This window comes from Kitasatospora sp. NPDC087314, from assembly GCF_044744365.1.
Classification (GTDB): Bacteria; Actinomycetota; Actinomycetes; order Streptomycetales; family Streptomycetaceae; genus Kitasatospora.
Genome location: NZ_JBIUYE010000010.1, coordinates 228709 through 284311, shown reverse-complemented (window position 1 = coordinate 284311; position 55603 = coordinate 228709). Strand labels below are relative to the sequence as shown.

Genomic DNA, 55603 nt, shown 5'->3' with positions numbered 1-55603 from the left:
AGCAGCCAGCTGCCGAACACCAGCAGCAGGAGCAGGATCGGGATGTTCAGCAGGAACACCGAGCCCCACCAGAAGTGCTCCAGCAGCACCCCGCCGACCACCGGCCCGAGCGCGGCGCCGGCGGTGGCGGCCGCGCCCCAGATGCCGATCGCGGTGGCCCGCTCCCGGTCGTCCGGGAAGAGGCCGCGGATCAGCGACAGGGTCGAGGGCATGATCGTCGCCCCGGCGACGCCGAGCAGCGCACGGGCCACGATCAGCCAGCCCGCGCTGGGGGCGTAGGCGGCCAGCAGCGAGGCGGCGCCGAACGCGGTGGCGCCGATCAGCAGCAGCTTCTTGCGCCCGATCCGGTCGCTGAGCGCGCCCATGCTGACCAGCAGGCCGGCCAGGACGAAGGAGTAGGAGTCGCCGATCCAGAGCAGCTGGGTGCCGCTGGGGCGCAGCGTCTCGCTGATGGAGGGGATGGCGAGGGAGAGGACGGTCGCGTCGAGGGCGACCACGGTGACGGCCAGGACGAGGACGGCCAGGCCGGTCCAGCGCTGGCGGGGGGTGCCGTGGGGGGCGGCGTGGACGGTACTGCTCATGGGATATCGGTTTCCGGTGTGCGGGCCGAAGGTGCTGTGGGCGGGGGAGTGGCGGCGTCCGCTCGGCGCAGTGCGCCGCCGAGGAACAACTCGGCGAGCGAGAAGGCGGCGTCGCGCGGGGCGAGGCGGCCGTCCTGGATGGCCCACCCGACGCCGGCGACCAGGTCGAAGAAGGCCTCGCTCAGCCAGGCGGCGCTCAGCTCGATGCGGATCACGCCCTGTTGCTGGCCGCGCAGGAAGAGCGCGTGCAGCCGGGCGATCTGGACCTCCCAGAGGTCGTTGATGCTGTCGTCGTCGTAGAGCTGGTTCTCGCCGGCCAGGAAGGCGCAGAGCGCGGCGTCCGGGACGGAGGCGTCGACGAGTCGGCGCAGCGCGGCCTCGGCGTCGCCGTCCTCGACGGCGGCGGTGTCCAGGGCGGCGGCGAAGCGGTGCAGGCCGAGCAGGCCGACCTCGCGGATCAGGGCCTCGCGGCCGGGGAAGAGCCGGTGCAGGGTCGCGCGGCTGATCCCGGCGGCACGCGCGATCTCGTCCAGGTGGGCGGTCGGGCGGCGCGAGAGCACGCCGACGGCGGCTTCCAGGACGGTGTCGCGATCGGTGGCCATGATGCGAGTGTAGGTCACATGAGACATGGATGTCTCAAAATTACGATATGAGTCTCGGATGAGGCGTTGATCGCCAGAGTCGGGGCGGCAAAAACCGGGGACGGCGGGTGCCGTCCCCGGTCGGGGGTGCCGCGGGTCGCGCGGCCGGTTCAGCTCTGTCGGGATCGGCTCGGCCGGTCCCGGCTCTGCTGGTCTCAGCTCTGGTTGTAGAACCCGGTCTCGTCGAGCGGGCGGTCGATCACCATGACCTCGACGTCGGCCGGGGTGAGCAGGAACACCCGGCGGGCGATCCGCTCGATGCCGCCCTGGGTGCCGAAGATCAGCCCGGAGGCGAAGTCCACCATCCGCTTGGCCTCGGCCTCCTCCATCTCGGTGAGGTCCATGACCACCGGGATGCTCGCCCGGATGTGCTCGCCGACCGTGCGTGCCGCCTCGAAACCGGTCGGCCGCAAAGAGACGATCTTCGCGGGCGCGGGAGCGGACGACACCGTCTCCTGCTCGACCCACTCGTCGTCGTACACCGCGGCCGGGTAGTTCCCCGAGGGCATCAGCCACCCGTTGTGGTGCTCGTCGCGAAGTGCTCCCATGCCGCGCCTCCCTGCCTCGTCCCGTCCTGGTCCCCCGGGGGTGCGTGTCCTTTTTGACACGTCATCCACTCGTCGGAACTGTCCGAGTATCGCACTGTTCACCGGTCCCGTGCCCGCTCGCGGCCCCCGTACGAGTCGCGCCGTGCCGGTTGCCCGGGCGAACCCGGGCAACATCAGCGACGCGGCGGTGCGCCGTACGGTTGCGCGCGTAGACCATATCGGTCGCGGTCACTGCGTAATTGACCTTTTGTCAACAATGCGGAAACGATTTCACTCGCCGGTCTCGCCGTCCACCAGTTCGCGCAGGAGATCGGCGTGGCCGTTGTGCCGCGCGTACTCCTCGATCATGTGGACGAGGATCCAGCGCAGCGTCACTTCCTGGCCGCGGCGCAGCCGCTTGCCGACGGTGTCCAGCGACAGGCCGGCGCTCGCGCGGCGGGCTGCCTCTACCTCGGCGCGCCAGACGGCGAAGTCGGCCGCGACGTCGGCGGTGTCCACCCCGTTGAAGTCGCCGTCCTCGTCGGCCTCCGTCCAGAAGTGGCCGCCGGTCAGCTCCTCGCCGCACAGGATGACCTGGAACCAGTGCTGTTCCACCTCGGCCATGTGCCGGACGAGGCCGAGCAGCGAGAGGCCGGACGGCGGGACGGAGCGCAGTCGCAGCTGGTCGTCGGTCAGACCCTCGCACTTGAGTGCGAGGGTGCTGCGGTGGTAGTCGAGCCAGGCGGTGAGCATGGCGGTCTCGTCGGCGGCCATCGGCGGGTCGATCCGCGGGGAGAGTTCGGTCATGCGGGCCATCCTGGCGTCCGACGACCGGTGGGCGCGAACAATTTGTCGAGCGCCCCTCAGGCGGCCTGTGCGCGGCGACGGGCCGCCGCGGCCCGCCACAGCCCGACCACGCTGCCCAGCACGAGCAGCGCGATCACCCCGGCCGACACCAGGAAGGCCGCCGAGCCCGGCTCGCCCGCGCTGGCCGCCGCCGTCACGTACACGGCGGTGGTCGGCACCACGCCGATCGCGGTGGCGAACAGGAAGGGCGGGAAGCGGACCCCGGAGAAGGCCGCGCCGTAGTTGGCCGCCTGGAACGGCATGCCCGGCAGCAGCCGCAGCACCAGCACGCTGCGGAAACCCTGCTCGGTGAACCGCCGGTCGAGCGTGCCGAGCACCCGCCCGCGCAGGTACGGGCGCAGCGCCTCGCGTCCGAGTCCCCGGCCGAGCCCGAACGCCATGGCCGCGCCGAGCGTGGTGCCGAGCACCGCCAGCAGGACGCCCTGCTGGATGCCGAGCAGCAGCCCGGCGGCGGCGTTCAGCGCGGGCCGGGGGACGAAGGCGAGGGTGCCGAGCGCGTACACGGCGGCGAACAACGGGGCGAACCAGTACCCGGGCATCCGGTGGGCGAGCCCGCCGTCCAGCAGCGCCGTCGGGCTCCACAGCAGCAGCGAACCGGCCGCGGCGCCGAGCAGCACCACCAGCAGCGCGAACCGCCACCACGGCGAACGCGGCGCGGGGCCGGACGGCGGTGGCTCGGCGGCGACGGGCGGGGGCGTTGCGGGTGCGGGCACCGGCCGAGCCTAACCGGTTCCCCGGAGGGGCCGGTGACCGCGTCCCGCCGCCGGGATCAGCTGTACGGCGGCTTCTCCGGGTTGTAGTGCCAGAACTGGTTGGCGCCGCTCTGGTACTCCCACTGGATCACCGGGGTGCCGTTGGTCAGGGCGCCGCCCGAGACGTCCAGGACGAGGCCGCTGTAGCCGTTCACGATCCGGCGGGGCGTTCCGGGGTGGCTGGCCGGAGGGTCGCTCCAGCTCTGGTTGGCGCCGCCGTCGCAGGTCCACTGGTCGGCCTGGGTGCCCCAGGTGGTGCTGAAGGCCGGCATGTCCAGGCACTTGCCGCTGTTCAGGTTCACCCAGCCGCGGGCGGTCTGCGTCCACTGCTGGTTGGCGCCGCCGGTGCACGTCCAGATCCGGACCGGGGCGCCGTCGTCGGTGCGCCAGTCGGCGACCTCCAGGCAGAGGTCGTTCGGGCCCGGGTACATGCCGGTGCGGATCTCGGCGGGCCCGAAGTCGGTGGTGGCCGCCGGGGCGGGTGGGGCGGTGAGCGCCACCGTGGCGGTGGCGAGGACGGCGGTGGCGGCGAGGAGCCGGGTACGAGGGAACATCAGATCGTCCTCCGGGGGGTCGCGGATGCGGTGCGGTCGGCGAGGAATCCCAGCAGGCGTCGCCAGGAGTCCCGGGCCGCCTCGGAGTATTCGACAGCGGAGAGCTCGAAGAAGTTGTGCGGCGCGCCCGGATAGGTGACGAACTCGTGCGGCCGCCCGGCCGCGGTGAGCGCCGCGTCGAAGGCGTCGACGCTCGCGCGCGGGATGTGCTCGTCGGCGCCGCCCCAGAAGGCCAGGATAGGCGCGGTGAGGCCGGCGGCAAGCTGGGTGGGGCCCGGGGCGCCGTTGATCGCGTCGGGGTAGCCGTAGAAGCCGACCGCGCCGGCCAGGCCGAAGCGGGGTGCGGCGGTGCGGAAGGCCTGGCGGCCGCCGAAGCAGAAGCCGAGCGCGACCACCTCGGCCGGCCCGGCGGCGCGCAGCCGGTCGAGGCCGGCGGCGATGTCGGCGTCCAGGCCCTCGGGGGTGAGCGCGAGCAGGTGGGGGAGCAGTCCGGGCAGTTCGCCGAATTCCGCCGGGCGGTTTTCCGGATCGGCTCCGGCGGTGCGGCCGTAATAGTCGAGGACGAGCACGGGGTGGCCCTGTTCGGCGAGCCGGGCGGCGGTCTGCCGGTAGAAGCCGGAAATCCCCCTGTTGTCCGGCAGAACCAGGACTCCGGCCCCGGTGGTCATCTCCGGGCGGGCCAGGAAGGCGGCGAACTCGGTGCCGTCCGCCGAGGTCAGAGTGAGTGCCGCCGCCTCGGCCAGAGGCCAGAGCGCGGGGGTGAAGGCGGGCGGGGCGGCGTCGGGGTCGTAGCACACGGGCATTCCTCCGCGGATCGCGAAAACTGCCGGACGCGGATGCGCCCGGCAGTCGTCGATATTAGCGAGGAATTGCCCGGAATTCTCTGATCATATCGCGGAGAGATCTTTATTGGAAGTGCTTTCCGGTGACGTTGCGGTCACATTCCCGGCGGTGTCGGTGGAATTCGGTTCGGCCCGGCGCAGGGCTCCGGCGCTCAGCAGCAGGGCGAAGGCGAGTGCGGTGACCAGGCCGAAGGAGACGGTCAGCGAGGTCGCCTGGGCGAGGGCGCCGATGATCGCCGGGGCGACCAGACCGGAGGTGTAGGTGACGGTCGCGACGCCCGCGATGGACTGGCTGGGATTGCTGCCGATCCGTCCGGCCGCCGCGAAGGCCAGCGGGACGGTGACCGCGATGCCGACACCGATCAGGGCGAAGCCGGGGATGGCGAGCGCCGGGCTGTCGGCGGCCACCACCAGCAGGCCGCCGGCGGTGGCGACGGCGCCGCCGAGGCGGGTGGTGCGGACGGCGCCGAGCCGGCGGATCACCGCGTCCCCGGCGAGGCGGCTGACGGCCATGGTGAGCGCGAAGGCGGTGTAGGAGGCGGCCGCGACGGTGGCCGAGGCGCCGGTGACGTCCCGCAGGTAGACGCCGCTCCAGTCCATCGAGGCTCCCTCGGCGAAGACGGCGCAGAAGCCGACCAGGCCGATCACCAGCGAACTGCGCGGCGGCAGTGCGAACCGTGGCGGCGCCGCCTCCTCCTCCGGCGCCCGCAGGTCGGGCAGGCCCCGGCAGATCGGCTGCGCCAGGGCGAGCAGCACCAGCGCGGTGACGGCGAGCTGGAGCCGGGCGTCGAGGTCGAGGTGGGCGGCGAGGATGCCGAAGCCGGAGGCCAGCAGTCCGCCCGCGCTCCACATCCCGTGCAGCCCGGACATGATCGAGCGGCCGAGCCGCTGCTCGATCTCCACGCCCTGCGCGTTCATCGCGACGTCCGCCATCCCGGCCGTGGCGCCGTAGGCGAGCAGCGCCGCGCACAGCACCGGCAGCGAGGGGGCGAGCGCGGGCAGGGCGAGGGCCAGGCACCAGAGCGAGATCAGTCCGCGGACCGCCGCCCGGCCGCCGTAGCGGTGGACGAACCGGCCGGCCAGCGGCATCGCGAGGGAGGAGCCGATGGCGGGCATCACCAGGGCCAGGCCGAGCTGGCCGGGGGAGAGGTCGAGGCGGTCCTGGATCCACGGGATGCGGGTGACGAAGCTGCCGCTGACGGCGCCGTGCACACCGAAGACCAGGGCGATGCTCGCCCTGGCCCGGCGTGGGGCGGTCAGTGGCTCCAGTGGCTGTGCGGTCGTGCTCATCCGGCGGTCCCTCCCGGGTCGCGCGTGGTGGGGCGCGACGGTGCCCTGTGGGTGGTGTACGTGTACCCCGTGCGGTCCGCGCGGCGGAGTCAGCCGTCCGGCGGATGGTTCGATAAAATTATCAGGAAGGGACCCTGATAGAAACACTCTGGAAGGATGAGCTGCCATGACCACCGCGCGTTCGGCCACACCGAGCACAGCCCGGGCGATCAACGACCGGCTGGCGCTCAACCTGCTCCTCGAACAGGGCCCCCTGACCGCGACCGAGTTGCGCGACCTCACCGGCCTCTCCCGGCCGACCGTCGCCGACCTGCTCGACCGCCTCCAGCGCACCGGCCTGGTCGCCCTCGTCGGCGAACGGGGCGAGCAGCGCCGCGGCCCCAACGCCAGGCTCTACGCGCTGGTCGCCTCCCACGCTCACATCGCCGCCTTCGACGTGCGCTCCGGCGGCGTCAGCCTGGTCGTCGCCGACCTCGCCGGGCGCACCCTCGCCGGCGCCGAGGTCCCGGTCGAGGAGGGTGGGGCGCCCGACCTCGCCGGGCGCCTCGTGCACACCCTGCTGGACACCGCGCGCGGCGTCGGGGTCGAGCGGCTGCACACCGTCGCGGTCGGCGCCCCCGGGCTGGTCGACCCCGCCACCGGGCGCCTCAACAGCACCGGGAAGCTCCCCGCCTGGCACGCCGACCTGCTCGCCGAACTGCGGCGGCTGCCCGGTACCGAGGTGATCCTGGAGAACGAGGTCAACCTGGCCGGCCGGGCCGAGTACCGGATCGGCGCCGCCCGCGACCGCGACACCTTCGTGCTGCTCTGGCTCGGCCACGGCGTCGGCGCCGGCGTCGTCCTGGACGGGCGGCTGCGCCGCGGCTTCTCCGGCGGCACCGGCGAGATCGGCTTCCTGCCCGTCCCCGGCACCGGCGGCCTGCCCAGCGCCACCGGCTGCGACGGCGGCTTCCACAGCCTGGCCGGCAGCGCCGCGGTCTGTGACCTCGCCCGCGCCCATGCGCTGCCCCTCCCCGGCGGGGACGTCCTCGCGGCCGGGGACGCCCCCGCCGCCGAGGCGGCCGTCCGCGCGGCGCTGACCGCACTCGGTCCGGGCGAGCCCGGCGGGCCGTTCCTGGACGCGCTGGCCGAGCGGATCGCCATCGGCGCGGCCGGCATCTGCGTCGTCCTCGACCCGGGCTGCGTGGTGCTCGGCGGCGAGATCGGCCGGGCGGGCGGCGCCGAGCTGGCCGGCCGGGTCGAACGGCGGCTGGCCGAGCTCTCCCCGCTGCGCACCGAGGTCCGGGCCGGTACGGCGGGCGGCGGCGCGGTGCTGGCCGGGGCCGTCCTCACCGCCGGGGACGCGGTGCGGCGGGACCTCTTCGGCGAGCCCTGACCCGGCTCGCTTGGCGGCCCCGGCCGCCGGTACGGCAGGATGACGGCGACGGCCCGCCCCGGGTGCGCCGTCCCCGTGCCGCACGGCCGGTGTCGTCCGCAGAGCCAGAGTCAGTGTCAGGAGTCGCACATGGGCCAGCCCGAGGCGCCGGTCAACCCGTACCGCATCGGCGAGGCCGCGGCGCTGCTCGGCGTCAGCGCCGACACGCTGCGGCGCTGGGTGGACGCCGGGCGGGTCGCGGCCGAGCGGGACGAGCACGGCCACCGGATCATCCCCGGCGCCGACCTCGCCGCCTTCGCCCGTGAGCTGGCCCGGCCGGAGAACGCCGAGGCCGAGGGCCGCCCGTCCTCGGCCCGCAACCGCTTTCCCGGGATCGTCACCAACGTGGTGCTCGGCGACGTGGCCGCCCAGGTGGAGATCCAGGCGGGGCCGTTCCGGGTGGTGTCGCTGATCAGCCGGGAGTCGGCGGAGGAGCTGCACCTCGTCCCCGGTGCACCCGCTACGGCGGTCATCAAGTCCACCAATGTGATGATCGAACGGCGCTAGTCCGTCGTCCCCGGTCCCGTACCGAGTCCCGCCCGTACCGGGTCCCCCCGATCCGGTTCCGAACGAGAGGCCCCGCCAGGGATGTCCCACCCGCACCTGCCGACCACCCAGAGCGCCGTCCGCGCGGTCGAGGAGCTGGCCGCCCGGCACGGCCGGGAGGTCCGCGCCCAGCACGACATCGGCCGCGACCGGACCTTCGCCGGCCTGGCCGGCAACTACGGCGGGGACGGCGAACCCGCCCCGATCCCGCACGAGGCGCTGCTGGAGTTCGGCGGCCGCCCCGAGATCGCCGTCCGCCTGTTCACCCACGACGAGGCCGTGGTGACGCTCGACGGCATCGCCTTCGACGTCCAGCGTGACAGCGTGCCCGCCTTCCTCGACTCGGTCTGGAGCGGCCTGGTGCACGTCAAGGCGCGGACCTTCCCGCCGTCCACCACCATGATCGTCACCGTTCCCGGTGAGCCCGGCTACCGCGAGAGCGTCAGCATGCGCGACCTCACCCCGTGGATCGCGGGGCTGATCCGATGACCGCCGCCGACCGTACCGCCCCCGCCGACCGCCGCCCGGTGCTCGCCGTCGCCCACCGCGGCGACCCGTACCGCCACCGCGAGAACACCCTGCCCTCGGTCGAGTCCGCGCTCGCCGCCGGCGCCGACGCCGTCGAGGTGGACGTCCAGCTCACCCGCGACCGGGTGCCCGTCCTCCTGCACGACCGCACCCTGGAACGCCTCTGGGGAGACCCGCGGTCGATCGGCCGGGTCACCGCCGAGCAGCTCGACGGGCTGCGCCAGGGGCCGCTCGTGGTCCCGACCCTCGCCGAGGCGATCAAGGTCGTGGCGGCCGCCGACGGCCCCCGGCTGCTCATCGACCTCGACGACCCCGGCCCCGCCGCCGCCACCTGGTCCGTCGTCACCGACCTGGGCGCCGAACGGCTGGTCGCCTTCTGCGGCCCCGCCGCCGCCATGCTCGCCGTCCGCGCGCTGACCCCGGACACCGAGATCGCCCTCACCTGGACGCAGCCCCGGCTGCCCGTCCGCGCCCTGCTCGACGACCTGCGCCCGCGCTACCTCAATCCGCCGTTCGGCCTCGTCACCCCCGAGTTCACCGCAGCCGCCGCGGACGCCGGGCTCGCGGTCTCCACCTGGACCGCCGACCTGCGCCGCACCATGCGCCGGCTGCGCGACACCGGGGTCGCCTCCATCACCAGCAACCGGATCGACGTGCTGCGCGCCGTCCTGGACGGCCGCCGGGGAGCGTGCTGACCCCTCGGGAACCGGGCCGCGCCCTGCCGGCCCGTCAGCACCTGCCCGCCCGCAGCACTCTGGAGCTCCTCGCAGTGGTCCGCCACCTCGGCGGCTCCTTCGGGGAGAACTGACGTCCGGCGCTCGAAGGCCGGTGGCAGGGCGGCTCGCTCGATGAGGTGAGGCGCGCCGATTGCTCTGTACGCGACGTACGGGGGCGGATTGAATCGGCTGCACCGTTGACCGGCGGCGCCCCTCCCGGCGGTGGGCCGGGCATCGTGCCGGCCCGGGCCCGCCAGGGGTGCCGGCGAAAAGGGGCGCGATGTCGGGTGGTCTGTTGAGATGGGGCAATTCGGACTCGTCGACGAGCCAGGCGGAGGTGGCCGTGCCGGAGCAGCGTGCGGATGAGGAACGTGCGCGAGCGGAGCAGCCGGTGGACTACGCGCCGGACCACCGCAGGCCGTACCTGATGCTGCCGCCGGTGGTCCGGCAGGCGGCCGCCTGGTCGGCGGCGGTGATCCTGCTGCTCGCCGTCGCCTCGCTGCTGGTCTTCGCGCTGGTCGAGCTGCGGGCCGCCACCGTGCCGGTGGTGCTGGCGCTGCTCGGGACCTCGCTGCTCTACCCGGCGGTGCCGTGGATGGTCCGGCGGGGCGTCAGCCGGGGGCTGGCCGCCGGGCTCACCTGCGTGCTGCTGGTCGCGGCCGTCTGCGGGGTGATCGCGCTGCTGGTCAACGCGCTGGTGCACAGCGCCCCGCAGATCGCCGCGTCCCTCCAGCAGGCCGGCGGCCGGCTCGCCGAGTGGCTCGGCCCGACCGGGGAGAAGATCCGGCACGCGCTGGACAACGCCAAGGGGGAGACCAACTCGCTGGTCTCGACCGTCACCAACGGCGTGCTGTCCGGCCTGGGTCTGGCCACCCAGCTGATCGCCGGCGGGGTGCTGGCGCTGGCCCTGGTGTTCTTCTTCCTCCGCGACGGCCACCGCACCGGCGACGCGATCCGCTCCTACCTGCCCGAGCGCAGCGCCGACACCGTCATCGCCTGCGCGGAGCGGGCCTTCGAGGCGATGGCCGGCTTCATGCGCGGCACCTCGCTGATCGCGCTGATCGACGCCACCTTCATCACCACCGGCCTGGTGGTGCTCGGGGTGCCCGGCGCGCCGGGGTTGGGCGCGCTGGTCTTCATGGGCGCCTACATCCCCTTCGTGGGGGCCTTCCTGTCCGGGGCGGCGGCCGTGCTGGTCGCGCTCGCCGACGGTGGGCTCGGGACGGCGCTGTGGGCGCTGGGCGTGGTGCTGGCGGTCCAGCTACTGGAGGGCAACGTCCTCCAACCCCTCATCCAGAGCCGGACGGTGGAGTTGCACCCGGCCACCATCATGGTCGCCGTGGTGGCGGGGTCCGGCATCGCGGGCATCCTCGGTGCGCTGCTCGCCGTCCCGGTCTGCGCCGCCGGCGTGGGCATCGTCTCGGTGCTGCGCGGCGTCCCCGCCCCGCGGGCCGCCCGCCGTGCGGGCAACGGCGGGTAGGGCCTGTCCGGGGTCGGTTGCGACGGCCGGGGCGGGCGTGCGAGGATCCTATTGCGACTAGAGTCGCAATAGTGGTGGAGGGGTTCCGATGGCACGACGGGGTGTGGAGCGGTTCGCGGTCGCCGAGGCGGGCGCCGGGCCGTACGGGGTCGCGGTGGGGCCGGACGGGGGCGTGTGGTTCACGCTGGTGCACGCCGGGGAGATCGGACGGCTGGCGGCGGACGGCACGGTCGCGCGGTACGGGCTCGGGGCGCCGCAGTGCGGGCCCTCGGTGATCACGGCCGGCCCGGACGGGGCGCTCTGGTTCACCCGGATGCGGGACCACCGGATCGGCCGGATCGACGTCGACGGCACGGCGAGCTCCTTCGCCGTGCCCACCGGGGACGCCGGGCCGTACGGCATCACCGCCGGGCCCGACGGCGCGCTGTGGTTCACCGAGCTGAACGCCGACCGGATCGGCCGGATCACCGTGGACGGCGAGGTGACGGAGTACCCGCTGCCGCAGACCGGCGCCTTCCCGTCGCTGATCACGGCGGGCCCGGACGGCGCGCTCTGGTGCACGCTCAACCAGGCGAACGCCGTCGCCCGGATCACCGTGGACGGCGAGGTGGCCGTCCACCCGCTGCCCACCGAGGGCACCGCCCCGGTCGGGATCACCGCCGGGGCGGACGGTGCGCTCTGGTTCGTCGGCATCGGCGGTGGCCTGGTCGGCCGGATCACGGTGGACGGTGAGGTCGCCGAGTACCCGCTGGCCGACCGGGCGGCCCGGCCGCACGCGATCGCGGCCGCCCCGGACGGCCGGCTCTGGTTCACCGAGTGGGGCGCGGGCCGGATCGGCGTGCTCGCACCGGACGGCCGGACCGGCGGGCCGCTCGACGCGTCGTTCGACGTGCCGTTCGACGGCTACGAGCTGCCCGGCCCGGGCGCCGAGCCGCACGGCATCGCCCTCGGCCCGGACGGCGCGGTGTACGCGGCGCTGGAGCGCGGCGAGCTGGTACGGCTGGCACCTGGCGGGACCTACGGCTGACGGCGCAGCAGCTCCTCCAGATCGGCCAGCAGGTCGAGCGCGGCGGCGCGGTCGGGCACCGCCGCCGGGGCGGGCGCGCGCTCGGCGATCACCCGCAGGGCGGCGGCGGCCTGGCGGGCGAACAGGGCGAGCAGGTCCAGCTCGGGCAGGCTGGACCGGGCCTGCGGGGCCGGGTCCAGCACCTCCAGGACGCCCAGCACCTTGCTGCCGTGCGTCAGCGGCGCCGCCATCAGTGCGTTCGGCACGTACGCGGTGGACTCGGCGAACGCCCGGTCGAAGGTGCGGTCGGCGCCCAGGTCGTCGACCACCATCGGCTCGCCCGAGGCGGCGACCCAGCCCGCGATGCCGCTGCCCGCCGGGAATCGGCGGCCCACCAGGGACTCCTCGCCGCGCCCCGAGACGGCCTGGAACACCAGCTCGCCGGCCGCCTCGTCGAGCAGGCAGACCGAACCGGCCTCGGCGCCGAAGATCGCGCGGGCCACGTCCACCACGGACTGCAGCAGCTCGCGGGCCAGCGGGTCGACGGCGGGATCAGTGCTGAGGGTCATCGGGCGCCTCCGTGGTGGGGGTGGACGGGCGGGTGCCGCCGCCGACCTGGACGTTGGCCGCGGTGAGGTAGAGCGCGCTCTTCAGCTGGAACGTCGTCAGCCTCGGGCGGCCGGACAGGATGCGGGCGCACAGCCCGGCGACGTACGGGGTGGCGAAGCTGTTGCCGGTGGTGCGGATGGTGGCGCCGCCGAGCCAGGGCACCCGGACGTTCTGGCCGGGAGCGAAGAACTCGACCGGCGGCGCCGGATTGTACAGGTGCAGGGCCGGGTCGTCCTCCTGGTGGCTGCCGACCGAGATGACCGAGGAGAACCGCCAGGGGTAGCTCTCCACCGGGGTGTTGTGGGCGGAGGCGACGATCGCGGTGCGGGCGAAGAACGCGTCGTCGGCGATCGCGTGCAGCTCCTCCAGGAAGCGGGTCCGGGTGGTGGAGAGGCTGAGGTTGACGACGTCGAAGCCCTGCTGGACGGCCCAGCGCAGCCCGGCGATCAGCATGTCGCCGGTGCCGGTGAAGCGCTCGCCCAGCACCCGGACGCTGTACAGCTCGCAGTCCGGGGCGGTGCGGCGGATGATGCCCGCGCAGGCGGTGCCGTGGCCGCAGGTGTCGCCGGTGTGGTCGGGGCGGATCACCAGCTCTCGGGTGGTCGGGTCCTTGACCACCGCCCAGGAGCCGTCCAGCGGGCCGACCAGCGGGTGGTCCGACTCGATGCCGGAGTCCACGACGCAGACCCGCACCCCCTTGCCGGTGCCCCCGCCGTCCGGGGCGGCGGTGTCGGCGAGCACCGGGAGGTCCGCGGCGGCCCGGCCGCGCAGGCTCCAGGTGAGGCCGGCCGGGCCGCTCACCGGGTGCCCCCGAGGCGCTCGGCCCGGCGCACACCCGGCAGGTGGCCCTTGGCGGCGAACCGGTCCCGGGCGGTGGCGGCCGCCACGGCGGCCTCCGCGGGCCGGTCGAGCAGCAGCAGCGCGTGGGCGCGGTCCAGCGCGGTGAGCGCCTGCAGCAGCAGCGACTCGGTGGCCTCGGCGGCCCGGACGGCGGACCCGGTCAGCTCCAGTGCCGGCTCGGTCTCGCCCCCGGCGGCGGCGAGCCGGCCGCGCAGCGCGTCCAGCTCGATCGCCAGCACCGGCGGCAGCGCCGCCGAGGCGTCGACACCGTCCAGGTGGCGGGCGGCCGGGCCCGGGCGGTCGGTGTCCAGCAGGACGCGGGCGGTGGTGAGGGCGAGCCGGGGCAGTGGGGCGGCGGCGCCCAGCCGGCGGGCGACCTCGGCGGCGTCGGCGAGCAGGTCCAGGGCCTGCCCGCTCTGGCCGGTGGCCGCCGCGGCCTGGGCGGTCAGGGCCGGCAGCGAGATCATCGCGTCGGCCAGCGACAGCTCGCCCGCCAGGCCGTTGGCCTCGGCCAGCAGCAGTTCGGCCTCGCCGGGCCGGTCGCGCAGGGCGAGCAGGACGGCCAGCGGGCCGTTCAGCGCGACCCGGACGGTCCGGTGGCCGGCGCCGTGCCCGGCGAGCAGGGCCCGCAGCCGGAAGACGGCGTTCGGCACGGGCTCGGGGCCCGCCAGCAGCGAGGCGGCCAGGGCGGCCAGCACGGCGGCCCGGTCCAACTCGGCGTCGGTGCGGGCGGCGTGGCCGAGGGCGTCGTCCAGCAGCCGCTCCGCCTCGGTGTGCCGCCCCGCCAGCAGGTGCTCCTCGGCCAGCCGCAGCCGGGCGCGGGCCTGGCCGAGGTCGTCCCCGAGGTCGGTGAACAGCGGCAGGACGGCGCGGGCGGTGGCGGCGGGCTGCTCCGGGCCGGGCGGCAGGCCGCGGGCGGCCAGGGCGAGCCGGGCGTGCGCGGCGTCCAGCGGGTCGGCGGCCGAGTCGCGGACCTGCGCCAGGACGGGCAGGGCCTCCTCGGCGCGGCCGAGCGCCAGCCGGGCCTCGCCGAGGCGGCGCAGGGTGGGGCCGGCGGTGCGCTCGTTCGGGTAGTGCAGCCGGACGGCGCGCTCCAGCAGGTCGGCGGCGGCGGGCAGGTCGGCGTGGCCGAGGGCCTGCGCGCCGGCCAGGCCGAGCGCGGCCGCCGCGCGGGTGCGCAGCGAGTCCGTCCGGGCGTCCAGCAGGCCGAGTTCGAGCCGGTAGCGGTGGGCGCGCTCCAGGTGGCCGCCGATGGCGGCGTCCCCGGCGGCGCGGACGGCCGGCAGGTCGGCGGCGCGCTCGTGGCGCTCGGCGCGGGCGCGCTTGGACATCGACTGGTAGACCGACTCCTGGACCAGGCCGCTGCTGAACCGGAAGCTGGTGCCGGCCGGTTCGACCAGGCGGCGCTCGGCCAGCCGGGCGAGCGCGGCGTGCAACCGCGGCGGGGTGGCGTCGCCGGTCTCGGGCAGGCCGGGGAGGCCGTCGATCGGGCCGGTGAAGACGTCGTCCTCGGGGTCGGCGAAGACGTCCTGGTCGGCGCCGCCGTGGGCGAGTTCGGCGAGTTCGGCGGCGGTGAAGGCGCGGCCGAGGACGGCGGCGAGGTCCAGTGTGGTGCGCTCGTCCCGCTCCAGGTCGTCGATCCGGGCGCTGAGCAGCGCCCGGCCGGTGGGCGGGAGTTCGTCGGCGAGGGTGGGGCCGTCCGCCTCGGTGAGGGCGGCCAGCAGTTCCTCCAGGTGCAGCGGGTTGCCCTCGGCGCGCTCCAGGAGGCGGGTCGGCACCGCGTCCTGGTGGGCGCTCAGCTCGGTCAACTGGGCGGCCAGCAGGGCCGACTCGTCCCAGGACAGGCCGCCGACCGGCAGCGCCGGCAGCTCCGGGCGGGAGGCCGGGAGCTCGGGGCGGGTCAGGCAGAGCAGCAGCACCGGGGCCGGGCCGAGCGCGGCGACCAGCCGCTCGGCGGCGTCCAGCAGCACCGGGCCGGCCCACTGGCAGTCGTCCAGGACGAGCACGGCCGGGCGCTCGACGGTGCGCCCGCGCAGGATCGCGGCCAGCCGGTCCAGGGACTCCTCGGCGCCCACCCCCGGGGCGGTGGCCGCGTCCAGCCGGGCCAGTGCCTCGGCGGGCGCGGTCGCCCCCGGGGCGCCCAGCAGGGCCCGGACGGCGTCCGCCAGCGGGGCCAGGACGCCCTGCTCGCCGTAGCTGCGGCAGCGGCCGGTGCCGCAGCGCGCGGTGTGCCGCCCCACCCGCTCCTGCCACTCGCGCACCAGCCGGGTCTTGCCGATCCCGGCCTCGCCGACGACGAGCAGCAGCTCGGCGCCCTGGCCGCCGGACGTCCGGACCAACGCAGCGTCCAGTCGGGCGAGTTCGCGCTCGCGGCCGACCAGCGGGACGTCGAAGCGGCGCAGCAGCTCGGGGTCGTCCTCGTCCAGCCCGACCAGGCGGTAGGCGGTGACCGGCTCGGTCTTGCCCTTGAGCCGCAGCGGGCCGACCTCGTGCACCTGGGCGGCCGGCCCGGCCGCGCGCAGGGTCTGCGGGCCGATCAGCACCTGGCCCGGCGCGGCCCGGGTCTGCAGCCGGGCGGCGATGTTCACCGTCTCGCCGGAGATCAGGGCCTGGCGCGCCGAGGCGTCCGAACCCGCCACCACCTGGCCGGTGTTGACGCCGATCCGGACGTCCAGGCGGACCCCGAGGGTGGCGTCCAGTTCGGTGTCGAGGTCCTCCAGGTCCTCCAGCATGGCGAGCGCGGCGGCCAGCGCCCGGTGGGCGTCGTCCTCGCGGATCACCGGGACGCCGAACACCGCCATCACCGCGTCCCCGATGAACTTCTCCAAGGTGCCGCCGTGCGCCTCGATCTGACGGTGCATCCGCTCGAAGTAGCGCAGGATCACCTCGCGCAGGGTCTCCGGGTCGAGCGCGCCGGACAGGGCGGTGGAGTCGACCAGGTCGCAGAAGACCACCGTGACCAGCTTGCGCTCCTCGGCGGCCAGGTCGAGGGCGGCGGCCCGGGAGGTGCCGCAGGAGGGGCAGAACTGGTCGTTCGTGCTCGCGAGTTGGGCGCAGAGTGGGCAGGGCATGGCGGCAGTCCTTCGCTAGTCCTTCGCGGTGCGGGGAGCGCGGGGCGGGTCCGGGCGTGCGGGCGTGCCGGGCCAGGCTCCCCGGGCCGGCTTCGGGCCCGGTTCGCAGCCGGCTTGCGGGCGGTATGGTCGCAGCTCGGAGCGGGTGCGGGGGCCCGCCGGGCGGGCCCGCGGGGCCGGCGGGGGCCGTCGACGGCGCCGTGACCTGCGGCCATACCGCCGCCGTACCGGTTCCCAGGCCGTGCGCAGCCCCGCCTCCCTACGGTCGTCACCACGGCGGACCCCCCTCCGTCGAACCCCTACCGATCAACCCAGCGAAGGGAGTTCAGCCATGGCCGAGAACATCGACCAGACCGTCGGCGAGGACGGCGAGGAGACCCCCGAGGTCGAGGCGCACGCCGCCAACGTCCTGGACCTGCAGGCGATGAAGGTCCTTCAGGACGCCTCCGACGGCAACTGCTTCAGCCTGATCAGCTACGTCAACTCCGCCGAGACCTCCGCCTTCTGACCGGCGGCAGGTCAGCGGTGTCCGGCCCGGGGGCGGTCGCACCACCGTCCCCGACCGCCGGGCGGCGCAAGGCGTTCCGGGGTGGTCCTGCCGACGCGGGACCGCCCCGGCCCGATTCCACCACCCCCCCCACGCCGGAGGACGGCCATGGCGCCCACCCCGCTCTCCCGTAACCGGGACTTCCGACTGCTCTGGGTCGGCGGCCTGCTGGCCTCGCTCGGCTCCCAACTCGCCTCGATCGCCCTGCCCCTGCTGGTCCTGCGGGAGACCGGATCGGCCGCCCAGGCGGGCGCCATCGGCACCGTGTCGGTCGGCGCACTGCTGCTCACCATGCTGCCCGGCGGCGTCCTCGCCGACCGGATCGAGCGACGCCGGCTGATGCGGGTGTGCGACGTCGGCAGCCTGCTCGCCGTCACCGCGCTGGTGATCGCCGTCCTGCGGGGCCACACCCCGCTGCCGCTGGTCCTGCTGGTGGCCGCCGCCGGGGCGCTGATCGCCAGCACCTACGGGCCCGCCGCCGGTGGCCTGCTGCGGGCGGCGGTGCCGCGCGAACAGGTCCGCGCGGCCTCCTCCCGGATGCAGGCGCGCGGCGCCGCCGCCCGGCTGATCGGGCCGCTCGGCGGCGGCGCGCTGTTCGCCTGGCACCCGGTGCTGCCCTTCCTCGCGGAGGGCGTCGGGCTGCTGCTCTCCACCATCTGCGTGGCGCTGATGCGCACCCGCTCGGTGCCCGCCGCCACGAGCGGGGCGGTGTTCAGCCGCAGCGAGCTGACCGCCGGGCTGACCTTCATCTGGCGCCAGCCCTACCTGCGCACCCTGCTGCTGATCTTCGGGCTCGGGATGAACTTCGCGTTCAGCGCGCTGATGTTCGCCACCCTGGCCGTCGCCTCCGACGGCGGCCGCTCCGGCGTCGGCGGCGGCACCGTGGTCTCCTTCACCGCGGCCGGTGCCCTCGCAGGTGCGCTGCTCGCCCCGAAGCTGGACGCCAGGGCGCGCGACGGCAGCCTGGTGGCGCTCAGCTGCTGGGCGGCCGCCGTCACCGCGGGCGTGCTGGTGCTGACCCGGGCGCCGGTGCTGATCGGGCTGCTCTGCGCGGTGTGCATGTGCCTGTCCACGGTCGCCAGCATCGGCTTCGTCTCGGGCATGCTGCTCGCCGCGCCGCCCGACCGGATCGGCCGGGTGCAGAGCGCCGCCGGCTTCCTCTCCACCCTGGTCCAGCCGTTCGGTCCGCTGGCGGGCGGCGCGCTGCTCGGCACCCTCGGCGGCACCAGGACCTTCGCCCTGCTGGCGCTCGGCATCGCGCTCTGCGCGGCCGTGGTCACCTGGGCGCCGCCGGTCCGGCGCGGCCCGGCGCCGGTGCCCGCCGTCTGAGACCGCTCACCATGTGCCAGGCGGTCTGAACCGTCCAGCGACCCGGAAGAGGAGGCGTGCCATGGCCGGCGCCCAGGAGACCCAGCTGTACTGCCTCGCCGACCCGACGTACTACGACACCCCCGGCCGGCTCCGCGACCGGGCCGACCGGTACCCGCTGGGGCTCGGCGCGCCGCCCGCCGGCTGGCGGCGCGAGCAGCGCGGGCTGTGGACGGCGCTGCGGCCGGACGGCGCCCGGCTGCCGGAGCAGGGCTGGAAGATCCACGTCTCGGCCGTTCCGGAGGAGGCCGAGGAGACGCTGGCGGCCGTCGCGCGGATCTGCACGGCGCGCCGGACGACCTTCAAGTTCCTGCGCGGGGACGCGGCGCTGCGGGTCGCGAACGGCAAGTACACGGGGCGCGGGAGCAGCGGCAAGTTCGTCACCGTCTACCCGGAGTCGGAGGCGGAATTCCTCGCGGTGGCCGGGGAGTTGGCCGAGGTGCTGGCGGGCCGCCGAGGGCCGTACGTGCTCACCGACCTGCGGATCGGGACGGCCCCGGTGTACGCGCGCTACGGCGCCTTCGTCGAGCTGTGGTGCCAGGACGGCGACGGGCGGCCCGTCCCCGCGCTGCGCGACCCGTCCGGCGCGCTCGTCCCCGATCGGCGCGACCCGGTGTTCCGGCTGCCCGCCTGGGTCGAGCCGCCCGAGGCGCTGCGCCCGCACCTGGCCGCCCGGGAAGCGGCCGGCGGTGACCTGCCGTACCGGATCGTCGAGGTGCTGCAGTTCTCCAGCGCCGGCGGGATCTACCTCGGCGAGCACCGGAGCACCGGGGAGCGGGTGGTGCTGCGCGAGGCCCGCCCGTACGCCGGGCTGGACGCCGCCGGGGACGATGCCGTGACCCGCCTGCGGCGTGAGCGCCGGGCGCTGGAACGGCTCGCCGGCCTGGACTGCGTGCCCCGGCTGCACGAGGTCCGCACCGTCTGGGAGCACACCTTCCTCGTCCAGGAGCACATCGAGGGCGTCCAGCTGTACGCCGAGGCGATCCGCCGCTATCCGCTGGTGCACCAGAACTGCACCGCCGAGCAGCGGGCCGAGTACGCCGGGTGGGTGGCCGGGGTCGTCGCCGGGCTGGAGAAGGCGCTCGGCGCCCTGCACGAGCGCGGCGTCCGGTTCGGGGACCTGCACCCGGCCAACGTGATCGTCCGGCCGGACGGCTCGGTGGTGCTCGTCGACTTCGAGTACGCGGACGAAGTCACCGGCCGCCGGGTGCCGCTCGCCGGCGCGGGCGGACTCCAGCCCCCGCCCGGGCTCGACGGCGCCGACGCCGACCGCTACATGCTCTGGGCCACCTGGCTGATGCTGCTGATGCCGGTGATGGAACTGGCCGAGCGCGACCCCGGCAAGCTGGCCGGACTGGAACGGCGGGCCCGGGACTGGTTCGGGCTCGGGTCGGAGGAGGGGCCGGTGCGGCCGGGTGCCGTGACGCTGGTGGAATCGGTCGCCGAGCGGCGGGTGCGGGAACTGCTCGCCGGGCCCGCACTCGACGCGGTCGGCGACGAACTCGTCGCCGGGATCCACGCCGGGGCCACACCCGACCGGCCCGACCGGCTCTTTCCCGGCGACCCGGCCGGATTCGCCGACGGCGGCACCGGCGTCGCGCACGGCGCGGCCGGCGTGCTGTACGCGCTGCACCGGGCCGGGGCGCCCTGCCCGGAGGAGTACGCGGACTGGCTGGTCGCGGCGATGCGGCGGCGCGGCCCCCGGCCGGGCGCGGGCGGCCTGTACGACGGGCCGCTCGGGGTGGCGGCGGTCCTGGCCCGGATCGGGCGCGCCGAGGAGGCGGCCGAGCTGGTCGCCCAGGTCCGCGAGGCCCGGCCCGCGCCCACCGTCGCCCTGTACGGCGGGCGGGCCGGCACCGCGCTCGCCCGGCTGCGGCTCGCCGACACCCTCGGGAGCCCGCGCGAACTCGCGGACGCCCTCGCCGACGCGCGGGCGCTCGACGCGGTGCTGCGGGGCGAGGCCGTCGCCGGGCTCGCCGAGCCGACGGCGGCCGGACTGCTGTACGGGCTCGCGGGGATCGCCCTGGTGCAGCTGAGGCTGTACCGGCGGACCGGCGAGGACTGGCTGCTGGCCTCGGGGCGCGAGGCGCTGGCCCGGGCCATGGCGCAGTGCGTGCGGGTGCCGGACGGGTCCGTGCAGGTCCTCGACCGGGGGCGGCGGCTGGCCTACCTCGACCGGGGCAGCAGCGGGATCGCGCTGGTCGCCCGGGAGTACCAGGCGCTCGGAGCGGGCGGGTTCGACGGGTTCCTGGCCGATGTGCGGCGGGTGTGCGCACCCGGGTTCGTCCGGGAGCCGGGGCTGTTCCGGGGCCGGACCGGGCTGCTGCTGGCGTTGGACCGGCTGGGCGGTGCGGCGAGCCGGGAGAGCGTCCTCGGGCAGGTGCGGAAGCTGCAGTGGCACCTGGTGGCGCGGCCGGAGGGACTGCTGGTCCCGGGGATGCGGCTGCGGCGGTTCTCGGCGGACCTGCACACCGGGGCGGCGGGCGTGCTGTTGGCCCTGCGGGCGCTGGAGGGCGGGGAGTTGCTGGACGTGCTGACGCTGGGGTGAGGGGCGCGGTGGGCCGGGCCGGCTTCAGATGCGGGTGTCGGCGAGGGTCGTGGCGTGTTCGCGGGCGTGGAGGTGGGTGAGGCGGGGGAGGGCGTAGAGGGCGGCGTGGGCGGTGACCTCGCCGGTGGGGGAGGTGACGGCGCCGGTGTCGGTGAGGGCCTCCAGGGCGCGCAGGGCGAGGCGTTCGGGGCGGCCGAGGGCGGCGGCGGCCTCGGGGAGGGTGAAGAGCAGGGAGAGCGGGAGGGCGGCGAGGCGGCCGAGGGCGAGGCGCCCCTGGTCGGTGAGGTCGCGCCAGCCGGAGTCGAGGCGGGCGCGGACGGTGACGTCCCCGGCGACGAGTTCGTCCAGGGCGCCGGCCGGGTCGGCGAGGCGGGCCGCGTACTCGGCGAGCGGCAGGTGGCGCAGGACGGCGAGCCGGGTGCCGGCGACCCGGACGGCGAGCGGCAGCAGCCCGCAGGCCTCGGCGATCCGGGCGGCCGCCGCGCGGTCGGTGCCGATCCGCCCGGTGCCGACGATCCGGCCGAGCAGGTCGAGGGCCTCGGCGAGGGCGAAGGGCGGGACGGTGATCCGGTGCACCGAGGCCAGCCCGGCGAGTTGGCTGCGGGAGGTGACGAGGGTGGCGCTCGGGCCGAAGCCCGGCAGCAGGTCGCGGACCACGGCCTCGCCGGGGGCGTCGTCGAGGATCAGCAGCATCCGGCGTCCGGCCAGTGAGGCCCGCCAGAGGGCGGCGGCCTGTGCCGGGTCGGCCGGGCCGGGGCCCGACCGGCCGGTGAGGACGGCGAGTTCGGCGAGGATGTCGGCGAGCGGGCGCGGGGTGCCGTCCTCGGTGCGCAACCGGATCAGCAGCCGGCCGTCCGGGAAACGGTCGGCGAGCAGGTGTCCGGCGTGCACGGCCAGGGTGGTCTTGCCGCTGCCGGCCGGGCCGGAGAGTATCGCGACGCGTTCGCCGCCTTCGCCCAACTCGTCGATCAAATCGAGCAGTTCGGCAGAGCGACCGGTGAAGTCGGCGGTGTCGGCGGGTAGCAGCGCGCTGTTCGGGCCGGCGTCCCGGGCCGGTCTGGAGGTGGCGGGCCGGGCGGGGCCGCGGGCGAGCAGCTGCCGGTAGCGGGTGGTCAGGGCCGGGCTGGGTTCCAGTCCCAACTCGCGGGCGAGCAGCTGGCGGTGGGCGTCGTAGACGGCGAGTGCCTCGGCCTGCCGGCCGGACAGGTGCAGGGCGTTCATCCGGGCGGCCTGGAGGCGTTCGCGCAGCGGGTGGCGTTCGGCCAGTTCGGCGAGTTCCTCGGCGACGGCCGTGGCGTTGCCGAGCTCCAACTCGGCCTCCGCCCAGTCCTCGTGGACGCCGAGGCAGCGGGCCTCCAGCCGGTCGGCCTCCGCCTCGACGGCGGGCGAGCAGCGCAGGTCGGCGAGCGGCGGGCCCTGCCACAGGTCGAGGGCCTGGCGCAGCAGCCGGGCGGCGGGGGCGAGCGCGCCGCCGTCGGCGGCGGCCCGGCCGGCCCGGGCGAGGGCGCGGAACTGCAGGACGTCGAGCTCGGGTTCGGCGACCCGCAGCAGGTAGCCTCCGGCGGTGTGGGCCAGCCGGTCGGGGCCGGCGCCGCGGCCGAGCAGGGTGCGCAGGGCGCAGATGTAGACCTGGAGGTTCTTACGGGCGGTGCGCGGCGGTTCCTCGGGCCAGACCGCGTCGGTGAGCAGGTCGACCGGGACGGCCGTGTTGGCGCGGCTCAGCAGGACGGCGAGTACCAGCCGCTGCTTGAGCGGGCCGAGGGCGAGCGGCCGGCCGTCCACCTCGCCGGTCAGCGGGCCGAGCACGGAGAAGCGCGGCCGGGCGGGGGCGGCGGGCTGGGCCAGGGGCATCGGCGTACCTCCGGGGCGTGGGTGGGGGCGTGCGGGGGCGTGACCGGCGGTGGTGCGGCGTGGGCGCAGGCTACTTGACAGCTGATCCGATCTGTAGGGCACGGAATCGGACCGGTTCGGTCACCCGACCCGCACACGTCGGTCACCCGGGGGAGCGGACGCCAGGGGGTGGCGGCCGCCACGGTGTGTGGTGTCGCGGCAGGTGGGGCGGGGCGGGCGGCGGCGGCGGGGTGCGGTGGTGGGCCGGCGGCGGGGGCGCGGGCCGACGGCCGGTCAGGGGCGGTCCGGGGGCGCGGGCGCGGGGCGCTTCCGGTGTTTCTCCAGCGGCGCTCGTCGACGGGGTGAGCGCCGCCCGAGGGGCCGGGGCGTCGGCGGGAGGTCACCGGAGGTCCCGGTCCGGGCGCCGGAACGCGGGCCGAGCGGCCCCGGGCGCGCGGGCCGAACGGCCCTAGGGCGCCGGTGCGGTGCGTCCCGATCATGGATCGCCAGCTATTCGCACGACGTTCCTTAAGGAGTGCGTCCTTGAGCGCCACCCCGGCACAGGGCGACCCCACGCCACCGCCAACCGCCGTACCACCGGAGTCGGTTCGGGCCCGACGGCCCGGTTCGGCCGTGGTCAGACTGCTGACCACCACCGACCACAAGACGATCGGCTCCATGTACCTGGTGTCGGCGTTCGGGTTCTTCCTGATCGGCGGTGTCCTGGCGCTGGTCATGCGCGCCGAACTCGCCCGGCCCGGCACCCAGATCCTCTCCAACGAGCAGTTCAACCAGGCCTTCACCATGCACGGCTCGGTGATGCTGCTGCTCTTCGCGATGCCGCTGTTCACCGGCTTCGCCAACTGGATCATGCCGCTGCAGATCGGCGCTCCGGACGTCGCCTTCCCGCGACTGAACATGCTGTCCTTCTGGCTGTTCATGTTCGGCTCGCTGATCGCCGCCGCCGGCTTCGCGACCCCGCAGGGCGCCGCCGACTTCGGCTGGTTCCTCTACGCGCCGCTGTCCGACGCCGTCCACTCGCCCGGCGTCGGCGCCGACATGTGGATCATGGGTGTGACGCTCTCCGGCTTCGGCAGCATCCTCGGCGCGGTCAACTTCATCACCACGATCATCTGCATGCGCGCCCCCGGGCTGACCATGTTCCGGATGTCCATCTTCTGCTGGAACGTGCTGCTCACCTCGGTGCTGGTGCTGCTGGTCTTCCCCGTCCTGGCCGCCGCGCTGCTCGCCCTCGAATGCGACCGCAAGTTCGGCTCGCACGTCTTCGACCCGGCCAACGGCGGGGCGATGCTGTGGCAGCACCTGTTCTGGTTCTTCGGCCACCCCGAGGTGTACATCCTGGCGCTGCCGTTCTTCGGGATCGTGTCGGAGATCATCCCGGTGTTCAGCCGCAAGCCGATGTTCGGCTACGCGGGGCTGATCGCCGCCACGGTCGCCATCGCGGGCCTGTCGGTGACGGTGTGGGCGCACCACATGTACGTCACCGGGCAGGTGCTGCTGCCCTTCTTCTCCTTCATGACCTTCCTGATCGCCGTCCCGACCGGGGTCAAGTTCTTCAACTGGGTCGGCACCATGTGGAAGGGCTCGCTCAGCTTCGAGACACCGATGCTGTGGACCGTCGGCTTCCTGGTCACCTTCCTGTTCGGCGGCCTCACCGGCGTGCTGCTCGCCGCCCCGCCGATCGACTTCCACGTCTCCGACTCGTACTTCGTCGTCGCCCACTTCCACTACACGCTGTTCGGCACGGTGGTCTACGCGATGATGGCGGGCTTCCACTTCTGGTGGCCCAAGATGACCGGCAAGAAGCTCGACGAACGGCTCGGCCGGATCAGCTTCTGGACCCTCACCATCGGCTTCCACGCCACCTTCCTGGTCCAGCACTGGCTCGGCGCCGAGGGCATGCCGCGCCGCTACGCCGACTACCTCGCCTCGGACGGCTTCACCACCCTCAACACCGTGTCCACCATCGGCTCCTTCCTGCTCGGGCTGTCGATCCTGCCGTTCCTCTACAACGTCTGGAAGACGGCCAGGTACGGCGAGAAGGTCGAGACCGACGACCCGTGGGGCTTCGGCCGCTCGCTGGAGTGGGCCACCTCCTGCCCGCCGCCGCGGCACAACTTCGTCCGGCTGCCGCGGATCCGCTCCGAGTCCCCGGCCTTCGACCTGCACCACCCCGACATCGCGGCGCGGGACGTCCTGGAGAACAGCGGCGCACCGGCCACCCACCTGGGCGACGTGACCCCGGCGGCCTACGACCGGCCGCGCACCCGGGCGGAGCGGGCGCGGTCCGCCGCGGACGGCTGACGCGGTCGCCCACCCCCGAACGCCGCCCACCCCCGAACGCCGCCCACCCCCGAACGCCGTCCACCCCGAACGCCGTCCCCGCCCGCCCGCCGCCCCCGTCACCGGGCGGGCGGGGACGGCTCCACCCCTGCGACCCGGAAGGCCGGCCCCATGACCCACACCGTCCTCGCCATCGGTACCGCCGCCCTCACCGCGAGCGGCTGCGTCTGGTACCTGCCCGCCATCGCCGACCTCCAGGCCGGCGCCGACCGGCCCCGCTCCACCCGGACGGCCGCGGCCGCCTGCGTCCTCTGGTGGGCGGCCCTGGCCCTGGCCGGCGGGCTGCTGCTCGCCCAGCCCGACTGGCGGCCCGCCGCGCAGATCGCCCTCGCCGGGCTGGTCGGCGGGGCGGCGCTGCGGGTCCGCGCCCGATCGGAACGGCGCGGGGAGCAGCGGGAGTCCGCCGTCCACTGGGCCGCTCTGGACGCCGGGCCGGCGCCGCGCTCCGGGCGTCCCGCCGCGGTCGCCCTCGCGGGGTGGCTGGTCGTCGGTGCGGCGGTCGCCTCGCTGGGCGCGGTGGCGATCCTGCTGTCGGGCGAGGGCGGCCAGGGCATCCGGGTGGCGCTCGCGGCGGCCTGCGGGGCGGTGGTCGCGCTCGCCTTCCTGCTGGCGGGGCTGGGCAGCGCGCGGCGGCGCTGAGGCGTCCTGCGGTACGGGCGGCGCGGCTCCTCCGGGAGCCGCGCCGCTGCTGCGCTCCGGGGTGCGGGAGCGGCCCGGGGGCCGTTCGTCGGGCCGGAATGGGGTCGTTGGGCCCTGGGCCCGGGGCCGGTGACCGGGGATGATGCCGCTGGGACCCGCCGGGAGTGTGCGGGGGTGACGAAGGTGGAGCCGCGTGATGGCGACCAAGACGGCGGGCGCCGGAGCGCCGGCGCCGGTCCGGGTGTTCCTGCTGGACGACCACGAGGTGGTGCGCCGCGGGGTGCACGACCTGCTGGACGGCGAACCGGACCTGGAGGTGGTCGGGGAGGCCGCCACCGCCGAGCAGGCGCTCGTCCGGGTGCCCGCGCTGCGGCCCGACGTGGCGGTGCTGGACGTCCGGCTGGGCGACGGGGACGGGGTGTCGGTCTGCCGGGAGCTGCGGTCCCGGATGCCCGGGCTGGCCTGCCTGATGCTGACCTCCTTCGACGACGAGGAGGCACTGCTCGACGCCGTGATGGCGGGCGCCGCCGGATACGTGCTGAAGCAGATCAGCGGGACGGACCTGGTGGCCGCCGTACGGACCGTCGCCTCGGGTCGCTCGATGCTCGACCCCGGTGCGGCCACCCGGCTGCTGAACCGCCTGCGCAACGACGCCGAACCCGCCCAGCCGGTCGTCACCGGGCCAGCCCTGACCGCGCGCGAGCAGGAGGTGCTGGCGCTGATCGGGGAGGGCCTGACCAACCGGCAGATCGGCGAGCGGCTCTACCTCGCCGAGAAGACGGTGAAGAACCACGTGTCGCGGCTGCTCGCCAAGCTGGGCGTGGAGCGGCGGGTGCAGGCGGCGCTGATCGCCACCGAGCTGCGCCAGGCGTCGGCCGCCGCGCAGGCGTCGCAGCCGCGGTCCCGCTGGCGCTGACGGCCCGTCCTCCCACGGCCCGTCCGCTGCCGGCCGGGTGGGACCCCCGGCGGGACCATCGGCCCTCGCGGCGAGGCCACCGCCGGGGCGAGCATCGAGGGCATGAACGGTGATCACGACCTGCTCGAACTTGACCGGGAGCGGGCGTTGGACCTGCTGGCCCGGGCGGCGGTCGGCCGGGTGGTCTACACCATCCGAGCCCTCCCGGCGGTGCTGCCGGTGCGCTTCCGGCTGGACCTGTCGGACGGCGGCGGCGTCCTGCTCTCGGCCCCGGCCGGCTCCGAACTGGCGCGGGCCGTGGACGACGCCGTGATCGCCTTCGAGGCCGACGAGGTGGACGGCGCGGACGGCTCCGGCTGGTACGTCACCATCCTCGGCCGCGCCCAGGTCGGCCCCGCCGCCGGACGCACGCCCGGGGCCGTCCGGATCCGCATCCGCCCGGAACTGGTCGTCGGCCGGCGGCTCTCCCCGATCCGCTCGCACGATCCCGCCACGATCCGCCGCACTTCCGGTCGGGCGGGGGAGGAGAAGTGATCGACGGCGACGCCCGGGCCGTCGAGCGGCTGCCTGCCTTCCGTGCCTGAGGAGGTGTCACGGCTCCAGCAGCGAGCGGGCCGTGCGGTGGAGTTCCCCCGGACGGCGGCCGGGGCCCTAGGGCGTGTTTGCAAAGTCGCGTCGGACCAGGCCGCGGCGTTGGGCGCCCGGCTGGGCGTGCGCCCGGATCGTCCTCGTACTGGACGTACTTGGGCGATTCGGGCGTGCGTCCAGGTGGGGGTACGTCCCGGCCGGAGGCTGGGGGAGGATGCCCGGCGTCGCGGACCCGGCGGGACTTTGCAAACACGCTCTAGGCTGGGCCGGACACCGCCGACGGAGGGACAGGACGGATGATCGACCCCGGGATCGCCGCCCTCTACGCGCGGGACGAGACCTGCCGGACGCTGGGCATCGCGCTGGACGAGGTGTCCGCCGGCCGCGCGGTGACGCGGATGACGGTGGCCGCGACGATGGTGAACGGGCACGGGACGGCGCACGGCGGCTACCTGTTCCTGCTGGCCGACGCCGCGTTCGCGTTCGCCTGCAACAGCCACGGCCCGGTCACCGTCGCGCAGGCGGCGCAGGTCGCCTTCCTCGCCCCGGCGGCGGTCGGGGACGAGCTGGTGGCGGAGGCGGTGGAGCGGTCGCGGGCCGGGCGCAGCGGGATCTACGACGTGACGGTCCGGCGGACGGACGGGAAGGTCATCGCCGAGTTCCGCGGGCAGAGCGTGGCGATCGGGGGCAGGCCGCAGGCCGGCTGACCCGCCCTGTTCAGCCGGCCTGCGGTGGTCAGGGCTGCGGGCGCTCGTCCAGGACCTGCTGGAGCTTGCCGGTGCGCGGATTGGTGACCAGCTCGGAGCGCGGCACCCACTCCACCGCGAGGTCGTGGATGCTGCCCAGCGCGACCTCTGCGGGGTAGAGCGGCAGGGCCGTGTACACCGCCTCGACGAGCCGGTCGGCGAGTTCGGGGTCCGGCCGGCACCCGGTGTGGCCGAGGCGCAGGATCAGGCCGTCGCGTCCCGCCCAACGGCGTTGGACGAGTTGCATCCCGGTGATGTGGCGGTCCGGGTCGGCGGCGAGCAGCACGGTCCGGATCTCCTCGGTGGGCAGGGCGACGGTGCCGACCCGGGCGCCCTCGGTGGAGCGGCCGAGCAGGCGGAAGCGGCGGCGGTGGGCGTCGGTCCACTCGGCGCGGTCGCCGGTGGGATAGCGCAGGATCGGCATCAGGGTGCGGAACAGGTTGGTGACCACGACCCGGCCGGGCGTGCCGGGGCTGGTGATCGCCTCGCCGGTGACGTCGTCGACCAGCTCCACCACCGTCCGCTGGGGGAAGGCCTCGTGCACCCGGACGTCGTCGCCGGGGACGGGCGAGCCGACCAGCCCGGCGTCGTTGGAGGCGTAGCCGACCGAGGCGACGGCCGCCCTGGGGAAGGCCCGGGCGAGGAGCGGCCGCAGGTCGGCGAAGAGCAGGTCGCCGCCGAACAGCAGCAGTTCCACCCCGTCGGCCGTCTCCCCGCGCCGGACCAGGCACTCGGCGACGGCGCTGAGCTTCATCGGCTCGCCGGCCAGCACGTGCACGCCGAAGCCGGCGATGAGGTCGGCGATGTACGGGTCGGGTGCGGCGCCGCCGACGCCCAGCCGGACGTTGTCCACCGGCGCGTGGTGCAGGGCGTTCTCGATGTAGAGGAAGCCGCCGTAGAGTTCGCCGGCCGTGAACAGGTTGGCCACCCGGTGTCCGGGTCTGAGGCCCGCCCGGACGAGTCCGGCACCGAAGGCGGTGACCGAGTCGGCGTGCTCGGTGCGGGTCCAGGGCGAGAACTTGGGGACGCCGGTGGTGCCGCCGGTCCTGTAGACGCCGGCGTCGCTGAGCGGTCCGGTCAGGACCCGGTTGTCGGGCCAGGTGTTGGCGGCCCAGAAGGCGGCCTGGTCGACGAGGGGGAGCCGGTCGAGCTGGTCGACGGCGGGGGGCAGGTCGCGGTACAGCTCGGCGTAGAACGGTGAGTTCGCGCGGGCGAAGGCGATCAGCTCGGCCAGGGGCTTGGCGGGCATGGGGTCGACTCCCTTGCTCAGGAGGAATGTTCGGGCTGCCCGAGCCAGGTCCGGGCGAGGGATTGGACGGTGGAGCCGTCCGGGTCGGCGAGTTTGGCGGCCAGGTAGTCGGCGGCCCAGCGGTTGGCGGGCACCCGGAACGGTGGGCGGTCGGCGAGCAGGGTCCGCACCACGACGTCGGCGATCTCCCGGGCCGGCTGCCCGGCCGACTCCCAGCCCTGGCCGCCGACCCAGTCCAGGTAGCCGGCGAAGGTCGGTGCGTACGGGCCGGAGGCGGCGTGGACGGTGGTGCGGTCGATGTCCGGGAAGACGCCGAACCGGGTGTCCGGGACGTACCCGGGCACGACCACGGAGACCTGGACGCCGTGCGCCGCCGCGACCGGGGCGAGCGCCTCCAGGAAGCCCTCGACGGCGAACTTGGCGGCGCAGTAGGCCTCGTTGAAGGGTTGGCCGACCACGCCGTGCACGCTGCCGACGGTGACCAGGCGGCCCCCGGCGGCCCGCAGCAGCGGCAGCGCGGCCCGGCTGACGGCGGCCACGCCGAAGAAGTTGACCTCCAGGTTGGCGCGCAGCGCCGCGTCGGTGGACATCTCCAGCGTCGGGTCGGAGTTGGCGACGCCCGCGTTGTTGACCACGGCGTCCAGCCGCCCGTACGACCGGGCGACGCCGTCCAGGCAGTCGGCGATCGAGCCGGGGTCGGTGACGTCGAGGCGGCGGACGTCCACGGCGGTGCCGACGGCCTCGGCGGCCCGCCGCAGCTCCCCGGCGCGGCCGGGCTCGCGCATGGTGGCCACCGTGGTGTAGCCGGCCCGGGCCGCCGCGACGGCGGTGGCCAGGCCGATGCCGGAGGACGTCCCGGTGATCAGCAGGACCTTGCCGTCGGCGCTCACGGCGCGCTCTCCGCGAGCTCCGTCGCGGCGGCCGGCTCGCGCTCGGCGGCGTCCAGCAGTGGCTGGAGGCCGAGCGCCGGGAGGAAGGAGCAGGCGGCCAGCAGGGTGCCGCCGGCCATCACGGCCCGGGCCGCGTCCAGGATGCCGAGCGGGCCGGTGAGCAGGGTGACGGCCAGGCCGCCGACCAGTGCGGCGAGCGGGATCACGCCCCAGGTGACGGTCCGGAAGGCGGCGTGCATCACGCCCTGGTTGCGGGCGGACATCCGGGACTGCCGGGCGGGCGCGCTGCACACGTTGATGCAGGACATGAAGAAGCCGTAGCAGCCCATGGTCACCGCGATCACCGGCCCGGACGGCAGCGCGGGCGCGGCGAGCAGCCCGAGGCCGACCAGGCAGTGCAGCAGCAGCGACCAGGCCATCGTCCGGCCCAGGCCGAACCGCCGGCTGATCCGCGGGGCGACCACGGCGCCGAGCAGCGCGCCGAGCGCGGCGACCGACATGGCCGCGCCGAAGCCGCCGACCGTCACGCCCAGGCCGCGGTAGGCGAGGACGGGCAGCACGGTGACGAACACCGGCCCGCCGCAGTTGAGCGTGACGGCCGCCAGCACCACGCGGCGCAGCACCGGGTCGGCCCAGTTGAGCCGGAAGCCCAGGGCCAGCCGCTCCCGGATCGAGCCGGGGTCGACCGTCCGCTCACCCCACGGGCTCATGTACCGGAAGCAGACGGCCGAGACCAGGTAGCTGGCCGCGTCGACCAGCAGGGCGGCCACCCCGAGCGCGCCGTAGAGGGCGGCGGCGATGGAGGGGCCGGCGACCTCGGAGACCGAGCCGCTGCCCTCCAGCCGGGAGTAGGCGCGGACCATGCCGTCCTCGGGCACCACGGCGGGGACGGCGACCAGGTAGCCGACGTTGAAGAAGATCGTCGCGCCGCTGATCACCGCCACGCAGCCGAACAGCAGCGGGGTGGACAGCGCGTCGAGCCGGTACGCGAGCGGGATCGCCGCCACCGCGACCAGCCGGACCAGGTCGCAGCCGAGCATCGTCCGGCGCTTGTCCCAGCGGTCGACCAGCACCCCGGCGATCGGCCCGAGCAGCGGGATGCCGAGGTACTGGGCCATCGCCACCACGCCGACCTGGAGGGCCGAGGCGTGCAGCACGAAGATCATCAGGGTCGGGACGACGAACACGGTGACCTTGTCGCCGACCAGGCTGACGGTCTGCCCGGCCCAGAACAGGTCGAAGCCGCGGCCGAGCGGCGCCGGGCGCTCGGCCGTCACGCACCCTCCCGCAGGACCAGGCCGGCGGTCTTGCCGGTGCGGCCGTTGCTGACGAGTTCCTCGACCGGCCGCACCCGGAAGGACTCCGGGTCGTGCTGGAAGGCGGTGCTGAGCGTGAAGGTGGCGGCGAACAGCTCCGTGCGCAGCCGCTCCGCGTCGGGCGCGGCGCCCTGGCCGCCGGTGAGCAACAGGACCTCCACCGCGGTGGCCCGGCCGCGCCGCTCGGTGAGCACCACCTGCGCCCGGGCCACGCCCGGCGCGCGCTCGGCCCGGGCGATCAGCTCGTCCACGTCCAGCCCGAGGCCGCGCACCTGGACGACGCTGTCGCGCCGGCCCAGCACCCGCATCGCGGAGCCCGGGCGCCCGCACGGGCAGGCCGTCAACTCGCCCGCATCGCCGGTGCGGTAGCGCAGCACCGGGTTGAGCATCTCGGGGTTGAGGGTGGTGAAGTCGAGCAGGCCGTCGTCGTCGGCGTGGACCAGCTGGTCGGGCAGCGGGTGGAAGGTGTCGGCCGGGCAGTCGGGGGTGTTGGTGGCGACCACCCAGGTCTCGGTGCTGCCGAACATCCCCCAGCGCCGCGCGTCGGGCGCCACCACGGCCAGGTCCTCGGCGAGTTGGGGCTGCCAGGCCTCGCCGAGCCACAGCACCTTGCGCAGCGCGGGGAGCCGGAGCCCGGCGGCGCGGGCGTGCGCGAACCACAGCCGCAGCACGCTGGGCGTCCCGCCGATGGCCGTCACCCGGCGCGCGGCGAGGAAGGCCAGCCAGTCGCCGTACTCCTGCGGGGCGACCGAGCCGAGCGCGATGATCCGGCAGCCGGCGAGGTCGGCGAGCGCGGCGGCGAGGAAGTGCGCGCCCCACATCCGGCCGGCGCCCCAGACGTTGACGAAGACGTCCGTACGGTCGAGCGGCTGCCAGTGCGCGTGCACGCCGGCCATGTAGAAGCCGGTGGGGGCGTAGCCGACCTGCGGGGCGCCGGTGCTGCCGCCGCTCTGGAACAGCCAGGTGGCGGCCTGCTCGGCGGCGGGCTCCAGGTGGGCGAGGGCGGTGTTGAGGTCCTCCTTGGCCAGCGGCGGGACGGTGGCGAGCCGGTCGAGGGTGTGGATGTTGACGTGGCTGGCGTAGCGCGGGGCCAGGGCGGGGACGCTGCGCAGCCGCTCCAGCGTGCGGCGGGCCACCTGCAGTCGGGGCTCGGCGGCTTCGGGGGACAGGGAGAAGGAGGCGGTCATCGGGGGTCCGTCCGGTGGTCGGGGGTGAGGGCAGGGGCAGGGGTGGGGCCAGGGGTCGGGTCGAGGGTGAGCGGGCGGGCGCCGTCGGCGAGCCATGTGGCGTGGCCGTCGCGGTAGGCGGCGAAGCGGGCGCGGGTGACGTCCCGCTGGAGGGTGCGGTCCGGGTCGGCGAGGTCGGGGGCGATCACGCCGTCCGGCTCCAGCTCGGAGAACCAGTACTGCTCGCCGTCGTACAGGAAGTCGACGCAGAAGAACGGGATCGGCAGCCGCTCGGCGAACCAGGCGGTGGCGGCGGCGAGTTCGGGCGGCACCGGGGGGAACTCCATGGCGCCGCCCCGGCTGGCGTTGGCGACCGGCGAGCCGGGCTCCGGGGTCCGCTTCATCACCGCGTACGGCTCGCCGTCGACGACGTACACCCGGTAGTCGATCGTGCCGTCGCCCAGGTAGGGCTGGACGACCAGCGTCGTGTCGCCGCCCTGGGCGAGGCTGGCCAGCCCCCGGATGTCCTCGGGGCCGCGGGCCAGGTTGATCCCGCCGCCGCCGCACCAGCCGGCGGGTTTGACGATGGCCGGGTAGGTCATGCCCCCGAGCGCGATCTCGTAGCCGTGCTTGCCGATGTCCCGGCCGGTGCCGATCCGCACCGTCGGGATGATCGGCACCGGGGAGCCGCGCAGGAACAGCAGGGTGGCGAGCTTGTCGTTGCCGATCAGCGAGACCTGCGGCGGGAACGGCAGGTAGAACCCGGCCTGTTCGAGCACCGCGTACAGCGCGTACTGGTTGAAGACGTCCATCGACTGGTACGGCAGGGAGTAGAGCGCGGTGATGAACAGGGTGTCCTCGGGGGTGACCGGCTCGTCCTCCACGTAGACCCGGGGACGGCCGGGCCCGGTGGCGTCCACCGTGACGGCGTCCGGGGCGTGCCTGGTCCAGCTCAGGCCGAGGTCGGCGGCGCTCTCGGCGTAGAGGTCCCAGAAGAAGCCGTGCCACAGCTCGGCCATCCGGGAGGACTCCCGGTCGGGGAAGATCCAGCACAGGCGGCGCAGTTCGCCGGGCGGGGCGGGTGTGCTCATCGCGCTCATCACGCTCCTCGCGGTGCGGCGGACGGCGCGGACCACCAGCGGCGGCCGGCTTCCGGGAGGGTGTCCACCGGGTCGTAGTAGGGGTGGCGCCGGTCGAGCGGGGCGTCCGGGCCGTCGGCGCCGCCCGCCGGGCCGGTGCGGTGGTTCTTGGTCCAGTACGAGATGCCGCGCTCGCGGTCGTAGGCCACCGCCTGGTGCACCCAGCGCTTGCCGACGTGCGGGACGTCGCAGACGATGCGCGGGGTGGCGTAGCCGGGCAGGTAGCCCATGATCGCCTCCTGGAGGCGCTGCGCCTGGTGCAGCGGGGTGCGCCAGTGCTCGGCGCCCGGGATCACGTCGCAGAGGTAGAAGTAGTACGGCAGGATGTTCGCCTCGCCCTGGAGGGCGAAGCAGAGGTCCAGCAGGTCCTCGGGGGTGTCGTTGACGCCCCGCATCAGCACGCCCTGGTTGCGGACGTCCCGCACGCCCGCGTCCAGCAGCGCCCGGGCGGCCTCGGCGACCAGCGGGGTGACGGACCGGACGTGGTTGGCGTGGGTGTGCACCGCGAGGTTCACCGCGCGGCGGGCGGCCAGTTCGGCGACCCGGGCCAGGCCGTCCAGCAGCCGGGGCTGCAGCCAGTGCTGCGGCAGGCCCACCACGGCCTTGCTGGCGAGCCGGACGTCCCGGACCGAACCGAGGTCCAGCAGCCGCAGCAGGAAGGTCTCCAGGCGCGGCCAGGGGACGTTGGCGAGGTCGCCGCCGGAGACCACCACGTCGCGCACGGCCGGGGTGCGCTTGAGGTAGTCGAGCATCTGCTCCTGCCGCTCGGCGGGGCGCAGCAGCAGCCGGGTCTTGACCACCTGCACGGTGGAGGTGCCGACCAGGTCCATCCGGGTGCACTGACCGCAGTACTGCGGGCAGGTGGCGGTCAACTCGGCCAGCACCTTGGTGGGGTAGCGGTGCGTCAGGCCCTCCACGGCCCACATGTCCGCCTCGTGCAGCGAGTCCCGCTCGGCCCTGGGGTGGCTGGGCCAGCGCGGGAGCCGGTCGGTGCGCACCGGCAGCATGTAGCGGCGCACCGGGTCGGCCAGGAACGCCTCGGTGAAGGACCGCGGATCGGCCGGCGCGTCCGGGGCCATGGTGTTCAGCAGCTGCGGCGGAAGCAGCATCGGCATGGTGGCGAACTCGGCCTGGTCGGCCGCGAGTTCCTGGTAGAAGCGGTCGGTGAGCCGGTCGCCGACGACCGACTGCAGCTGCCGGGCGGTCTTGACCGAGTGGGCCCGCTGCCACTGGGGGGCGCGCCACTGCGCCTCGGTGACGCGGCGCCAGCCCGGCAGCCGCCGCCAGTCGGGCTCGACCAGCGCCGTCCGCACGTACTGGTACGGCTGGCGGATCACGGGGTGCTCCATGTCCGGCTACTGGCCGGCGAGGAGGCCGGCGAAGCGGGTGCGCAGCTCGCGCTTGAGTACCTTGCCGGTCGGCCCGAGCGGGAAGTCCTGCGGCGTGCGGGCGATCCGGACGGCGGCGAGCGCGGCCAGACCGGCCCCGGCCAGTGCCTTGTTGGCCGCCGACCGCACCTCCTCGGCGCCGGTTTCGGCGGCCCCGGCCTGCAACCGGACGACCGCGAGCGGGAGTTGGCCCGCTCCGGGCGCCCCGGGCACGCCGACCACCGAGCAGTCCTGCACCAGCTCGGCGCAGTCGGCCAACAGCACCTCCTCGATCGGAAGGCTGTAGACCGGGCCGTCGGCGGTGTCGATGACGTCCACCGTGCGGTCGAGGTGGTAGAAGCGGCCGTCGGGATCGCGGCGGGCGACGTCGCCGGTGAGCCAGTATCCGGCGAGCTCGAAACTCTCGGTGAGCCGTTGGTCGTGCCAGTAGCCCGGAGTCCGGGACGGGCTGACGATGCCGAGCAAGCCGACGGCGCCGTCCGGGAGTTCGGTGCCGTCCTGGTCCAGCACGGCGGCCTTGAGGACCACCTCCAGCGGCTTGCCGACGCAGCGGTCGTCGCGGGCGCTCTCCGGGGTGGTCACCTGGCCGAACAGCGCCATGCCCATCTCCGAGGAGCCCAGGCCGTCGACGAACTGCGAGCCGGGCAGGGCGGGTTGCGCGGCCTTGTCCTGCGGCAGCAGCCAGGGGCGGATCAGCCCGGCCGGCCGCTCGCCGAGCGTCACCAGGCGGCGGATGTGCCCGTGGTGCGCGCTGTCGCCGGTGTTGAACCAGGAGTGCACCCTCGCCGCGCCCCGGACCGGGAGCTCGCCGGTGGCCAGTTCGACGAAGGTGCGGGGGAAGGAGGCGACCATGGTCGGCTGGAAGGCCTCCATCACCGGTTCGACGACGGCGCGCCGCCAGTCGGACATCACCACGGTGGGCAGACCGAGCAGGACGGCGGTGAGGAAGTAGCTGAGGCCGCCGGCGTGGGTGTGCGGCATCAGTGACATCAGCCGGTCGGACGGCTCGGCGGGGAAGCGCTCCATGCGCGGCTGCTTGCCGTCCCAGAACTGGCGGTGCGCCAGCATCGTGGACTTGGGGGTACCGGTGGTGCCGGAGGAGTGGATCAGCGCCACCACGTCGTCCGGGGCGTGCCGGTACGGGTGGTCGGCGGGCAGGGCGGCGGCGTCGGCGTCGAAGGCCTGCACCTCGGCGGCCAGGGCGAGGAAGCGCGGGCGGCGCCGGGGGTCCTCGCGGTAGGCGGCGGCCAGCCGGGTGGGGTCGTCGGCGACCACGCCGACCACGCCGACGTGGTCCAGGTAGCGCACCATCACGTCGTGCCGCATCGCGTCGTTGACCAGCGCGGGGACGGCGCCGAGCGAGGTCAGCGCGAGGAAGTGCAGCAGCGGTTCCAGGCCCTCGCCGACCACGACGCCGACCGGCTCGCCGGGGCGCACCCCGTTGGCGTGGTACCAGGCGGCGTAGCGGTCGCGCAGCGCGGCCAGGTCGAGCAGGCTGTGGCCGCGCAGGACGACCTCGCCGCGGTGGTCGGTGCGGTGGGTGAAGACGGAGGGGACGGCGCGGTTCGGGTTGGCCGCGAGGGCGTGGTCGAGGAAGTTGCCCGCCCCGAGGTCGGGTTCGGTCATCAGCCGGCGTCTGACGGCAAGGGGGGCGATCGGGCTGTGCTCGCTCATGGCGGTCTCCGGACGTGGGGTGCCGGGCGCGCGGGTTCTCGTGGAACCGGCGCCGGGGAGGGGGAAGGCGGTGGTGTCAGGTGCGGGCGAGGATCTCGGCGACGACCCGGTGGCCGGAGCGGATCGCGCCCTCCATCAGCCCGAAGTACGCGGTGCTGGTCTCGGTGCCGGCCCAGTGCACCCGGTGGTGCGGCGCGGTCAGCGCCGGGCCGATCCGGGGCCAGTCGCCGGGACCCAGCAGGGCGGCGTAACAGCCCTTGCTGTACGGGTCGTTGAGCCAGTCGGTGACATGGCAGGCGGTCGGCTCGGGGAGCATCGGGAACAGCTGCGCGGCCTGTGCGACGGCGGCCGCGCGCTGCCCGTGCGGGGTGAGGGCGGCGAAGCGGTGGGCCTCGGCGCCGGTGACGAAGCCGGTCAGGACGCCGATGCCGCTCCCGGCGGGGGAGTCGTCCACCGTGGACAGCAGCGGCCCCCGGTCGTTGACCGACCAGCCGGACAGGCCGTGGTCGCGCCACAGCGGCGCGGGGTGGACCAGGTGGACCTTGATCGCGCAGCCGCGCGCGGTGCGCTCGCCGGCCCGGCGCACCGGCAGGGCGGGCCGGTGGTCGATCGCGTCGGCGAGCAGCGGCGGCAGCGCCAGGACGGCCACGTCCGCACGGTGCCGGCCGTGGTCGGTGTGCACGGCGACGGCCGCGGCGTCCTGGTGGACGGCCCGGACCGGCTCGCGCAGCCGTACCCGCTCGCCCAGCCGCTCGGCCAGCCGTTCGCAGACCTGGTGGGCGCCGCCGGCGATCCGGTCCTGCTGGGCGCCGCCCGCGAAGGCGTTGAGGTAGCGCAGACCGCCGCCGGAGCGGAGGTAGAAGGCGAGGTGGAGGACGGAGACGTCGGCCGGGTCGGCGGCCGTCATCTCGCCCAGGAACAGCGGGAAGAAGAGCCGGGCGTCGGGGTGGGTGAGGTGCTGCTCGGCCCACTCGGCGGCGGTCAGGGCGTCCAGCCGCCCGGCGTCGGGGGAGAGCCAGGGCGCGTCCGGCCGTACGGCGGCGGTGAGTTCGGACAGCCGGTCGAACAGGTCGCCGAGTGCGACGGCGTTGAGCGGCGGGAACCGGCCGTCTCGGGTCGCGGTTTCGGCCCCGAGGGCGAACCGGCTGGCGCCGGTCATCGTGGTGGGGGTGGTCTTGAGTCCCAACTCGTCCATCATGCTCAGGAGTTCGGTGTGCTGCTCGCCGAGGTAGGCGGCGCCGGCGTCGACCAGGGCGCCGGGTGCGACCTCGATGCCGTGGGTGCGCCCGCCGACCCGGTCCCGGGCCTCCAGGACGGTCACGTCGAACCCGTGCGCCGTCAGTCCGGTCGCGGCGGTGAGCCCGGCCAGTCCGGCGCCGACCACCACGGCGGTGGGTCCGCGACGGCCGTTCACGAGACCGTCCCGCCGCGGCCGGCCGGCACCGAACGCGCCGTGCGCGGTTGCCCGGCTCTCTCGCCCGGCCCGTTCATGCGGCCGTGATTCTCTGTGCGAGGGCGGCGGGAGTGGGCGCGAGCAGGAACTCGTCGAAGGTCAGCTCGACGTGGTAGCCGCGGGCGATGGCGCTCAGCACCCGGGTGGCGATCAGCGAGTCGCCGCCGAGGTCGAAGAAGTCGGAGTCGGGCGCCACGTCGTCGCGTTCCAGTACGCGCTGGAAGACGGCCACCAGGGCCTGCGGGGTGGCGGGGGTGGTGAGGTCAGTGCTCAACGGAGGTCTCCTTCGACCTGTCGTGGGCCGTGTAGCGCAGGTGACAGCCGGCCCGGTCGACCTTGCCGCTCGGGGTGTGCACGAGCCGGGGGACGACGGTGATCCGCCCGGGCACCAGGTGGCCGGGCACCCGGGCCCGCAGGTAGGACAGCAGCGCGCCGTCCAGGTCCTGCGGCGAGGCGTCGCGCCGCGCCACGACGTACGCGACCAGCGTGGTGTGGCCGGCCAGGGTGGCGCCGGTGACGGCCGCCGCGGTGACGTCGGGGTGGCCGGTGAGGTGCGCCTCGACCTCCGCCGGGTCCACCCGGATGCCGCGGACCTTCAACTCGCCGTCCAGGCGGCCCCGGTGGGTGAGCAGGCCGTCCGGATCGCGGCTCACCCGGTCGCCGGTGCGGAAGAACCGCTCGCCGTCGATGGTGGTGAACCGCGCCGCCGTGGCCTCCGGCAGGCCGAGGTAGCCGAGCGCGAGGCCGGGCCCGCCGATCATCAACTCGTCCTGCTCGCCGAGGCGTTCGACGACGTGCGGCAGGGCGCGGCCGATCGGCGCGCGGCCGGTGCCGGGCCCGCCCCGGCCGGGCGCGAGCGGTCCGGCCAGGTCGACGGCGTGGGTGATCTGGGTGGTCTCGGTGCAGCCGTAGGTGTTCAGCAGTCGGATCCGGTCGGTGCCGAGCCGGGCCCAGTCAGCCAGCCGGGCCGGGTTGACGGGCTCGCCGCCGATCACCAACAGCCGTACGCAGGACGGGAGACGGGCCCGGTCGTCGACCAGGTGGTGGACGAGTTCGTGCCAGAAGGCCGTCGGCAGGTCCAGGACGGTGATCCGCTCGCGTCCGACCATCCGCAGGAAGCGCGGGAACGACCCGCAGTGCGCATCGGGGTCGAGCACGAGCGTGGCGGCGGCGGTGAGTGCCGGGAGGATCTCCTCGAAGCAGGTGTCCCAGTTGAGCGAGGCGAACTGGAGCACCCGGTCCTCGGGGGTGAGGCCGAAGAGCTCGCGCAGTGCGTGGGCCGTGGCCGCGACGGCCCGGCGGGGAGTGGCGACGGGTTTCGGCTGCCCGGTCGAACCCGACGTGAAGAGAATGTAGGCCGGCTGTTCCGGGCCGGTTCCGGTCCGGTCCGCCGGGGCGGTTCCCGGCGGTTCCCCGGGGAATTTCGGGAGCGCGGGTAACTCGACTAATCGGCAGTCGGGTTCGGGTGTCGCGAGAGCTTCCCCGACTACCGCCGTCCGGCAGTTCGAGGCCGCCGCCATGGCCTGTCGGCGGGCCGCCGGGAATGCCGGATCGATCGGACAGTACCCGCCCCCGGCGGTCAGCACGCCGAGAAGTGCGACCACCGTTTCGGCGGTGTGGACGGCCGGTACGGCAACCGCGCCGGGATCCGGCCCCAGGCGTCCGGCCAGGGCGTTCGCCAGCTCCGCGAGGCGGCCGTAGTTCAGGGTGCGGCCCTGGTGGACGATCGCGGGGTGCTGGGGATTTCGGCGTGCTATTTCCGTGAACGCGTCGATCAGGTCGGGAACGACCTGGAGGGTGTCGTGATTCATTGACATGGCCGCCCCAAATGATGCTGTCGAATGCTCATCCGTGCTCGGCGAACGGCGACTCTACCGTCGAACATGCGTGGCGACAATGGATGTTGGGGGTGTTCTTCGAGGGTGGCGTGGGTGAAGTGTGAAGCCGCCCAAGGCCGTTCGGTCGTTCGGGTAGGGACGGTGCGCAGGGCGGCCACGGCGGCCCGGGCAACGGCCCGCGGCGGTGCGGGTGAACGGCGGGCCGTGCCGCCGACGGGGCGTGGCGACGGACGGCCCGGGCCAGGGCTCGTGACGTGGCGTCAGGACCCCAGCGGGGCCTCCCAGGCGATCCGGGTGCCGCCGCCCTCGGCGGGCGCGACCGTGAAGGCGCCGCCCACCCGCTCCGCGCGCTCGGCGAGGTTGCGCAGCCCGCTGCGCCGCCCGCCCTCGGGCACGCCCACCCCGTCGTCGGTCACGGTGAGCGCCACCCGTCCGGCGAGCGCCCGCAGGGTCACCTCCACCCGGGTGGCCCGGGCGTGCCGGGCGGCATTGCTGAGCGCCTCGCCGAGGACGGCCACCAGGTGTTCGGCCAACTCCTGCGGCACGTCGGTGTCCAGCAGGCCCTCCATGCTCAGCCGGGGCGTGAAGCCGAGCGTCCCCTGCGCCTCGGCGACGGCGCGCGTGGCCCGGGCCCGCAGCCCCCGGTCCGGCTCGCTGTGGGCGCGCAGCCCGAAGATCGTCGAACGGATGATCTTGATGGTCTCGTCCAGGTCCCCCACCGCGCGGGCGACCCGGTCGGCGGCGGCCGGACTGTCGATCAGCCGGCCCGCGCTCTGCAGCGTCATCCCGGTCGCGAACAGCCGCTGGATCGCCAGGTCGTGCAGGTCCCGGGCGATCCGGTCGCGATCCTCCAGCAGGGTCAGCTGATCGGCGTCGCGCCGCCGCTCGGCCAGCTCCAGGGCCAGCGCCGCCTGATCCGCGAAGCCCAGCAGCGGCCCCGTCTCGTCCGGCCCGAAGGCGGGCTGACCGGCCGCCCGGGCCAGCAGCAGCACGCCCCGCCCGTACCCCGCCCCGGTGCCCAGCGGCACCGCGACCGCCGGGCCCAGCCCGTCGAAGCGCCCCGCCGGGCCCGCCGGGTAGCGGGCGTCGCAGGCCAGGTCGTCGCTGGTCACCGGCGAACCGGAGGCGTACGCGGCGCCCGACAGCGTGCCGTCCACCGGCACCGTCACCCCCAGCCGCGCGGCCGGGGCCCCACCCAGCGCGACCTCCACCGTCAGCTCGTCCGCGCGCTCCTCCGGACCGGCCAGCGCCACCGAGACGTCCGCCAGCTCGGCGCCGGCGATCTCCCGCGCCCGGCGGGCGATCAGCTCGACCACCTCCAGCCGGGGCGCCCCCGACAACAGGCTGCGGGTGATCTCCGCGCTGGCCCGCAGCCAGCGCTGGCGCAGCTGCGCCTCCTCGTACAGCCGGGCGTTGTCGATCGCCACCCCGGCCGCGACCGCCAGGGTGGAGATCACCGCCTCGTCGTCGGCGTCGAAGTCCATCCCGCCGCGCTTGTCGGTGAGGTACAGATTGCCGAACACCTCGCCGTGCACCCGCACCGGCACCCCCAGGAAGGTGTGCATCGGCGGATGGTTCGGCGGGAAGCCCACCGAGGCCGGGTGCTCGGACAGCACCGGGCAGCGCAGCGGCTGCGGGTCGCGGATCAACTCGCCGAGGATGCCCTGGCCGCACGGCGGCGGGCCGATCGCCGCCAGCTCCTCCTCGGACAGTCCGACGGTCAGGAACTGCGACAGCGAGTGCCCGTCCGGGCCGATCACCCCGAGCGCGGCGTAGCGGGCGTCCACCAGGTCGGCGGCGGCCTCGACGATCCGGTGCAGGGCCTGGGCGAGGTCCAGCTCCCGGCCGACCGCGAGCACCGCCTCCAGCAGGCTGTGCACCCGGTCCCGGGTGCCGCGCGCCGCGTCGATCCGCCACTGGAGTTCCTCCAGCAGCTCGTCCAGGCGCAGCCGGGGCATCCGCGCGCCGCCGACCGCCGCGCTGCCGTCAGCTCCGCCCACCGGTGTCCTCCTCGTGTGTCGCCCTGAACGCCTCCCACCGTCCGCCGGACCGCCTCGGGTGCCGTCCGACCAGCGGGATTGCCGTGTTCACACGATAGACCGGAGGATGACGAGGCCTTCGAGCCGGGTGGGACTGCGGCTGCTCCCGGTCCGCGGGCGCGGACACGCCGACCAGTGGAGGCCGACCCGTGGCCCTGCGAGGTCTGACCCGGTGCCGACCGGAGCCCGTGCCGCCAACTCGTGGCTGCTAGAGGGGGTCCAGCGTTCCGGGACGCGGCCGCCCGAAGGGCCTGCCGGCGGCACGGATCGGAAGTCCGCCGGGCGAAGCGGACGTCCCGGCTCGGGCGGGAGAGCGGCCGAGGCGGTCCGGGTGTCGGTGCCCGGTACGGCGGGGTCGGCCGTAGGCTCCGTCGGGCGGGCCTTTCGTCCCGTCCCCGCGGGCCCTGCGGCCTCTGGTGCGGGGCGGGCGGGGACCGTCAGGGTGGGGGTGGAGCGGACGGGCCGTCAGCGCGTACCGGTCCCAGCACCGTCCTGCCGAGTGCCGACACAGTGGAGGAACCGTCATGAGCGTGCGAAGCGAGCTCATCATCGAGAGGCACGCGTGGGCGAACGCCCGCGCGGAGCGAAGCGAGGCGGGCGCATGACGCCGGCCGTTCTCGTCGGGGTCGACGGCTCGCCGCAGAGCACCGCCGCCGCCCACTGGGCCGCCGAGGAGGCACTGCTCCGGGGCGCGCCGCTGCGCCTGGTGCACGCTTGGCCCTGGCTGACCGACGGCGTGGCCTCCTTCGCCGAACCCGACGATCTGCCCGCCGCCGCGCAGCGGGTCCTGGGCGCGGCCGCCGACGAGATCCGCGAACGCCACCCCGGCCTGGTGGTGCACACCGACGCCGTCCTGGACGCACCGGTGGACGGTCTGCTCTCGGCCGCCGCGGACGCCGCCCTGCTGGTGCTCGGCTCGCGCGGCCTCGGCGGGTTCACCGGCCTGCTGCTCGGCTCGGTCGGCATGGCCGCGGCCGCCCGCAGCGCCGTGCCGGTCGTCGTGGTGCGCGAGCCGGGCGCCGTCGGCGGGGCCGGCGACGGCGGGCCCGAGGTGCTGGTCGGCGTCGACGCGCACGCCCCGGAGGAGGAGGTGCTCGCCTTCGCCTTCCAGGAGGCCGCCCTGCGCGGCGCCCGGCTGCGGGCCGTCCACGGCTGGGACCTCCCACCGGTGTTCGGCTACGCGGGCGGCGCCGTCCCGGCCGGCGAGATCGCCCAGCTGGAGGCGCTGGAAACCAAGTTGCTCTCGCTCGCCCTGGCCGGGCAGCGCGAGCGGCACCCGGACACCGTGGTGGTCGAGGACGTCCGGCTCGGCGCCGCCCGGGGCCTGGTCGAGGCCTCCGCCGGGGCCGCTCTGGTGGTCGTCGGCCGCCGCCACCGGTCGGTCGAGTTCGGGCCCCGCCTCGGCCGGGTCGCGCACGCCGTCCTGCACCACGCGCAGGCCCCGGTCGCGGTCGTCCCGCACGGGTGAGGTGACCTACGGCCCGGCGGGCGAGGCCGCTGGCCCGCGCCCGCCGGGCTGCCCCCACCCGGCTGACGCGCCGACGTCCGTCCGGCCATCCGACCGGCGTCGGTGCGTCAGCCGGCCCGGTGGTAGGCGGTGATCGAGACCCTGACCGGCCCGTCGTCCGAGGCGGTGGTGAGCGCGCGGACGACGGCGACGTCCCGGCCGCCCGGGGAGCTGACGCAGAAGCTGCGGCCGGGGCGCAGGGTGGCGAAGGGCAGCGTGGCGGCGGGTTGGGTCTTGATGCCCTGGAGGCACTCGGGGAGGGTGAGCCCGTCGGCCGGTGCGATGTGGGCTTCGTTGTCCTCGGCGATGTAGAACTCACCGGAGTGGCGGCCCAGGTACCAGGTGGCGGTGTCCTGGGCGGCCACCTTCCCGGTGGTGAGGTCGAACTCGTACTGGTGGTCGGGGGAGGTGAGTTCGAGGTTCGCGTACGCGGTGGTGTAGCCGGGGACGGTGGTCGGCTGCGCGGGCGTGGTGGGGGTGGGGGAGTCGGCGGTCGCGGCGGCGGACGGCTGCGGGCTGCCGGTGGTGGCGACGTTCTGGTCGTCGAGGTCGTCGAGGTAACCGGGATCGAGAAGGACGAAGGTCGCCGCGGCGCCGACGAGGAGGGCGACGGTGGTCAGCAGCACGGTGCGGGCGCCTCGGCGCGGAGGGGCCGCGGCTCTTCGTCCGGCGGGAGCGGCAGGGGCGGGGGCCGGCTCCAGTCTGGTGGCCGCCGGGGCGGGGAGGACGTGCGCGGTCGGGGCGTCGGCCGCAGCGCGCGGGGGAGGCGTGGTCGGCAGGTCGCTGTGGCGGTGGATCTCGTTGCTCACCGGCTGGGGCAGCCAGCCGTCGGCGAAGCGGAGTTCGCCGCCGGTGGCGGGGTGGTTGCGGGCGGCCTCGATCAGCAGGGCGGTGTCCGGCCGGTCCTCCGGGTTCTTGGCCAGGCAGAGCCGGACCAGCTCGTGCAGTCCGTGCGGGAGCCGGGAGAGGTCGGGTTCCTCGTGTACGGCCCGGTAGAGGGCGGCGGGCTCGGGCCCGTCGCCGAACGGCGAGGTGCCGGAGCCGATGGAGGCGATCAGGGCCCCCAGGGCGAACACGTCGGTGGCCGGGGTGGCGGCCAGGCCGAGGGCCTGCTCGGGGGCCATGTAGCCGGGCGAGCCGATGCGCAGGCCGGTGCCGGTGAGCGGGCTGGCGTCGGCGGCGCGGGCGATGCCGAAGTCGATGACCCGGGGGCCGTCGGCGGCGACGAGGACGTTGCCGGGCTTGAGGTCGCGGTGGACGACGCCTGCGGCGTGGATCGCCTGCAGGGCCTCGGCGATGCCGGCGAGGAGCAGCAGGACGGTCCGTTCGGGCAGTGGCCCGTGCCGCTGGACGACCTGCTGGAGGGACGGGCCGGGTACGAAGGCGGTGGCGAGCCAGGGCGTGGCTGCGTCGGTGCCCGCGTCGACCACCTGGGCGGTGTAGAGGCCGTGGATGCGGCGGGCGCTGGCGACCTCCTGGGCGAAGCGGTGCCGGAAGTCGGGGTCCTCGGCGAGTTCGGGCCGGATCACCTTGAGCGCGACCGGGCGCCCGCCGGGGGTGTAGGCGAGGTAGACGCGGCCCATGCCGCCCGCGCCGAGCCGCGCGCAGACCCGGTAGCCGCCGATCTCGCGGGGGTCGTCCGGGACCAGTGCCTGGAAGGCCGAGGGCGACGGGGCGCCGAAGGGCTCTGTGGTCATGCTGGCTCCCAGCGGGTCGGGCGGGTGGGACGGGAGGGTGTGGCGACCAGGCAGGGCCCGCGGGTGCGCCGACGTCCGAACCGCACGGATCATACCCCGACTGTAGTTTCGGTCAGGCCCGGCCCGATTCGGCCGGGCGGCCGGTCCGCCGGGTAGGGTGATCTCTTGTGGCTGACCGTCGAACCTTGATCATGGAAGCGGCTGCGCGGGTCATCGCCCGGCGCGGTGTGCGCGGGCTGCGCGTGGAGGAACTGGCGGCGGAGGCGGGTGTCTCCACCGCGCTGATCTACTACCACTTCAAGGACCGCGCGGGGATCCTCCGCTCGACCCTGGAGTTCATCAACGACCGCGCCGAGCGGTACACGACGGAGCGTGCGGCGGACGCGCCGCCCCTGGACGCCAGGGGCGAGCTGGAGCAGACGCTGCTGTTGGAGTTCCAGGACACCCCCGAGGTGCGGGAGAACAGCACGGCCTGGGGCGAGTTGCGGGCGAGTGCGGTGTTCGACCCCGAGCTGCGCGAGGACCTGGCCCGGGCGACGCTGGTCTGGGTGCAGGAGGTCGCCGACCTGCTCGGCAAGGTGCGGCCGATGAGCGGGGCCGCCGCCCTGGCCGCCTCCGCCGAGCGGCTGACCGCGCTGCTGGAGGGGCTGAGCGTCCGCTGGCTCAGCGGCAGCCTGCCGGTGAAGCACGCACGTGAGTTGATGGCGGGCGCGATCGACGGCGAGCTGGAGTGGCTGAGCAGCTGAGCAGCTGAGCGACCGGGCCGGGCGGCCGGCGCCGGTCGGATTCGGCCCCGGGCTCAGGCGGTCCGGGGCCTTCTCGTGCCCGCTGTGGCCCCTGTCGGTGCCCCGCGAGGGTGTGGCGATATCCCTGATGGGCCGATCCCCGCCTCGCTTCTTGACTGAAAATTCAGTCAATGCAAGAGTGAAGGTGTGGCGCCGGGCGATCACCGCCCGGCCCCCGTGGCAAGGCCACCGCTCGGCCGGTGGGCAATACTTGATTCTGGAGATCAGCATGAGCGACACCCACGGTGATGGCCGCTCCCTGTTCGGCCGCCTCTTCGGAGCCCAGCCCCCGCACGGGGCGGTTCCGGACGGCGGCTGGGCGCCCGCCCACGGGGCGGGGGACGGCGAGGCGGGGCTCCCGCAGTGGTGGGTGGACCGCGACGACGTCCCGCACGCCCGTACCTGGATGTCGTGGCCGTCCCGCAGGTCCGTCTGGGGCCGGCAGCTGGCGGGCGTCCAGCAGGACATCGCGCTGATCGCGGCGACGATCGCCCGCTTCGAGCCGGTCGTGATGTGCGCCCCGGACGACTACAGCGTCCGGGAGGCGCAGCCCCTGTGCGGCCCGAACGTCACGGTGACCGACTCCGTCCCCACCGACGACCTGTGGATGCGGGACATCGCCCCGGTGTTCCGGCGCGACGGCTACGGACGGCTCGACGCGGTCGGCCTCAACTTCAACGGCTGGGGCAACAAGCAGACCCACCGCGACGACGCCGAGGTCGCGCGCGGCATCGCCGGGCTGCTCCGACTCCCCTTCTCCTACGCGGAGTTCGTCGGCGAGGGCGGCTCGATCGAGACCGACGGCGACGGCACGGTGATGGCCACCGAGAGCAGCCTGGTCAACAAGAACCGCAACCGGGGCATGAGCCGGGACGAGATCGAGGAGGCCGTCCTCGACGCGTACGGCGCGGACAAGATGATCTGGGTCCCCGGGATCAAGGGCAAGGACATCACCGACAACCACATCGACGTCACCTCCCGGTTCGTCCGGCCCGGCGTCGTCCTGGTGCAGCTGCCCCCGGCGGACCGCCACGACGTCTGGGCCCGGGACGCCCGCGAGCAGTTCGACATCCTCTCCCGGGCCACCGACGCCAGGGGGCGACGGCTCCAGGTGATCCGCGTGGACGGCCCCGACACCGTCCGCTCGCGGGATGCGAAGTTCGTCGACTCGTACCTCAACTTCCACGTGGTCAACGGCGGCGTGATCGCCGCTCAGTTCGGCGACGTGTACAAGGACGAGGCCGCCCGGCGCACCCTCGCGGAGGCCTTCCCCGGGCGCGAGGTCGTCCAGCTCGACGTCGACCGCCTGATGGCCGGGGGCGGCGGCATCCACTGCTCCACGATGCAGGAACCGCTTCCCTAGGGCGGGTCCGACGATTCCCGCCGGACGCGAATCGTCGGATCCGCCCCAGTCCCCTGCCGAGGCACACCGTCACGCCCCCGTGACCACACCGGGGCCCACCCGCGCAGTCCTGCACCCTCATCCAGCCGGAGTGTTCCGTGTTCAACCCCTCCCCGCCGTCCGCCCCCCGCTCCACCCCGTCCCGCCGCACGATGCTGCGCGCCGCGGCCGGCGTCGGCCTGCTGACGCTCGGCGCCGCGGCCTGTTCCTCCCCGGAGGAGGGCGACGAGGCGCTGCCTTCGGGCTCCGCCACGCCGCCCGCAGCGGGTGGGTCCCAGCCGCCGGCGCCGGGCACCTCCGCCGCGTCCGGCCCGACGGGGGCGACGCCTGGGCGCAGGTTCGGCGCGGAGTGGGAGAGCCACGCCCGCACCTTCATGTCCTGGCCCGCGTCCACCGGCATCTGGGGCGATCAACTCCCGGACGTCCGCGCCGACATCGCGAGGCTGGCCCGCGCCGTCGGGGGCTACGAACCGGTGCTGATGTTCGCCCGGCCCGCGCAGGTGGACGCCGCGCAGAGCGCCTGCGGCAAGGACGTCGAGGTCGTCCCGCTGCCCGTCGACGACCTGTGGGCCCGGGACACCGTGCCGGTGTTCGTCGAGGACGGCGGCACGGTGAAGGGCGTCGACTTCAACTTCAGCGGCTGGGGCAACAAGCAGAAGGAGCACGGCAACGACACGGCGCTGGCCGCCGCCGTCCTCGGCAAGTACGGGATCGAGCGGGTCCGCACACCGGTGGTCGCCGAGGGCGGCTCCTTCGAGACCGACGGCCAGGGGACGCTGATGGTCACCGAGAGCTCGGTGGTCAACCAGCGCCGCAACCCGGGCAAGAGCCGGGACGAGATCGAGGCCGAGCTCAAGAAGGCCCTCGGCGTGACCAAGGTGATCTGGTTCGCCGGCGTGCGCGACCAGGACATCACCGATGCGCACGTGGACTGCCTGGTGCGTTTCGCGGCGCCCGGGGTCGTCCTGCTGGACCAGCCGTTCCCGGGTGCGCCCGCCGACGTCTGGTCGCGGTCCTCGACCCAGGCGCGCGAGGTCCTGAAGAGCGCCACCGACGCGCACGGCAAGCCGCTGCAGGTGATCGACCTGCCGCAGCCCGACCCGGACCGGATCACCGGGCGCGGCGACGCCTTCGTCTCCTCGTACATCAACTTCTACGTCGCCAACAAGTCGCTGTTCCTGCCGCGCTTCGGCGACGCCAAGGCCGACGACCGGGCCCAGCAGATCCTGCGCGACCACTTCCCCGGCCGCGACATCGTCCCGGTGAAGATCGACACCATCGCCTCCGGCGGCGGCGGGATCCACTGCTCGACCCACGACCAGCCCGGCAAGGCGGAGTCCTGACCCGCTCCCGGCCGGGCCGGAGTCCCACTTCTTCGAGGTGAACCCGCGGCCGGCCCTCGACCGCGTCGCCGCCTACGGTCACCGGCGAACAGTCCCAGCCCCAGCCCCGCCCCCGCCCCCGAGCCGCAGGCTCGGGGGCTTCGGCGTCGTGGTGGGCGCGGCCCTCGGCTCCTGAAATATCAGTCACTCCTGCCGTGCCCGGCCCGGGCGTACGCCAGCTCCGCGTCGATCGCCTCGCCGAGCAGCCTGCGGGCCTGGTCGAGCGACAGTGAGCCGCTCAGCCACCGGACGCTGAGGCCCTCCAGGAGGGCGGTGAGGCGCTCCGCGGACGCGGCGTGGGCGGGCGCGGTGCCGGCCGGGTGCGTGCGGCCGAGCAACCCGGCGATCTCGTGCACCCAGCTGTGGGTGGCCCGGGCGAGGTCGTCGCGCAGGCTGGACTCGAACACCGCGCTCGCCCTCAACTCGCCCCAGGCGGTGCTGTTCTCGCGCACCTCGGCGGCGTCCTGGAGCTCCAGCAGGAGGGCCTGCTCCAGTTCCGTCCTGGGGTCGTTCCCGGGGTTCTCCCGGTCCGGCTCGGCGGTGTAGCGGTCGGCCCGCTCGCCGATGAACTCCAGGGTCTCGCGGAGGATTCCGGCGCGGTCGGTGAAGTGGTAGTAGATCAGCGAGGTCGACACTCCGGCCTCGGCCGCCAGTTCCCCCACCCGCAGCCCGCGGACGCCGCGTCGCGCGATGACGCGGGTGGCGGCTCTGACGATCTCTGTTCGACGGTCTGACACGGGCGTTCACTCTACCCGCACGGACCCGGTCGACGGGCCACATGCTGATCACATCTTCAGGATCGTCCCCTCCCGCCGTTTCCGCTGCTCCGCCCGGGGTTCGGCGGCGACCGGGATTCGGTACGTCCGCGCACGGCGCGGGCTGTGCGGGCCGTGCTGGATCCGGCGACGGGTATCTCGCACCGAAATATTGACTGAACTTTCAGTTCGGTCCAGGATGTGCTCACCCCCACCTCCCGATCCCTCCAGGGAGCCCCATGAACACCCCCACGTCCTCGCGCCGCAGCTTGCTCAAGTTCGGCGCGGCCGCCCTGCCGTTGGCGGCCCTCGGCACCGCCCTCCCCACGAGCGCGTACGCCGACGACCTCACCGCGAGCGCGAACGCCGCCACCCCGCCGGCCGGCGGCGGGCTGCGGATGCCGGTGGAGACCGACCGGCACACCCGCACCTTCATGGCCTGGCCGGCCCTGAGCTCGGTCTGGCAGGACCAACTGCCCGGCGTCCGCCGGAACATCGCCAACCTGGCCTACGAGATCTCACGCTTCGAGCCGGTGGTGCTCCTCGCCCGCCCCGGGCAGGCCGCCGACGCACGCTACGCCTGCGGCTCCGGCGCCTACTACGCCATCGAGGTGCTGGAGATCGCCGTCGACGACCTGTGGATCCGCGACTTCGGGCCGACCTTCGTGGTCGGGCCCGGCGCGATCGCCGGCGTCGACACCAACTTCAACGGCTGGGGCAAGACCGGCACGCCGTACTACCAGCCGTTCGCCGACGACGCCGCAGCCGCCGCGACGCTCCTCGCCGACTACGGCGTCGACCGGATCCAGGCCCCGTTCGTCGGTGAGGGCGGCGCGCTGGAGACCGACGGCCAGGGCACCCTGCTGGCCACCGTCAGCTCGCTGGTCAACCCCAACCGCAACCCCGGCCGGTCCCAGGCCCAGGTGGAACAGGCGCTGAAGTCGTCGCTGGGGATCGACCAGGTCATCTGGGTCCCGGGCCTGGCCGGCCAGGACATCACCGACTGCCACATCGACTGCCTGGCCCGCTTCACCGCCCCCGGCCAGGTCATCCTGGACCAGCCCGGCCCCGGCGTCGACGCCCAGTGGGTCGCCGTCTACAACGCGACCAAGCAGGTGCTGCAGGGTGCCACCGATGCCCAGGGCAGACGCCTGCGGATCACCGAACTCCCCGGGCCGGACCGCAGCGTGATCCGGGGCCGCGGCAAGGACTTCCTGTCCAGCTACGTCAACTACTACACCGTCAACGGCGCCGTCATCGTCCCGCAGTTCGGCGACGGCTACGCGGACGGCGTCGCCTACGCCGTCCTCCAGGCCGCGTACCCGGACCGCACCGTCGTCCAGGTCGACATCGACGCCATCGCCTCCGGCGGTGGTGGCATCCACTGCGCCACGCAGTCCCAGCCGGCCGTGCCCGCCGTCCGCTGACCGTCCCGTCCGCCGAGCCCCACCCCCTGAGCCGCTCAGGCCCGAACCACCCGCCCGAAGGCGCCCCGTGCGCCCGGGCGGGGGCCCTTCCGCACCGACCGAACGTCCGAGCAGAGAAGAGTTCCATCGTGAGTACCGCTGGTTTCCGCATGCCCGCCGAGTGGGCCCACCACGAGGGCTGCCTGATGGCCTGGCCCACCCGGGCCGAGCTCTGGGGCGAGACCTACGAGGAGGTCAAGCGGGAGTACGCCGGGGTCGCCCGGGCGATCTCCGCGTTCGAGCCGGTGACGATGGTCGCCCGCCCCGGCCAGGGCGAGGAGGCCCGCGCCCTGTGCGGCGAGGGCGTCGAGGTGGTGGAACTGCCCCTCGACGACTCCTGGTTCCGCGACTCCGGCCCGATCCTCGTGCTCGACCCCGACGGCCGGCGGGCGGGTGTGGACTTTCGCTTCAACGCCTGGGGCGGCAAGCACCACCCGTACGACACCGACGACCGGATCGCGGGCCTCCTGCTGGAGCGCCTGGGCGTCGAGCGCATCGACTCCCGGATGATCCTGGAGGGCGGCGCCGTCACCGTCGACGGCGAGGGCACCCTGATCACCACCGAGCAGTGCCTGCTCCACCCCAACCGCAACCCGGGCATGAGCCGGGCGGAGATCGAGGCCGAGCTGAAGGCCAAGCTCGGCGTCACCACGGTGATCTGGCTGCCGTACGGCGGACTGCTGGACACCGAGACCGACGGCCACGTCGACGGCGTGTGCGCCTTCGTGGCCCCCGGCAAGGTCGTCGTCCAGCTCCCGGACGACCCGGCGCACCCCGACTACGAGCGGATGCGCGAGAACCGGGCCGTCCTGGCGGCGGCCGTCGACGCCAAGGGCCGCACGCTGGAGATCATCGACCTGCCGCAGAGCGCCTTCGTCGACGTCGACGGCAAGGAGACCGAGGTCGGCTACCTCAACTTCTACATCGCCAACGGCGGCGTCGTCGTGCCGACGGCCGGCGTGCCCCAGGACGAGGGCGCCCTCGCGGTGCTCGCCGAGGCGCTGCCCGGCCGCAAGGTCGTCGGGGTGCGCTCCCGCGTCATCGCCTACGGCGGCGGCGGCGTCCACTGCATCACCCAGCAGGTGCCCGCCGCACGGCCCGGCCTCTGACCGCACCTCCCCCACGGAAGAGAACCCTCATGAGCACCTCTCAGGCCGGAGCCGGAACCCGCATCCCGCGCCGCCGCCGCTTCGTGGCCCCGGCCGCCGCCGTCGCCGTCCTCGCCCTCTCCCTGGCCACCGGCTGTGCCGGGCCGCCGAAGGACGGCGGATCCGGCGTGTCGTACAAGCTCTCCGCCGACACCCCGCCCGCCAAGGGCGGTCTGGACTCCTTCACCTGGGCCGTCTACGCCGAGCCGCCGACCCTGGACTACATCTCGGCGTTCGACTACCCGCAGAACACCATCCTCTCCAACGTCTGCGAGAGCCTGATGCGGTGGACGCCTCAGCTCACCCTCGCCCCGGGCCTGGCGGAGAAGGCCAGCAGCCCCGACCCGACGACCTGGGTCTACGACCTGCGCCCCGACGTCCACTTCCACGACGGAGGCGTGCTGACCGCCGACGACGTGGTCTACAGCCTCGGCCGCCAGACCAACCCGGACAACGCCGCGGCCTGGGCCCAGCAGTTCCAGAACGTCGCCAGCATCACCAAGACCGGCCCGCTCCAGGTCACCGTCAAACTCACCCAGCCCGACTCGCAGTTCAACCAGTACATGGCCACCGCGGCCGGGGTCGTCGCGTCGAAGGCCGGGATCGAGGCGGCGGGGAAGGACTACGGCACCAGCGGCAGCCTGGACTGCACCGGGCCGTTCCGGCTCGGCACCTGGAACAAGGGCCAGTCGGTCGAGCTCCAGCGTTTCGACGACTACTGGGGCCCCAAGGCCAAGTCGGCCAAGGCCGTGTTCCGCTTCCTCACCGACCCCTCGGCCCGGGTCAACGCCATGCTCACCGGCGAGGCCGACGGCGGCTACCTCATCCCGACCGAGAGCTACGACCGGCTGCGCTCGGCCGGCAACGGCTCGCTCTACTTCGGCGAGGGCCTCAGCACGGTCAACGTCAACGTCACCACCATGAAGGGCGTGCTCGGCGACGTCCGGGTCCGCAAGGCGCTCTCGCTCGCCCTGGACCGCTCCGGCTTCGTCCGGACCGGCCTCGGCGGGGCCGGCAGCGCCACCGGCTCGCTCACCACCCGCGCCGCCTGGGCGGCCGCTCCCGAGCACGTCCGCACCGAGGCGTTCGAGGGGCTCACCCCCACCGCCCCGGACCTCGACCAGGCCAAGGCGCTGATCAAGGAGGCGGGCGCCACCGGGAAGACCGTCACCGTCGCCACCAGCCCGATCGGCCAGGACGTCGCGCTGCTGGCCACCGCCGTGCAGGCGGCGGGCGCGAAGATCGGCCTGGACGTCCAGCTGAAGACCATCGCCCCCAACGCCTTCACCGCCCTGTTCACCGACCCCAAGGCACGCGAGGGCATCGACCTCTTCCCGGAGACGTACTACGACTCCATCACCGACCCGCTGGACCTCCTGGCCAACTTCAGGACCGGCGCCTACCAGAACTTCGCCTCGTACAGCGACCCGGCCTACGACGACCTGGTCAAGCGGGCCACCGCCGCCACCGACAGCACCGAGCGGTTCACCCTGGAGGCCCAGCTCCAGAAGACGGCCTCCGAGCAGCTGCTCTGGATCCCCGTCGCCGAATGGCCCACCACGGTGTTCCTGAACAAGCGGATCACCGGCGCCCCCACCACCATCTCCTACCTCTACTACCCGTGGGCGGCCGACGTGGGGGCGGCCCGGTGAGCTTCCTCAGATTCATCGTCCGTCGACTCCTGGAGATGGCGGCCACCCTGGCCGGCGCCTCGCTGGTGATCTTCGGCGCGATGTACCTCGCCCCGGGCAGTCCGGCGAGCTTCCTGCTCGCCGGCCGCTCGGCCACCCCGGAGGCGTTGCAGGCGGTGAACGCCCAGTACCACCTGAACGACCCGTTCATCGTGCAGTACCTGCGCTGGGCGGGGCAGATCCTGCACGGCGACTTCGGCCGCTCGATCACCTACCGCACGGACGTCTCCCGGCTGCTCGCCGACCGCCTGCCCGCCACGCTGCTGCTGGTCGCGATGGCGCTCGTCCTCGTCGTCGCCCTCGGCCTGCTGCTCGGCTGGATCGGCGCCGTCCGGGGCGGCGCCGCCGACTCCACCATCCTGATCGGCACCACCGTCGCGCTCGGCACCCCGTCCTTCGTCGCGGCCGTCCTGCTGCAGGGGCTGTTCGCGGTGAAGCTGGGCTGGTTCCCGACCGGCGGCACCGGGGACGGCCTCGGGTCGATGCTCTGGCACCTCGTGCTGCCCGCGCTGGCCCTCGCCCTCTACCTGATCGGCATGCTCGCCCGGGTCACCCGCGCCGCGATGGTCGAGGTCCTCGGGCAGGAGCACGTCACCGTCGCCCGCAGCCGCGGCGTCACCGGGCACCAGGTGATCCGCCGTCACGTCTTCCGCAACGCCCTGGGCACCGTACTGACCACCGGCGGACTGATCGTCTCCACCCTGCTGGTGTGCACCGTCCTGGTGGAGACCGCGTTCAGCGTCGGCGGCGTCGGGCAGCTCCTCGAACTGTCCACCACCACCAAGGACTTCCCCACCGTGCAGGCCATCTCCCTGATCCTGGTCGGCCTGTTCATGGCCGTGAACCTGGTCGTCGACCTGCTCCACCCCCTGGTCGACCCCCGGGTCACGCTCGGAGCCGGGAGGGCCGCCGGATGAGCGCCACCCTCCTGCGCCGGCCCGGCCTCGCCCGGCTGCGCACCTCCCGCGCCCCGCTGCACCGGATCTGCCTCGGCTTCGTCGCCCTGGTCGTCCTCGCCGCGCTGCTCGCACCCTGGCTCGCGCCCCACGACCCGAACGCCGTCGACCTGGGCAACGCCCTCGCCGGCCCGTCCGGAGACCACCCGCTCGGCGTCGACGCCTCCGGCCGCGACACCCTGGCCCGGCTGGTGGCCGGGGCCCGCACTTCCCTGCTCGGACCACTCGGCGTGGTCGTCTTCTCCACGCTGGCCGGCATCGCCGTCGGCGTCACCGCCGCCTGGCGGGGCGGCTGGCTGGACTCCGTCCTCTCCCGCGGCACCGAACTGGTCTTCGCCTTCCCCGGTCTGCTGCTGGCCATCCTGATCGTCTCCGTGTACGGCGAGGGCCTGATCGCCCCCGTCGTCGCCCTCGCGATCGCCTACCTGCCCTACGTCAGCCGCCTCACCCGCTCCCTCGTCCTCGCCGAACGCTCCCGTCCCCACGTCGAGGCCTACCAGGTGCAGGGCCACTCCGGCCTGCAGATCTGCCTGCGCCACGTCATCCCCGGCATCGCCCCGGTGGTCCTCGCCCAGGCGACGGTCAACTTCGGCTACGCCCTGATCGACCTGGCCGGCCTCTCCTTCCTCGGGCTCGGCGTCCCCGCCCTGACCCCCGACTGGGGCCGCATGGTCTTCGACGGCCAGTCCGCCGTCCAGCACGGCTACCCGCTGTCCGCGATCCTGCCCTGCCTGGCGATCGTGCTGACCGTCGTCGCCTTCAACGTCGTCGGCGAACGCTGGGCCGACCAGGTCGCCAGGAGGGACCGATGAACACCCTCGACATCCAGGCCTACCGCCTGCGCCTGCCGGA

The 55603-nt window shown here is 74.7% G+C and carries 49 protein-coding genes (2 of these 49 running past the window's edge); 24 read left to right on the top strand and 25 right to left on the bottom strand.

Annotated features, from left to right (window positions below; genetic code table 11):
* From ACIO5E_RS23205 to ACIO5E_RS23170, 8 genes are all read right to left on the bottom strand, one after another.
* Positions 1–581: the start of an MFS transporter gene (locus ACIO5E_RS23205; RefSeq protein WP_400670854.1), read on the bottom strand. 994 nt of this gene lie to the left of the window's left edge; 581 of the gene's 1575 nt are visible here — the first part of the coding sequence; it begins with the start codon at positions 579–581; the stop codon falls past the left edge of the window.
* Entirely contained in the window at positions 578–1183 is a 606-nt protein-coding gene (locus tag ACIO5E_RS23200) for a TetR/AcrR family transcriptional regulator (RefSeq protein WP_400670853.1), read from the bottom strand. Before ACIO5E_RS23200 ends, ACIO5E_RS23205 begins: the two co-directional genes overlap by 4 nt.
* A 194-nt stretch (positions 1184–1377) precedes the next feature.
* Positions 1378–1770 (bottom strand): cell division protein SepF, encoded by a 393-nt coding sequence (locus ACIO5E_RS23195; protein WP_280685684.1) that lies wholly within the window; start codon positions 1768–1770, stop codon positions 1378–1380.
* A 270-nt stretch (positions 1771–2040) separates the two neighbouring features.
* Entirely contained in the window at positions 2041–2556 is a 516-nt protein-coding gene (locus tag ACIO5E_RS23190) for a DinB family protein (protein WP_400670850.1), read from the bottom strand.
* A 56-nt stretch (positions 2557–2612) separates the two neighbouring features.
* Positions 2613–3329, bottom strand: a complete 717-nt coding sequence (locus tag ACIO5E_RS23185) for a TVP38/TMEM64 family protein (RefSeq protein ID WP_400670848.1) — start codon at positions 3327–3329, stop codon at positions 2613–2615.
* Between the two features lie 56 nt (positions 3330–3385).
* On the bottom strand, positions 3386–3922 hold the full coding sequence (locus tag ACIO5E_RS23180) for an RICIN domain-containing protein (protein ID WP_400670846.1): 537 nt from the start codon (positions 3920–3922) through the stop codon (positions 3386–3388).
* Positions 3922–4719, bottom strand: a complete 798-nt coding sequence (locus ACIO5E_RS23175) for a dienelactone hydrolase family protein (RefSeq protein WP_400670843.1) — start codon at positions 4717–4719, stop codon at positions 3922–3924. Before ACIO5E_RS23175 ends, ACIO5E_RS23180 begins: the two co-directional genes overlap by 1 nt.
* Before the next feature lie 90 nt (positions 4720–4809).
* Positions 4810–6054: an MFS transporter gene (locus ACIO5E_RS23170; protein ID WP_400670841.1), complete on the bottom strand. Its 1245-nt coding sequence runs from the start codon at positions 6052–6054 to the stop codon at positions 4810–4812.
* A gap of 166 nt (positions 6055–6220) precedes the next feature.
* Here ACIO5E_RS23170 and ACIO5E_RS23165 point away from each other — a divergent pair, with 166 nt between their 5' ends.
* The 6 genes from ACIO5E_RS23165 to ACIO5E_RS23140 all read left to right on the top strand — a co-directional run bounded on the left by ACIO5E_RS23165 (position 6221) and on the right by ACIO5E_RS23140 (position 11765).
* Positions 6221–7429: an ROK family transcriptional regulator gene (locus tag ACIO5E_RS23165; protein ID WP_400670839.1), complete on the top strand. Its 1209-nt coding sequence runs from the start codon at positions 6221–6223 to the stop codon at positions 7427–7429.
* A 129-nt stretch (positions 7430–7558) separates the two neighbouring features.
* Complete coding sequence (locus ACIO5E_RS23160) at positions 7559–7975, top strand: molybdopterin-binding protein (protein WP_400670837.1); 417 nt, start codon at positions 7559–7561, stop codon at positions 7973–7975.
* Between the two features lie 81 nt (positions 7976–8056).
* A complete protein-coding gene (locus ACIO5E_RS23155; protein WP_400670836.1) occupies positions 8057–8503 on the top strand; it encodes a hypothetical protein in 447 nt (148 codons plus the stop codon).
* Positions 8500–9237: a glycerophosphodiester phosphodiesterase gene (locus tag ACIO5E_RS23150; RefSeq protein ID WP_400670834.1), complete on the top strand. Its 738-nt coding sequence runs from the start codon at positions 8500–8502 to the stop codon at positions 9235–9237. The genes ACIO5E_RS23155 and ACIO5E_RS23150 overlap by 4 nt, the downstream gene beginning before the upstream one ends.
* 448 nt (positions 9238–9685) lie before the next feature.
* Positions 9686–10738 (top strand): AI-2E family transporter, encoded by a 1053-nt coding sequence (locus tag ACIO5E_RS23145; RefSeq protein ID WP_400671055.1) that lies wholly within the window; start codon positions 9686–9688, stop codon positions 10736–10738.
* A gap of 88 nt (positions 10739–10826) precedes the next feature.
* A complete protein-coding gene (locus ACIO5E_RS23140) occupies positions 10827–11765 on the top strand; it encodes a virginiamycin B lyase (RefSeq protein ID WP_400670832.1) in 939 nt (312 codons plus the stop codon).
* On the opposite strand, the gene ACIO5E_RS23135 is transcribed toward ACIO5E_RS23140, so the two are convergent.
* The 3 genes from ACIO5E_RS23135 to ACIO5E_RS23125 are packed head-to-tail and all read right to left on the bottom strand — an operon-like array spanning position 11756 to position 16264.
* Entirely contained in the window at positions 11756–12313 is a 558-nt protein-coding gene (locus ACIO5E_RS23135) for a GAF domain-containing protein (protein ID WP_400670829.1), read from the bottom strand. The two genes, ACIO5E_RS23140 and ACIO5E_RS23135, sit on opposite strands and share 10 nt — an antisense overlap.
* Complete coding sequence (locus ACIO5E_RS23130) at positions 12297–13154, bottom strand: S8 family peptidase (protein ID WP_400670827.1); 858 nt, start codon at positions 13152–13154, stop codon at positions 12297–12299. The genes ACIO5E_RS23135 and ACIO5E_RS23130 overlap by 17 nt, the downstream gene beginning before the upstream one ends.
* Entirely contained in the window at positions 13151–16264 is a 3114-nt protein-coding gene (locus tag ACIO5E_RS23125; protein ID WP_400670825.1) for an adenylate/guanylate cyclase domain-containing protein, read from the bottom strand. The genes ACIO5E_RS23130 and ACIO5E_RS23125 overlap by 4 nt, the downstream gene beginning before the upstream one ends.
* 331 nt (positions 16265–16595) lie before the next feature.
* Between ACIO5E_RS23125 and ACIO5E_RS23120 the strand changes: the two genes are divergently transcribed.
* From ACIO5E_RS23120 to lanKC, 3 genes are all read left to right on the top strand, one after another.
* Positions 16596–16772, top strand: coding sequence for a hypothetical protein (locus ACIO5E_RS23120; RefSeq protein ID WP_400670823.1), 177 nt, complete (start codon positions 16596–16598; stop codon positions 16770–16772).
* Between the two features lie 147 nt (positions 16773–16919).
* The gene (locus tag ACIO5E_RS23115; RefSeq protein WP_400670820.1) at positions 16920–18140 is read left to right on the top strand and encodes an MFS transporter; all 1221 of its coding nucleotides are present in this window, start codon (positions 16920–16922) and stop codon (positions 18138–18140) included.
* A 61-nt stretch (positions 18141–18201) separates the two neighbouring features.
* Positions 18202–20727 carry a class III lanthionine synthetase LanKC gene (lanKC, locus tag ACIO5E_RS23110; RefSeq protein WP_400670817.1) on the top strand — a complete coding sequence of 842 codons (2526 nt, stop codon included), beginning with the start codon at positions 18202–18204 and terminating at the stop codon, positions 20725–20727.
* A gap of 24 nt (positions 20728–20751) precedes the next feature.
* On the opposite strand, the gene ACIO5E_RS23105 is transcribed toward lanKC, so the two are convergent.
* Positions 20752–22578 carry a BTAD domain-containing putative transcriptional regulator gene (locus ACIO5E_RS23105; protein ID WP_400670814.1) on the bottom strand — a complete coding sequence of 609 codons (1827 nt, stop codon included), beginning with the start codon at positions 22576–22578 and terminating at the stop codon, positions 20752–20754.
* A gap of 477 nt (positions 22579–23055) precedes the next feature.
* On the opposite strand from ACIO5E_RS23105, the gene ctaD reads away from it, so the two are divergent.
* From ctaD to paaI, 5 genes are all read left to right on the top strand, one after another.
* The gene (ctaD, locus tag ACIO5E_RS23100; RefSeq protein ID WP_400670811.1) at positions 23056–24882 is read left to right on the top strand and encodes a cytochrome c oxidase subunit I; all 1827 of its coding nucleotides are present in this window, start codon (positions 23056–23058) and stop codon (positions 24880–24882) included.
* Positions 24883–25032: 150 nt separating this feature from the next.
* A complete protein-coding gene (locus tag ACIO5E_RS23095) occupies positions 25033–25560 on the top strand; it encodes a hypothetical protein (protein ID WP_400670808.1) in 528 nt (175 codons plus the stop codon).
* A gap of 196 nt (positions 25561–25756) precedes the next feature.
* Complete coding sequence (locus ACIO5E_RS23090) at positions 25757–26476, top strand: response regulator (protein WP_400670806.1); 720 nt, start codon at positions 25757–25759, stop codon at positions 26474–26476.
* Between the two features lie 102 nt (positions 26477–26578).
* Positions 26579–27010 (top strand): pyridoxamine 5'-phosphate oxidase family protein, encoded by a 432-nt coding sequence (locus ACIO5E_RS23085; RefSeq protein ID WP_400670804.1) that lies wholly within the window; start codon positions 26579–26581, stop codon positions 27008–27010.
* A gap of 350 nt (positions 27011–27360) precedes the next feature.
* Positions 27361–27771: a hydroxyphenylacetyl-CoA thioesterase PaaI gene (gene paaI / locus ACIO5E_RS23080; RefSeq protein ID WP_400670802.1), complete on the top strand. Its 411-nt coding sequence runs from the start codon at positions 27361–27363 to the stop codon at positions 27769–27771.
* Between the two features lie 28 nt (positions 27772–27799).
* Here the strand turns inward: paaI and ACIO5E_RS23075 are convergent, their stop codons facing one another.
* The 11 genes from ACIO5E_RS23075 to ACIO5E_RS23025 form a co-directional block, all read right to left on the bottom strand.
* Positions 27800–29059, bottom strand: coding sequence for a phenylacetate--CoA ligase family protein (locus tag ACIO5E_RS23075; RefSeq protein ID WP_400670799.1), 1260 nt, complete (start codon positions 29057–29059; stop codon positions 27800–27802).
* Positions 29060–29076: 17 nt separating this feature from the next.
* The gene (locus tag ACIO5E_RS23070) at positions 29077–29949 is read right to left on the bottom strand and encodes an SDR family NAD(P)-dependent oxidoreductase (protein ID WP_400670796.1); all 873 of its coding nucleotides are present in this window, start codon (positions 29947–29949) and stop codon (positions 29077–29079) included.
* The gene (locus ACIO5E_RS23065) at positions 29946–31226 is read right to left on the bottom strand and encodes an MFS transporter (protein WP_400670793.1); all 1281 of its coding nucleotides are present in this window, start codon (positions 31224–31226) and stop codon (positions 29946–29948) included. Before ACIO5E_RS23065 ends, ACIO5E_RS23070 begins: the two co-directional genes overlap by 4 nt.
* Positions 31223–32452 carry an AMP-binding protein gene (locus ACIO5E_RS23060; RefSeq protein WP_400670792.1) on the bottom strand — a complete coding sequence of 410 codons (1230 nt, stop codon included), beginning with the start codon at positions 32450–32452 and terminating at the stop codon, positions 31223–31225. The genes ACIO5E_RS23065 and ACIO5E_RS23060 overlap by 4 nt, the downstream gene beginning before the upstream one ends.
* Complete coding sequence (locus tag ACIO5E_RS23055; RefSeq protein ID WP_400670790.1) at positions 32449–33531, bottom strand: RimK family alpha-L-glutamate ligase; 1083 nt, start codon at positions 33529–33531, stop codon at positions 32449–32451. Before ACIO5E_RS23055 ends, ACIO5E_RS23060 begins: the two co-directional genes overlap by 4 nt.
* Entirely contained in the window at positions 33531–34919 is a 1389-nt protein-coding gene (locus ACIO5E_RS23050; protein ID WP_400670787.1) for a KamA family radical SAM protein, read from the bottom strand. The genes ACIO5E_RS23055 and ACIO5E_RS23050 overlap by 1 nt, the downstream gene beginning before the upstream one ends.
* A 6-nt stretch (positions 34920–34925) precedes the next feature.
* Positions 34926–36632 carry a class I adenylate-forming enzyme family protein gene (locus ACIO5E_RS23045; RefSeq protein WP_400670784.1) on the bottom strand — a complete coding sequence of 569 codons (1707 nt, stop codon included), beginning with the start codon at positions 36630–36632 and terminating at the stop codon, positions 34926–34928.
* A gap of 76 nt (positions 36633–36708) precedes the next feature.
* On the bottom strand, positions 36709–38046 hold the full coding sequence (locus ACIO5E_RS23040) for a flavin monoamine oxidase family protein (RefSeq protein ID WP_400670781.1): 1338 nt from the start codon (positions 38044–38046) through the stop codon (positions 36709–36711).
* Positions 38047–38119: 73 nt separating this feature from the next.
* Positions 38120–38359 carry an acyl carrier protein gene (locus tag ACIO5E_RS23035; protein WP_400670779.1) on the bottom strand — a complete coding sequence of 80 codons (240 nt, stop codon included), beginning with the start codon at positions 38357–38359 and terminating at the stop codon, positions 38120–38122.
* Complete coding sequence (locus ACIO5E_RS23030) at positions 38349–39902, bottom strand: amino acid adenylation domain-containing protein (RefSeq protein ID WP_400670776.1); 1554 nt, start codon at positions 39900–39902, stop codon at positions 38349–38351. The genes ACIO5E_RS23035 and ACIO5E_RS23030 overlap by 11 nt, the downstream gene beginning before the upstream one ends.
* Before the next feature lie 281 nt (positions 39903–40183).
* A complete protein-coding gene (locus ACIO5E_RS23025) occupies positions 40184–41881 on the bottom strand; it encodes a GAF domain-containing protein (protein ID WP_400671052.1) in 1698 nt (565 codons plus the stop codon).
* A gap of 682 nt (positions 41882–42563) precedes the next feature.
* On the opposite strand from ACIO5E_RS23025, the gene ACIO5E_RS23020 reads away from it, so the two are divergent.
* Complete coding sequence (locus ACIO5E_RS23020; protein ID WP_400670774.1) at positions 42564–43430, top strand: universal stress protein; 867 nt, start codon at positions 42564–42566, stop codon at positions 43428–43430.
* A gap of 107 nt (positions 43431–43537) precedes the next feature.
* On the opposite strand, the gene ACIO5E_RS23015 is transcribed toward ACIO5E_RS23020, so the two are convergent.
* Positions 43538–45166 carry a serine/threonine-protein kinase gene (locus ACIO5E_RS23015; RefSeq protein WP_400670771.1) on the bottom strand — a complete coding sequence of 543 codons (1629 nt, stop codon included), beginning with the start codon at positions 45164–45166 and terminating at the stop codon, positions 43538–43540.
* 191 nt (positions 45167–45357) lie between these two features.
* Here ACIO5E_RS23015 and ACIO5E_RS23010 point away from each other — a divergent pair, with 191 nt between their 5' ends.
* The 3 genes from ACIO5E_RS23010 (at position 45358) to ACIO5E_RS23000 (ending at position 48696) form a co-directional block, all read left to right on the top strand.
* Positions 45358–45912 carry a TetR/AcrR family transcriptional regulator gene (locus tag ACIO5E_RS23010; protein WP_400671050.1) on the top strand — a complete coding sequence of 185 codons (555 nt, stop codon included), beginning with the start codon at positions 45358–45360 and terminating at the stop codon, positions 45910–45912.
* Positions 45913–46180: 268 nt separating this feature from the next.
* Positions 46181–47314: an agmatine/peptidylarginine deiminase gene (locus tag ACIO5E_RS23005; protein ID WP_400670768.1), complete on the top strand. Its 1134-nt coding sequence runs from the start codon at positions 46181–46183 to the stop codon at positions 47312–47314.
* A gap of 191 nt (positions 47315–47505) precedes the next feature.
* Positions 47506–48696 carry an agmatine/peptidylarginine deiminase gene (locus ACIO5E_RS23000; protein ID WP_400671048.1) on the top strand — a complete coding sequence of 397 codons (1191 nt, stop codon included), beginning with the start codon at positions 47506–47508 and terminating at the stop codon, positions 48694–48696.
* A gap of 179 nt (positions 48697–48875) precedes the next feature.
* Here the strand turns inward: ACIO5E_RS23000 and ACIO5E_RS22995 are convergent, their stop codons facing one another.
* Entirely contained in the window at positions 48876–49472 is a 597-nt protein-coding gene (locus ACIO5E_RS22995; protein ID WP_400670766.1) for a TetR/AcrR family transcriptional regulator, read from the bottom strand.
* A gap of 257 nt (positions 49473–49729) precedes the next feature.
* Between ACIO5E_RS22995 and ACIO5E_RS22990 the strand changes: the two genes are divergently transcribed.
* The 6 genes from ACIO5E_RS22990 to ACIO5E_RS22965 all read left to right on the top strand — a co-directional run.
* On the top strand, positions 49730–50917 hold the full coding sequence (locus ACIO5E_RS22990) for an agmatine deiminase family protein (protein WP_400670763.1): 1188 nt from the start codon (positions 49730–49732) through the stop codon (positions 50915–50917).
* Between the two features lie 128 nt (positions 50918–51045).
* Positions 51046–52065: an agmatine/peptidylarginine deiminase gene (locus ACIO5E_RS22985; RefSeq protein WP_400670760.1), complete on the top strand. Its 1020-nt coding sequence runs from the start codon at positions 51046–51048 to the stop codon at positions 52063–52065.
* Positions 52066–52094: 29 nt separating this feature from the next.
* Entirely contained in the window at positions 52095–53756 is a 1662-nt protein-coding gene (locus ACIO5E_RS22980) for an ABC transporter substrate-binding protein (protein ID WP_400670758.1), read from the top strand.
* On the top strand, positions 53753–54712 hold the full coding sequence (locus tag ACIO5E_RS22975) for an ABC transporter permease (protein WP_280683206.1): 960 nt from the start codon (positions 53753–53755) through the stop codon (positions 54710–54712). Before ACIO5E_RS22980 ends, ACIO5E_RS22975 begins: the two co-directional genes overlap by 4 nt.
* On the top strand, positions 54709–55563 hold the full coding sequence (locus ACIO5E_RS22970) for an ABC transporter permease (RefSeq protein WP_400670754.1): 855 nt from the start codon (positions 54709–54711) through the stop codon (positions 55561–55563). The genes ACIO5E_RS22975 and ACIO5E_RS22970 overlap by 4 nt, the downstream gene beginning before the upstream one ends.
* Positions 55560–55603, top strand: the 5' portion of a protein-coding gene (locus ACIO5E_RS22965; RefSeq protein ID WP_400670752.1) for an ABC transporter ATP-binding protein. It continues 934 nt past the right edge of the window; 44 of the gene's 978 nt are visible here — the first part of the coding sequence; the start codon lies at positions 55560–55562; the stop codon falls past the right edge of the window. The genes ACIO5E_RS22970 and ACIO5E_RS22965 overlap by 4 nt, the downstream gene beginning before the upstream one ends.

What these genes read in the sequence shown, in the direction of transcription:
- ACIO5E_RS23200 (WP_400670853.1), bottom strand. Translation starts at nt 1,183, where the DNA reads ATGGCCACCGATCGCGACACCGTCCTGGAAGCCGCCGTCGGCGTGCTC.
- ACIO5E_RS23195 (WP_280685684.1), bottom strand. Translation starts at nt 1,770, where the DNA reads ATGGGAGCACTTCGCGACGAGCACCACAACGGGTGGCTGATGCCCTCG.
- ACIO5E_RS23190 (WP_400670850.1), bottom strand. Translation starts at nt 2,556, where the DNA reads ATGACCGAACTCTCCCCGCGGATCGACCCGCCGATGGCCGCCGACGAG.
- ACIO5E_RS23180 (WP_400670846.1), bottom strand. Translation starts at nt 3,922, where the DNA reads ATGTTCCCTCGTACCCGGCTCCTCGCCGCCACCGCCGTCCTCGCCACC.
- ACIO5E_RS23170 (WP_400670841.1), bottom strand. Translation starts at nt 6,054, where the DNA reads ATGAGCACGACCGCACAGCCACTGGAGCCACTGACCGCCCCACGCCGG.
- ACIO5E_RS23165 (WP_400670839.1), top strand. Translation starts at nt 6,221, where the DNA reads ATGACCACCGCGCGTTCGGCCACACCGAGCACAGCCCGGGCGATCAAC.
- ACIO5E_RS23160 (WP_400670837.1), top strand. Translation starts at nt 7,559, where the DNA reads ATGGGCCAGCCCGAGGCGCCGGTCAACCCGTACCGCATCGGCGAGGCC.
- ACIO5E_RS23155 (WP_400670836.1), top strand. Translation starts at nt 8,057, where the DNA reads ATGTCCCACCCGCACCTGCCGACCACCCAGAGCGCCGTCCGCGCGGTC.
- ACIO5E_RS23150 (WP_400670834.1), top strand. Translation starts at nt 8,500, where the DNA reads ATGACCGCCGCCGACCGTACCGCCCCCGCCGACCGCCGCCCGGTGCTC.
- ACIO5E_RS23145 (WP_400671055.1), top strand. Translation starts at nt 9,686, where the DNA reads ATGCTGCCGCCGGTGGTCCGGCAGGCGGCCGCCTGGTCGGCGGCGGTG.
- ACIO5E_RS23140 (WP_400670832.1), top strand. Translation starts at nt 10,827, where the DNA reads ATGGCACGACGGGGTGTGGAGCGGTTCGCGGTCGCCGAGGCGGGCGCC.
- ACIO5E_RS23135 (WP_400670829.1), bottom strand. Translation starts at nt 12,313, where the DNA reads ATGACCCTCAGCACTGATCCCGCCGTCGACCCGCTGGCCCGCGAGCTG.
- ACIO5E_RS23125 (WP_400670825.1), bottom strand. Translation starts at nt 16,264, where the DNA reads ATGCCCTGCCCACTCTGCGCCCAACTCGCGAGCACGAACGACCAGTTC.
- ACIO5E_RS23120 (WP_400670823.1), top strand. Translation starts at nt 16,596, where the DNA reads ATGGCCGAGAACATCGACCAGACCGTCGGCGAGGACGGCGAGGAGACC.
- ACIO5E_RS23115 (WP_400670820.1), top strand. Translation starts at nt 16,920, where the DNA reads ATGGCGCCCACCCCGCTCTCCCGTAACCGGGACTTCCGACTGCTCTGG.
- lanKC (WP_400670817.1), top strand. Translation starts at nt 18,202, where the DNA reads ATGGCCGGCGCCCAGGAGACCCAGCTGTACTGCCTCGCCGACCCGACG.
- ACIO5E_RS23105 (WP_400670814.1), bottom strand. Translation starts at nt 22,578, where the DNA reads ATGCCCCTGGCCCAGCCCGCCGCCCCCGCCCGGCCGCGCTTCTCCGTG.
- ctaD (WP_400670811.1), top strand. Translation starts at nt 23,056, where the DNA reads ATGGATCGCCAGCTATTCGCACGACGTTCCTTAAGGAGTGCGTCCTTG.
- ACIO5E_RS23095 (WP_400670808.1), top strand. Translation starts at nt 25,033, where the DNA reads ATGACCCACACCGTCCTCGCCATCGGTACCGCCGCCCTCACCGCGAGC.
- ACIO5E_RS23090 (WP_400670806.1), top strand. Translation starts at nt 25,757, where the DNA reads ATGGCGACCAAGACGGCGGGCGCCGGAGCGCCGGCGCCGGTCCGGGTG.
- ACIO5E_RS23085 (WP_400670804.1), top strand. Translation starts at nt 26,579, where the DNA reads ATGAACGGTGATCACGACCTGCTCGAACTTGACCGGGAGCGGGCGTTG.
- paaI (WP_400670802.1), top strand. Translation starts at nt 27,361, where the DNA reads ATGATCGACCCCGGGATCGCCGCCCTCTACGCGCGGGACGAGACCTGC.
- ACIO5E_RS23075 (WP_400670799.1), bottom strand. Translation starts at nt 29,059, where the DNA reads ATGCCCGCCAAGCCCCTGGCCGAGCTGATCGCCTTCGCCCGCGCGAAC.
- ACIO5E_RS23060 (WP_400670792.1), bottom strand. Translation starts at nt 32,452, where the DNA reads ATGACCGCCTCCTTCTCCCTGTCCCCCGAAGCCGCCGAGCCCCGACTG.
- ACIO5E_RS23055 (WP_400670790.1), bottom strand. Translation starts at nt 33,531, where the DNA reads ATGAGCGCGATGAGCACACCCGCCCCGCCCGGCGAACTGCGCCGCCTG.
- ACIO5E_RS23050 (WP_400670787.1), bottom strand. Translation starts at nt 34,919, where the DNA reads ATGGAGCACCCCGTGATCCGCCAGCCGTACCAGTACGTGCGGACGGCG.
- ACIO5E_RS23045 (WP_400670784.1), bottom strand. Translation starts at nt 36,632, where the DNA reads ATGAGCGAGCACAGCCCGATCGCCCCCCTTGCCGTCAGACGCCGGCTG.
- ACIO5E_RS23030 (WP_400670776.1), bottom strand. Translation starts at nt 39,902, where the DNA reads ATGTCAATGAATCACGACACCCTCCAGGTCGTTCCCGACCTGATCGAC.
- ACIO5E_RS23025 (WP_400671052.1), bottom strand. Translation starts at nt 41,881, where the DNA reads ATGCCCCGGCTGCGCCTGGACGAGCTGCTGGAGGAACTCCAGTGGCGG.
- ACIO5E_RS23020 (WP_400670774.1), top strand. Translation starts at nt 42,564, where the DNA reads ATGACGCCGGCCGTTCTCGTCGGGGTCGACGGCTCGCCGCAGAGCACC.
- ACIO5E_RS23015 (WP_400670771.1), bottom strand. Translation starts at nt 45,166, where the DNA reads ATGACCACAGAGCCCTTCGGCGCCCCGTCGCCCTCGGCCTTCCAGGCA.
- ACIO5E_RS23010 (WP_400671050.1), top strand. Translation starts at nt 45,358, where the DNA reads ATGGAAGCGGCTGCGCGGGTCATCGCCCGGCGCGGTGTGCGCGGGCTG.
- ACIO5E_RS23005 (WP_400670768.1), top strand. Translation starts at nt 46,181, where the DNA reads ATGAGCGACACCCACGGTGATGGCCGCTCCCTGTTCGGCCGCCTCTTC.
- ACIO5E_RS23000 (WP_400671048.1), top strand. Translation starts at nt 47,506, where the DNA reads ATGCTGCGCGCCGCGGCCGGCGTCGGCCTGCTGACGCTCGGCGCCGCG.
- ACIO5E_RS22990 (WP_400670763.1), top strand. Translation starts at nt 49,730, where the DNA reads ATGAACACCCCCACGTCCTCGCGCCGCAGCTTGCTCAAGTTCGGCGCG.
- ACIO5E_RS22980 (WP_400670758.1), top strand. Translation starts at nt 52,095, where the DNA reads ATGAGCACCTCTCAGGCCGGAGCCGGAACCCGCATCCCGCGCCGCCGC.
- ACIO5E_RS22970 (WP_400670754.1), top strand. Translation starts at nt 54,709, where the DNA reads ATGAGCGCCACCCTCCTGCGCCGGCCCGGCCTCGCCCGGCTGCGCACC.